52 protein-coding genes (2 of these 52 cut by a window edge) are annotated in these 57,671 nt (G+C 46.7%); 27 read left to right on the top strand and 25 right to left on the bottom strand.

Going from position 1 to position 57,671, the window contains the following annotated elements; genetic code table 11:
- The 3 genes from B7360_RS00505 to B7360_RS00495 all read right to left on the bottom strand — a co-directional run.
- On the bottom strand, nt 1–819 hold the 5' portion of the coding sequence (locus B7360_RS00505) for a Fe(3+) dicitrate ABC transporter substrate-binding protein FecB (RefSeq protein ID WP_085342478.1). The gene continues 105 nt to the left of window position 1, outside the view; 819 of the gene's 924 nt are visible here — the first part of the coding sequence; it begins with the start codon at nt 817–819; the stop codon falls past the left edge of the window.
- Nucleotides 820–901: 82 nt separating this feature from the next.
- Nucleotides 902–3,037, bottom strand: coding sequence for a TonB-dependent siderophore receptor (locus B7360_RS00500; RefSeq protein ID WP_085342477.1), 2,136 nt, complete (start codon nt 3,035–3,037; stop codon nt 902–904).
- A 120-nt stretch (nt 3,038–3,157) separates the two neighbouring features.
- The gene (locus tag B7360_RS00495; protein WP_085342476.1) at nt 3,158–5,194 is read right to left on the bottom strand and encodes a TonB-dependent siderophore receptor; all 2,037 of its coding nucleotides are present in this window, start codon (nt 5,192–5,194) and stop codon (nt 3,158–3,160) included.
- Between the two features lie 250 nt (nt 5,195–5,444).
- Here B7360_RS00495 and B7360_RS00490 point away from each other — a divergent pair, with 250 nt between their 5' ends.
- The 5 genes from B7360_RS00490 to B7360_RS00470 are packed head-to-tail and all read left to right on the top strand — an operon-like array spanning nt 5,445 to nt 12,693.
- A complete protein-coding gene (locus tag B7360_RS00490; protein WP_085342475.1) occupies nt 5,445–6,656 on the top strand; it encodes an acetyl-CoA carboxylase biotin carboxylase subunit family protein in 1,212 nt (403 codons plus the stop codon).
- Complete coding sequence (locus B7360_RS00485; protein WP_085342474.1) at nt 6,653–8,485, top strand: IucA/IucC family protein; 1,833 nt, start codon at nt 6,653–6,655, stop codon at nt 8,483–8,485. The genes B7360_RS00490 and B7360_RS00485 overlap by 4 nt, the downstream gene beginning before the upstream one ends.
- Nucleotides 8,486–8,491: 6 nt before the next feature.
- Complete coding sequence (locus tag B7360_RS00480; RefSeq protein WP_085342473.1) at nt 8,492–9,697, top strand: MFS transporter; 1,206 nt, start codon at nt 8,492–8,494, stop codon at nt 9,695–9,697.
- Nucleotides 9,669–11,498, top strand: a complete 1,830-nt coding sequence (locus tag B7360_RS00475; RefSeq protein ID WP_085342472.1) for an IucA/IucC family siderophore biosynthesis protein — start codon at nt 9,669–9,671, stop codon at nt 11,496–11,498. The genes B7360_RS00480 and B7360_RS00475 overlap by 29 nt, the downstream gene beginning before the upstream one ends.
- A complete protein-coding gene (locus B7360_RS00470; RefSeq protein ID WP_085342471.1) occupies nt 11,491–12,693 on the top strand; it encodes a type III PLP-dependent enzyme in 1,203 nt (400 codons plus the stop codon). Before B7360_RS00475 ends, B7360_RS00470 begins: the two co-directional genes overlap by 8 nt.
- Nucleotides 12,694–12,766: 73 nt before the next feature.
- Here the strand turns inward: B7360_RS00470 and B7360_RS00465 are convergent, their stop codons facing one another.
- Genes B7360_RS00465 through B7360_RS00455 form a run of 3 tightly spaced genes read right to left on the bottom strand, consistent with a single transcriptional unit; the run spans nt 12,767 to nt 16,141 of the window.
- A complete protein-coding gene (locus tag B7360_RS00465; protein ID WP_085342470.1) occupies nt 12,767–14,011 on the bottom strand; it encodes an ABC transporter substrate-binding protein in 1,245 nt (414 codons plus the stop codon).
- 2 nt (nt 14,012–14,013) lie between these two features.
- On the bottom strand, nt 14,014–15,444 hold the full coding sequence (locus B7360_RS00460; RefSeq protein WP_045587191.1) for an ATP-binding protein: 1,431 nt from the start codon (nt 15,442–15,444) through the stop codon (nt 14,014–14,016).
- Nucleotides 15,434–16,141: a response regulator gene (locus B7360_RS00455; protein ID WP_025524572.1), complete on the bottom strand. Its 708-nt coding sequence runs from the start codon at nt 16,139–16,141 to the stop codon at nt 15,434–15,436. The genes B7360_RS00460 and B7360_RS00455 overlap by 11 nt, the downstream gene beginning before the upstream one ends.
- A 252-nt stretch (nt 16,142–16,393) precedes the next feature.
- Between B7360_RS00455 and ptsG the strand changes: the two genes are divergently transcribed.
- On the top strand, nt 16,394–17,836 hold the full coding sequence (gene ptsG, locus B7360_RS00450) for a glucose-specific PTS transporter subunit IIBC (RefSeq protein WP_078532154.1): 1,443 nt from the start codon (nt 16,394–16,396) through the stop codon (nt 17,834–17,836).
- 95 nt (nt 17,837–17,931) lie between these two features.
- Here ptsG and B7360_RS00445 read toward each other — a convergent pair whose 3' ends face one another.
- The gene (locus B7360_RS00445) at nt 17,932–18,378 is read right to left on the bottom strand and encodes a DUF302 domain-containing protein (RefSeq protein WP_005383492.1); all 447 of its coding nucleotides are present in this window, start codon (nt 18,376–18,378) and stop codon (nt 17,932–17,934) included.
- A 227-nt stretch (nt 18,379–18,605) separates the two neighbouring features.
- Here B7360_RS00445 and B7360_RS00440 point away from each other — a divergent pair, with 227 nt between their 5' ends.
- The 3 genes from B7360_RS00440 (at nt 18,606) to B7360_RS00430 (ending at nt 22,268) form a co-directional block, all read left to right on the top strand.
- Nucleotides 18,606–20,597 (top strand): U32 family peptidase, encoded by a 1,992-nt coding sequence (locus B7360_RS00440; protein WP_085342469.1) that lies wholly within the window; start codon nt 18,606–18,608, stop codon nt 20,595–20,597.
- A gap of 152 nt (nt 20,598–20,749) precedes the next feature.
- Nucleotides 20,750–21,394: a bifunctional 2-polyprenyl-6-hydroxyphenol methylase/3-demethylubiquinol 3-O-methyltransferase UbiG gene (locus B7360_RS00435; RefSeq protein WP_065646128.1), complete on the top strand. Its 645-nt coding sequence runs from the start codon at nt 20,750–20,752 to the stop codon at nt 21,392–21,394.
- Nucleotides 21,384–22,268, top strand: coding sequence for a hypothetical protein (locus tag B7360_RS00430; RefSeq protein ID WP_085342468.1), 885 nt, complete (start codon nt 21,384–21,386; stop codon nt 22,266–22,268). The genes B7360_RS00435 and B7360_RS00430 overlap by 11 nt, the downstream gene beginning before the upstream one ends.
- 20 nt (nt 22,269–22,288) lie before the next feature.
- Here the strand turns inward: B7360_RS00430 and B7360_RS00425 are convergent, their stop codons facing one another.
- On the bottom strand, nt 22,289–23,290 hold the full coding sequence (locus B7360_RS00425; protein WP_085342467.1) for a glycosyltransferase family 2 protein: 1,002 nt from the start codon (nt 23,288–23,290) through the stop codon (nt 22,289–22,291).
- A gap of 39 nt (nt 23,291–23,329) precedes the next feature.
- Nucleotides 23,330–25,051: a glycosyltransferase family 39 protein gene (locus B7360_RS00420; RefSeq protein ID WP_085342466.1), complete on the bottom strand. Its 1,722-nt coding sequence runs from the start codon at nt 25,049–25,051 to the stop codon at nt 23,330–23,332.
- Nucleotides 25,052–25,355: 304 nt separating this feature from the next.
- Between B7360_RS00420 and B7360_RS00410 the strand changes: the two genes are divergently transcribed.
- From B7360_RS00410 to B7360_RS00390, 5 genes are all read left to right on the top strand, one after another.
- Nucleotides 25,356–25,601 (top strand): DUF3297 family protein, encoded by a 246-nt coding sequence (locus B7360_RS00410; protein ID WP_085342465.1) that lies wholly within the window; start codon nt 25,356–25,358, stop codon nt 25,599–25,601.
- A 226-nt stretch (nt 25,602–25,827) separates the two neighbouring features.
- A complete protein-coding gene (locus tag B7360_RS00405) occupies nt 25,828–26,562 on the top strand; it encodes an ABC transporter ATP-binding protein (RefSeq protein WP_085342464.1) in 735 nt (244 codons plus the stop codon).
- Nucleotides 26,549–29,059: an ABC transporter permease gene (locus tag B7360_RS00400; protein WP_085342463.1), complete on the top strand. Its 2,511-nt coding sequence runs from the start codon at nt 26,549–26,551 to the stop codon at nt 29,057–29,059. Before B7360_RS00405 ends, B7360_RS00400 begins: the two co-directional genes overlap by 14 nt.
- On the top strand, nt 29,059–30,183 hold the full coding sequence (locus tag B7360_RS00395; protein WP_085342462.1) for a lipocalin-like domain-containing protein: 1,125 nt from the start codon (nt 29,059–29,061) through the stop codon (nt 30,181–30,183). Before B7360_RS00400 ends, B7360_RS00395 begins: the two co-directional genes overlap by 1 nt.
- Nucleotides 30,184–30,361: 178 nt before the next feature.
- On the top strand, nt 30,362–31,261 hold the full coding sequence (locus B7360_RS00390) for a GyrI-like domain-containing protein (RefSeq protein ID WP_085342461.1): 900 nt from the start codon (nt 30,362–30,364) through the stop codon (nt 31,259–31,261).
- A 59-nt stretch (nt 31,262–31,320) separates the two neighbouring features.
- On the opposite strand, the gene B7360_RS00385 is transcribed toward B7360_RS00390, so the two are convergent.
- Nucleotides 31,321–31,743: an organic hydroperoxide resistance protein gene (locus B7360_RS00385; RefSeq protein ID WP_046875669.1), complete on the bottom strand. Its 423-nt coding sequence runs from the start codon at nt 31,741–31,743 to the stop codon at nt 31,321–31,323.
- 137 nt (nt 31,744–31,880) lie between these two features.
- On the opposite strand from B7360_RS00385, the gene B7360_RS00380 reads away from it, so the two are divergent.
- From B7360_RS00380 to B7360_RS00365, 4 genes are all read left to right on the top strand, one after another.
- On the top strand, nt 31,881–32,339 hold the full coding sequence (locus B7360_RS00380) for a MarR family winged helix-turn-helix transcriptional regulator (RefSeq protein WP_005395543.1): 459 nt from the start codon (nt 31,881–31,883) through the stop codon (nt 32,337–32,339).
- A gap of 303 nt (nt 32,340–32,642) precedes the next feature.
- Entirely contained in the window at nt 32,643–33,200 is a 558-nt protein-coding gene (ahpC, locus tag B7360_RS00375; RefSeq protein ID WP_005395542.1) for an alkyl hydroperoxide reductase subunit C, read from the top strand.
- Between the two features lie 157 nt (nt 33,201–33,357).
- Nucleotides 33,358–34,926 (top strand): alkyl hydroperoxide reductase subunit F, encoded by a 1,569-nt coding sequence (gene ahpF, locus B7360_RS00370; protein ID WP_085342460.1) that lies wholly within the window; start codon nt 33,358–33,360, stop codon nt 34,924–34,926.
- 922 nt (nt 34,927–35,848) lie between these two features.
- Nucleotides 35,849–36,268, top strand: a complete 420-nt coding sequence (locus B7360_RS00365) for a VOC family protein (RefSeq protein ID WP_025793617.1) — start codon at nt 35,849–35,851, stop codon at nt 36,266–36,268.
- 77 nt (nt 36,269–36,345) lie between these two features.
- Here the strand turns inward: B7360_RS00365 and B7360_RS00360 are convergent, their stop codons facing one another.
- Nucleotides 36,346–36,885, bottom strand: a complete 540-nt coding sequence (locus B7360_RS00360) for a CAP domain-containing protein (RefSeq protein WP_025817913.1) — start codon at nt 36,883–36,885, stop codon at nt 36,346–36,348.
- Between the two features lie 127 nt (nt 36,886–37,012).
- Complete coding sequence (locus B7360_RS00355) at nt 37,013–37,969, bottom strand: LysR family transcriptional regulator (RefSeq protein WP_085342459.1); 957 nt, start codon at nt 37,967–37,969, stop codon at nt 37,013–37,015.
- A gap of 126 nt (nt 37,970–38,095) precedes the next feature.
- On the opposite strand from B7360_RS00355, the gene B7360_RS00350 reads away from it, so the two are divergent.
- The 3 genes from B7360_RS00350 to B7360_RS00340 all read left to right on the top strand — a co-directional run bounded on the left by B7360_RS00350 (nt 38,096) and on the right by B7360_RS00340 (nt 40,215).
- Complete coding sequence (locus B7360_RS00350) at nt 38,096–38,782, top strand: DJ-1/PfpI family protein (RefSeq protein ID WP_085342458.1); 687 nt, start codon at nt 38,096–38,098, stop codon at nt 38,780–38,782.
- Between the two features lie 83 nt (nt 38,783–38,865).
- Nucleotides 38,866–39,351 carry a sigma-70 family RNA polymerase sigma factor gene (locus tag B7360_RS00345; RefSeq protein ID WP_012842407.1) on the top strand — a complete coding sequence of 162 codons (486 nt, stop codon included), beginning with the start codon at nt 38,866–38,868 and terminating at the stop codon, nt 39,349–39,351.
- A 168-nt stretch (nt 39,352–39,519) separates the two neighbouring features.
- The gene (locus B7360_RS00340; protein ID WP_046875662.1) at nt 39,520–40,215 is read left to right on the top strand and encodes a VC0807 family protein; all 696 of its coding nucleotides are present in this window, start codon (nt 39,520–39,522) and stop codon (nt 40,213–40,215) included.
- Nucleotides 40,216–40,288: 73 nt separating this feature from the next.
- Here the strand turns inward: B7360_RS00340 and B7360_RS00335 are convergent, their stop codons facing one another.
- Together B7360_RS00335 and B7360_RS00330 are read right to left on the bottom strand one after the other, a co-directional pair.
- On the bottom strand, nt 40,289–41,281 hold the full coding sequence (locus tag B7360_RS00335; protein ID WP_085342457.1) for a zinc-dependent alcohol dehydrogenase family protein: 993 nt from the start codon (nt 41,279–41,281) through the stop codon (nt 40,289–40,291).
- An 88-nt stretch (nt 41,282–41,369) separates the two neighbouring features.
- On the bottom strand, nt 41,370–42,185 hold the full coding sequence (locus tag B7360_RS00330) for a helix-turn-helix transcriptional regulator (protein ID WP_085342603.1): 816 nt from the start codon (nt 42,183–42,185) through the stop codon (nt 41,370–41,372).
- A 111-nt stretch (nt 42,186–42,296) separates the two neighbouring features.
- On the opposite strand from B7360_RS00330, the gene B7360_RS00325 reads away from it, so the two are divergent.
- Nucleotides 42,297–42,989, top strand: coding sequence for an MOSC domain-containing protein (locus B7360_RS00325; protein ID WP_085342456.1), 693 nt, complete (start codon nt 42,297–42,299; stop codon nt 42,987–42,989).
- Between the two features lie 51 nt (nt 42,990–43,040).
- Here B7360_RS00325 and B7360_RS00320 read toward each other — a convergent pair whose 3' ends face one another.
- From B7360_RS00320 to B7360_RS00305, 4 genes are all read right to left on the bottom strand, one after another.
- A complete protein-coding gene (locus B7360_RS00320; protein WP_085342455.1) occupies nt 43,041–43,538 on the bottom strand; it encodes a cupin domain-containing protein in 498 nt (165 codons plus the stop codon).
- A gap of 42 nt (nt 43,539–43,580) precedes the next feature.
- The gene (locus B7360_RS00315) at nt 43,581–44,246 is read right to left on the bottom strand and encodes a carboxymuconolactone decarboxylase family protein (RefSeq protein WP_248380418.1); all 666 of its coding nucleotides are present in this window, start codon (nt 44,244–44,246) and stop codon (nt 43,581–43,583) included.
- A 157-nt stretch (nt 44,247–44,403) separates the two neighbouring features.
- Nucleotides 44,404–44,757 carry a cyclophilin-like fold protein gene (locus B7360_RS00310; RefSeq protein WP_254048107.1) on the bottom strand — a complete coding sequence of 118 codons (354 nt, stop codon included), beginning with the start codon at nt 44,755–44,757 and terminating at the stop codon, nt 44,404–44,406.
- Between the two features lie 150 nt (nt 44,758–44,907).
- On the bottom strand, nt 44,908–45,357 hold the full coding sequence (locus B7360_RS00305; RefSeq protein WP_101911755.1) for a cupin domain-containing protein: 450 nt from the start codon (nt 45,355–45,357) through the stop codon (nt 44,908–44,910).
- 436 nt (nt 45,358–45,793) lie between these two features.
- Between B7360_RS00305 and B7360_RS00300 the strand changes: the two genes are divergently transcribed.
- Nucleotides 45,794–46,717 (top strand): AraC family transcriptional regulator, encoded by a 924-nt coding sequence (locus tag B7360_RS00300; protein WP_005392187.1) that lies wholly within the window; start codon nt 45,794–45,796, stop codon nt 46,715–46,717.
- Between the two features lie 130 nt (nt 46,718–46,847).
- Here the strand turns inward: B7360_RS00300 and B7360_RS00295 are convergent, their stop codons facing one another.
- Nucleotides 46,848–47,849, bottom strand: coding sequence for an arginine deiminase-related protein (locus B7360_RS00295; RefSeq protein ID WP_085342453.1), 1,002 nt, complete (start codon nt 47,847–47,849; stop codon nt 46,848–46,850).
- 403 nt (nt 47,850–48,252) lie between these two features.
- On the opposite strand from B7360_RS00295, the gene B7360_RS00290 reads away from it, so the two are divergent.
- Together B7360_RS00290 and B7360_RS00285 are read left to right on the top strand one after the other, a co-directional pair.
- Nucleotides 48,253–50,103: an ABC transporter ATP-binding protein gene (locus B7360_RS00290; RefSeq protein WP_085342452.1), complete on the top strand. Its 1,851-nt coding sequence runs from the start codon at nt 48,253–48,255 to the stop codon at nt 50,101–50,103.
- A gap of 591 nt (nt 50,104–50,694) precedes the next feature.
- Nucleotides 50,695–51,402: a DUF445 domain-containing protein gene (locus B7360_RS00285; RefSeq protein WP_005392172.1), complete on the top strand. Its 708-nt coding sequence runs from the start codon at nt 50,695–50,697 to the stop codon at nt 51,400–51,402.
- A gap of 102 nt (nt 51,403–51,504) precedes the next feature.
- On the opposite strand, the gene B7360_RS00280 is transcribed toward B7360_RS00285, so the two are convergent.
- Nucleotides 51,505–51,981 carry an Lrp/AsnC family transcriptional regulator gene (locus tag B7360_RS00280; RefSeq protein WP_006740877.1) on the bottom strand — a complete coding sequence of 159 codons (477 nt, stop codon included), beginning with the start codon at nt 51,979–51,981 and terminating at the stop codon, nt 51,505–51,507.
- A 290-nt stretch (nt 51,982–52,271) separates the two neighbouring features.
- On the bottom strand, nt 52,272–52,520 hold the full coding sequence (locus B7360_RS00275; protein WP_012842405.1) for a hypothetical protein: 249 nt from the start codon (nt 52,518–52,520) through the stop codon (nt 52,272–52,274).
- Nucleotides 52,521–52,904: 384 nt separating this feature from the next.
- On the opposite strand from B7360_RS00275, the gene B7360_RS00270 reads away from it, so the two are divergent.
- Nucleotides 52,905–53,459, top strand: coding sequence for a GNAT family N-acetyltransferase (locus B7360_RS00270; protein ID WP_085342451.1), 555 nt, complete (start codon nt 52,905–52,907; stop codon nt 53,457–53,459).
- A gap of 58 nt (nt 53,460–53,517) precedes the next feature.
- Here B7360_RS00270 and B7360_RS00265 read toward each other — a convergent pair whose 3' ends face one another.
- Nucleotides 53,518–53,757 (bottom strand): RNA-binding protein, encoded by a 240-nt coding sequence (locus tag B7360_RS00265; RefSeq protein WP_005392166.1) that lies wholly within the window; start codon nt 53,755–53,757, stop codon nt 53,518–53,520.
- Nucleotides 53,758–53,939: 182 nt separating this feature from the next.
- Here B7360_RS00265 and B7360_RS00260 point away from each other — a divergent pair, with 182 nt between their 5' ends.
- Entirely contained in the window at nt 53,940–54,473 is a 534-nt protein-coding gene (locus tag B7360_RS00260) for a GNAT family N-acetyltransferase (protein ID WP_085342450.1), read from the top strand.
- 124 nt (nt 54,474–54,597) lie between these two features.
- Here B7360_RS00260 and putP read toward each other — a convergent pair whose 3' ends face one another.
- From putP to putA, 3 genes are all read right to left on the bottom strand, one after another.
- Nucleotides 54,598–56,091: a sodium/proline symporter PutP gene (putP, locus tag B7360_RS00255; RefSeq protein ID WP_005392162.1), complete on the bottom strand. Its 1,494-nt coding sequence runs from the start codon at nt 56,089–56,091 to the stop codon at nt 54,598–54,600.
- 136 nt (nt 56,092–56,227) lie between these two features.
- Nucleotides 56,228–56,935, bottom strand: a complete 708-nt coding sequence (locus B7360_RS00250) for a 1-pyrroline-5-carboxylate dehydrogenase (RefSeq protein ID WP_006740880.1) — start codon at nt 56,933–56,935, stop codon at nt 56,228–56,230.
- An 11-nt stretch (nt 56,936–56,946) separates the two neighbouring features.
- Nucleotides 56,947–57,671, bottom strand: the end of a protein-coding gene (gene putA, locus B7360_RS00245) for a bifunctional proline dehydrogenase/L-glutamate gamma-semialdehyde dehydrogenase PutA (protein WP_085342449.1). It continues 2,407 nt past the right edge of the window; only the last 725 of its 3,132 coding nucleotides appear in the window; its start codon lies off the right edge, out of view; its stop codon occupies nt 56,947–56,949.

Raw genomic sequence — 57,671 nt, 5'->3', positions numbered from 1 at the left:
CTTTTTCGCCGCAGTTAACAGCTTAAATAATGGATTTTTGCGCCATTCATCCACGATATTTGGTTGAGAGTAAAGTCCAACTAGTAACCAATCAGGGTTGGTTTTTAGTAAAAGTTCGAAGCTGGTTGGGATATACGCATTGCGCTCAGATGGAGCCAGCGGGCTTTGGATGCCTAGAGTGCTCAAAACGCCGCCAGCGTAAGAAACCCGGCTATGCAGCCACATCCCTTTGTCGGAAACCACACCAAACTGAATGGTTTCTTGTGTCGAAAAATGCTGTTTGAACTCTGCCATGGTCTGTTTGTGCTGCTCAATGCGTTGCGTCATTTGCTCTTGCTTGCCAATCGCAACCCCGATTTTCTGTGCAGATTCGAGGTTTTCTTGATATGTCTCTCCACGGCTTTTTAACAGCAAGGTTGGCGCAATTCGCTGCAAATCCTGATAAATAGCACGATGGCGTTCGGCATCGGCAATGATCAAATCAGGCTTGAGCACCGCAATCGCCTCTAAACTCGGTTGTGAGCGCATGCCGACCGATTGCCAAGGTTCGATCTTGTCACGAACAGCAGGGATGACTCGTGTGGCATCGTTGTCATCGGCAACGCCTACCGGTGAGACATCGACGGCCGCCAGAGCGTCCACAAACGAAAACTCCAAAACCACAATACGTTGAGGTATCGCTTCTAGCTCAAAAATGCCTTGCTCATCTTTCACGCTGCGCGTCTGAGACAATGCGCTAAATGACATCAAAGCTGAGCTCAGTAGCATCAGCAAAACGGTTGAAAAGTGTTTGATCGTAAATTGTTTTTTATTTTTCATCTTGCTTTTTCCAGTGCTAAGATCGGCAAAGTCGCCAAGGTAAATTGGCGACTTTTCTTTTCAGACTCGGTGAACGAAACGCTTAAAACTGATAGTTCAGATCCAGCGTGTAAGAGCGTCCCGGAGCTGGGTATCGACCAACTGGGCTGGTATCAATCCCACGGAAGTAATACTCCTCGTCAAACAAGTTGTTTACTGCAACATTCATGCGCAACTTGCCTTTGTCGTCTTTGTATAAATCCGTGTCTAAATTGAAGTTCCACACCATGTAAGACGGCACTTTGCCCGTTTCACCTATTGCGTCTTCGGCACTGGTGTTGGCGTTATCGGTATACGAATCACTGAAGTAGAAGCCCGATAGCGTGGTGTCCATGCCGTAAAATGCGTAGGTTGCATCCCAACCAAACTGATGCTTAGAGGTGTAAGGCAGTTGATTACCTTTATTCTCACCTTCTTCTTCAAGCGTAGCGTCTAGATAGTTATAGCTTGCGCCTAAACTCAGTGCAGGTAGTGCTTCAGGCACGTAACGAGCAGAAAGCTCTAAACCTTGGTGAAGGGTTCTACCTATATTTTCAGACGTATTTGTCGCACTCCGCCACTGCAACTGATCCTTAAAGTCAATGCGATACAAAGCTGCATTGAAGCTTGTTGAATCTTGAACATACCGAACGCCAAGTTCGTAGTTCCAAGCCAACTCACTGCTTTCCTTACCGACCCCTCGAACATTAACAAGCTGAGGAACGCGAAGAGATTTCTGCGCATTGGCATAGCTCAGCCATTGTTCATTCCAGTTATATGCGATCGTCACACCAGGCAATAATTCAGTCACCTTGTTTCCAGATTCTTGCCCGCTGCCCAAATCTTTATAGGACATATCAACAAATTCATAACGAAGTCCGGGCGTGACTTTTAACGCACCATTAAACAACCCGACTTCGTTGCTCACATATCCTGCGTACGCATCGGTATCAAGGTGCCAGTTTCGCGGTACATTTGTGGCTCCGCCTGACACTGGTGTTTGTGTCACTTTATATTGAATGTCTTCATTAATGTAACGAGTCCCTATAATCCAGTTTTGCGTAATGGCACCTCCATCAACAAAAACAGCAAGCTTAGGTTCGATACCATAAACACGGAACTCTCGTGGTGAAGTACTTACTTTTGTAGAAGGCAGAGCCGGATCCGCCCAATGGCCACCCGCGCTGTTAAAGCCCCACTTGAAAAGACGCTCTGACTTATGGCCAAACGTTAGCACTTCTAGCTCGGCACTGTTGGCAAATGGCAAATCGTGGATGTACTTAACACTCCAGCGCGTCGACTTACCTTCATAATCATCGTAAGGACGTTTCGATTGGTGACGATCTTGCTCGTAATCTTGTGGCGAAAGTGCGCCCGGCATTTGCGTTTCAGCATCGTAACGTTGCAGGAATGCTTGAATCTCTTGAGTGTCACTCAATAGCCACTGTGCTTTAGCTTGAAAGTTCTTCACGTCCGTATCGGAATGTTCACGGAAGCTTTCACCTTTTAGGAAGTTACCTTCCAACTGCAGTGCAAACGTGTCGCTTAACCAGCCGCCCGTGCGCAGGTAAAAATCATTCAGTGGCGCATCACCGCCATCAAACACGGTAAGACGGTTACTGATTTCAGTTTGCCACGTGTGTGGAATCGGTTTGGTCACTAAGTTGATCACACCACCGACGTTGTTTGGGCCGTACTGTACTGCGGCACCACCGCGTACAATGTCAATACGATCAAGCATCGACAGTGTTGCTGGGAAGATAGACTGACCAGTGTGACCATATGGCGCAAGTGTTAGCGGTACACCATCCATCAAGAACTGAGCATGACCACTACGGCTTGCTTTCAAACCACGTACAGAAATGTTAGGCAATACGCCCGTTCCGCTTTCATCCTGAACTTTAATACCCGGCACGCGCTGTAGCGCGTTATCAATCGAGCCTGCGGCGGTTTTCTCGATTTGATCGCGGGTAATGACGGTACGAGCACCTGGGTACTCTTTGACATCTTCAATTTCAGAGTTACCAATCACGCTACCAGTGACAACGACGGTTTCCATCGCGGTAGTTTGTTCTTTTTTAGCAGGAGCGGCAACCGCGCTCATGGAGGTGGCAGAAGCGATTGCAATCGCAAGCACACTGTAAGTGGTAGACAAACCAGCACGTACACGCACTTTACCATCCAAATTCTGGTAAGACATTAAGATCTCCTTTGCGAGAAATTGAGCCTCGGGCAGAATACATCCCGTAGGCTCTCGGGGCTAAACATCCTCAATATGAGGTAAAAATTGGCTAACAGGCGCTAACTACGCACAAAAAGCCTAGAACTGATATCCGTAGCTGAGCATGAACTCGGCAGGTGCGCCGTAGCCAATCTGGTTTAAGCCAGACGTGCCGTTTGTTGCGCCAAGAATGTATTTCTCATCCAAAATGTTGTAAGCGTTCGCTTGGATCTTGTGACGACCAGTGGTGTACGCCGCCATCAAATCCACCGTGGTGTAATCGCCAAGTGCGACGGCTTCGTCGTTACCTGCATAACGGTCGCCCACGTATTTCACACCACCGCCTAAACGCCAGTTGTCATCCAATTGGTAAGTGCTCCAAAGGGAGAACAAGTGATCTGACACATCGTTCGGCTTTTTGCCTGTGGCTTTGTCTTCTGCGTCCAAGTAGCTGTAACCAACAGAGATATCCCACTGTTTGGTGATTTGTCCGCGAGCTTCTAGCTCAATGCCTTGGTGACGTACTTCAATTTTGTCGATGACATCGCCGTCTACGTTGGTTTGTGGCTGCTCTTGGTCGATCTGGAACAGTGCCGCATTCAACATTAATGCGTTATCCAAAAGGTACGCTTTCGCACCCACCTCTTTTAAGTCGGTGTGGAAGAATTCCGCCAATTTTGGATTGATGTAGATACCAGCGTACGGTAACTGCCAAGAGCGCGCTAAACTGGCGTATACGGATGTGTCGGAATTGATGCGGTATACCAAACCAGCACGGTAGCTGACTTTGTCATCATCCAATTTTTCCTTATCTGAGCCCGCTTTTTGTTGTTCTAGCTCCATCGAGTCGTAACGCACGTTACCGATCAAAGAAAGGTCACCCCACGTATAGACGTCTTGCACATACAAACCTGTCGTGGTGGTGGTATTGTCACGAAATGGCTTAAAGCCCGGATCAGGCGTTGGACCAACGACTGGGTCGTAGATATTTTGCGCAGGAAGCGTTTTGTCACTTGCCAACGTTAGGTCGATATCGATCTGGTTGAAATCTGCACCCACCATCAATTGATTGTCCCTGGTTTCCCAAACCAACTCAGATTGTAAAGTGGTCGTAGTACGTGGATCGTAACCAAAGTTGTTAACGGTTTGAGACACTTCATTACCCGTCACTTTGCCCTGACGCGTGCCTTTTTGCTCAAGTTCGATATGGTTGAACGCCGCTCGGTTGTTCCATACCCATTGATCATTCAGACGCCATTCGTAATCCACCGCAATACGGAGACTGTCTGACTCCTGATAGTCGTTTGTGCCGCCAAAGTAAGTGCTTACTGGCAAATCAACTGGCTTGCCATTCTTTGATGGCACACCACGATATGGCACTAGTTCTTGATGGGCGTATTCCACGTCAATATCAATGGTGTGACCATCCGCTGGTAACACACGAATGGTCGGTGCAATGAAGAAATCGTTTGAATCAACATGATCAACGTACGAGTCGGCTTGACGGTATTCCAAGTTAATACGCCCGTTGACCTTATCTGTAAACGCCATTGAGCTGTCGACCTGACCGACATACTGGTTGTTGCTACCTACACTGCCGTTTACGTGAGTAAAATTCTCACCGTTAGCGCGTTTCGTCACCAAGTTGATGATGCCCCCAGCCGAGCCACGGCCATACAAAGCGCCCGCAGGGCCTTTCACAATTTCAACGCGTTCAACATTCGCTAAGCTGCGGTAAGACTGCAACGTACCGTCATCTCGCAAGCCATCACGGTACATATCGTTGAGTGAATCAAAACCGCGAATCATGAACTGGTCACGGCTGCCTTCGCCCAAGGTGTTATTGACCCCGGCTACCCCATCTAGCGCATCCACTAAACGCACCGCGCCTCGGTCTTGCATTTCTGTTTTCGTTACTACGGATACCGCTTGTGGCACATCAAGCCATTCCACATCGGTTTTGGTGCCTGATTGAGGCATGTGTTCAGCATAACCTTCGTACTGATGCCCGAAGACTTGAATCGTTTCAGTTGCTGATGAGGTTGAGTTCGTCTCTTCTGAAGCCACTGCGCTTGGTGCTACTAGTGAAGAACCAATCGCGACCGCCAAGGGGGTCAGGGTCAATAATTTATTCATTCCATAATTCCGTTTAGTTGTTATAAAGCCAACGGATGGAAATAAGAACAAATATTATTTCTATTTGCAATATTAATTTTATGCTCTATATTTATTTACCCTAAAAACACAACTAACAACAAAAAAAACCAAACATAATAACAATAAACACTAAAACTTCTGCCCTCCGTCTCGGGAGAGGCACATTGGAAGACGACCGTGAGCGACTTTATCAACGTTAGAAGAAAATGTTAGAAAATTAGGAAAGCTCATGAAATCTACGATGATTATCGTAAGTCATGTCGTTAACGATGCAGTCACTCACGGCTTTGTGCCTGCAGCTAAAGCGATGGACCTTCACGTCGTTCTTATCACCGACCACAAGATCAGCCATTTAGAGCTGGCGAGTCGTGATAGTCACTTTAATCCGGATACCATTCTAGAATGTGATGTCTTCAACCCATTAGAACTCATCGAAACCATCACGGAGCATGAATTAAAGCCAGACGCTATTTTCAGCAATAGTGATCACTTACAAACTTCCACCGCCATCTGCGCGCAATTTTTTGGCCTCCCATCCAAAGATTGGTCTGTCACGTTAAAAGCCAAAAACAAACACTTAACTCGACAAGTGTTAAATGAAAAAGCCCTACCCAACACACAAAGCTGTTTGCTGCACCGCCATTCGAATGTGGCATTAGGCATGGCCTTTCCTGTCGTGGCAAAACCCAAAGAAGGCGTGGCAAGTTTAGATGTGCAGCGCTGCGACTCCCAAAGCGAGCTCGATGCTTACTGCGATGCGTTTTGGCAAAAACACCCAAACGCCGCCATTCTGGTGGAGCAGTTTCTTCAAGGGCCGTTGGTTACGCTAGAAACTTTAGGAGATGGTGAGCGCCTTATCGCCGTGGGCGGTTTTGATGTGTCGCTCTCTGAGCCGCCTTACTTTATCGAAACGGCCGCAGACTGGGACGGACCAAACGGCATTGCTCACCGAGAAGCTTGCCTGGCTCAACTGAAAGCGTTTGGCGTTGGTTTTGGTGTTTGCCACAGCGAATTTATTATCACTGAAAACGGCCCAGTTCTGGTGGAAATCAACTATCGCAGCATTGGGGATGGCCGCGAATTCTTGCTCAACAATCTTGCTCACTTCGGCTGGTTTAGCACGATTTTGGGTCTGCATCTGGGTCGAAGATTGGACGGCGATTACCAAATTCACGGGTCAGCGCACGTGCACTACGTAGTTGCGGAACACAGTGGTGTGATTGACGGAGGTTCGACGTCGTTCATCCAACACGATGGCGATATCATCACCCAGCAACAGGTACTAAAAACCGCTGGAGAACACTTCCAACAGAGTTATTCCAATAAGGATTATCTCGCCCGAATTTCGATTGTCTCGCCTTCGGGGCGAAACCTCGACCAAGCGCTGCAGAACACGCTTAGCAATTTCAATCTAGCTCCGACTCGCGAGGTGGCAGCATGAATCACAACGCTTTATATCTAACCCAACGATTGATCGATACTTGCTTGCGCGAAGACATGTTTGGCATTTTATCGAACGCCAAGTTCAGTAACGCCGCACCAAAAGGGGTAATTGTTCCTCAAGGCGAGCAAGTCTGGCTAACCTTTGATAATCCGGATTTCACGCTCTATTTACCTGTTGTGCCAACGTATTACATGCAGCATTGGTGTTACGGCCAAGCCAATGGCGAAGCGCCGCTAGGTTGGTGGGTGGAGAAAAATGGTCAAGTCGAGCATCAGCAGCATTATCAAGAGTGGATTGCGCTACTAACGACACTGGCGCATGAGAGCTCTCACGAATTGTTGGCGGGGTATCTTCAAGAACTGGAATGTGCAGAGAAACACAAAGCGCTGTGTGACCAAGCGTTTCATCATCACGCAGACCACATTTCTCAACCAATATCCGAGCTTGGTTCTTGGCATAAAAAGCTACTGCTTGCCGACCAGATTGCTTCTTACCTCGACCACCCGTACTATCCAACTGCGCGGGCGAAGTTTGGTCTGAGCGATGAAGACCTTGCTGAGTACGCGCCCGAGTTCGCACAAAGCTTTGCTCTGCATTGGATTGCGATTGAAAAATCACTGGTGACATTAACCAGCGAACAACCAGATTGCTGGCCGACAATGGAGCAAGTGGGGCTTCCTGCTGATTTTGCACTGAGCCACGTACTGTTCCCTGCGCATCCGCTCACCCTTCGCTCTTTAGAAGCCTTACCCGAAGGCATGATAGAAGCGCCGTTTACGTACCTAGACGTGACGCCAACGCTTTCCGTTCGTACTGTGGTAGTCAACGACGCGCCGCACATTCACATCAAAGTTCCGCTGATCATGCGATCGCTAGGCACGAAAAATATTCGCTTAATCAAGCCTTCAACACTGTATGACGGCCACTGGTTTGAACGTCTACTCAGCCACCTTGAACAAACGGACGCAGACTTAAACACTCGCTTGTTCCATTGCAACGAAAAGCACGGTGGGCACGTCGGCGAGGATAAAACCTTCGCGTACATCGTACGTGAGTACCCACTTACTCATTGCGAAGATAAAGCGTTAGTTCCGGTTGCCGCACTGGCTAGCCCAATGCCTGACGGTCGCTTGTTTTTAGAACATTTGGCGGAGCAGTACTATCAACAAGATACGCTGGCTTGGTTCCAAGATTACGTCGACCTATTATGCCAAGTGCACCTCACCTTGTGGCTTCGTTATGGCATCGCATTGGAGTCCAACCAACAAAACGCCATCGTTGCATTTGATCAACAGGGCAAAATGACGCTCGCGATGAAAGACAACGACGCAGCGCGAATTTGGCCAGAGCGCTTCCACTTTGCAACAGAGCATGCCGCCCAAAAACAGGGCGCAGGAACAATTCCAGTGGATTGCGATGAACTGCTCGACCAACGCATCAAAGTCGACAATGAATTGGCGCTCGGTCAGATGTTTACCACCATCACATTACAATTGGATATCGCAGCAATTGTAGAAGCCATGGCAGCGAAGGGCATTGCCTCTTCAGCATCGCTTTACGCCATCGTGGCCAAAAGCATTGCAGAGCAACTCAACCGATTGGAAGGCGAAGGGTTAGAAACAAAACTGGCACGCGAGTTACTGCAAGAGGCGCCTGATTTGTACGCCAAGTACTTGTTGAGCTCTGGCAGTTTGCTCTCGAAAGAGGCCTCCGGCGCGAGTGACATCAATAAGTTCTATGGTTTGTCAGCTCCGAACTTCTTGCTGCTTTCTAACGAAGAAGCGCAACGCGCCTACTTAGAAGCCATCAAAAAAAGCGTACGTTAAACGATTATGACCAAACTCATCTACAGTGTGTTGTTGTGCCACTTTATCGCTGCGTTTGCCGCGTTAGGTATGCCGCTATTTCTACCCGTCGTGTTGCCAACGTTAGGCGCAAGCATTGATGCGGACTGGGCAGGGGTATTGTTTATCCTACCCACGTTTTGTACTGCGTTGGCGGCGCGATTTTGGGGCAACTTTGCAGATCGCTACGGTCGCCGCCGCTCACTCTTGCGTGCGCAACTTGGCCTTGCAGCAGGGTTTGCGCTGTGCGGCTTGGCAGACAACCTCGCCATGTTTGTGTTTGGTCTTATTGTTCAAGGAACCTTTGGCGGCACCATGGCCGCCTCGAACAGCTACTTATCTAGTCAAATTAAAGAAGCCAAAACACTCGGCAAGTCACTCAATAAAACCCAACTATCTGCTCGCTTGGCGCTGATCGTTGCGCCCATAGGGCTCGGCTGGAGCTTGTCAGAGACCGACCCACTCAACGCGTACCTGTGGTTATGCGTTTTACCTTTGATTGCTATGGGCATCACGCTAACACTGCCAGCGGACAAACCCGCCGACCAAAACCTCGAAAAGCCAAATTCAGAATCCCAGCAAGAAAAACCGGTTGCACAGAAAAACGCAATGCATGCCATTCGTTGGATCTTCTTTGCTCAGTTCGGGTTTGCATTTTCTATGGTGGTGACCTTTCCTTATTTCTCGCCGTTTGTGCAGCAATATGGCATCACTAACCACGCATGGATCGGTTTTTTGTACGCACTGCCGCATGGCTTCTACCTGTTGCTGGCAGGCAAAATCCACGTGTTGTCAGATGGGTTGAATCGCCATCAACCGCTGCGCACGTTGTGGCTTGGGTTTGCATTGCTTGCCGTGAGCTCTGCCTTGCATTTGATTGCGTCCGAAACCGCACTCATTGCTGCGAGAATTATCTTCGGCATCGCGATGGTGTGTTGCTATCACGGATTGCATCAGCATCTTGCGAGCAATCTGGATCGCAAACTCAGTGGCAAAGTATTTTCTCGCTTTGATGCCATGTCCAAATGGGGTGGCGTGGCGGCGGGATTTTGCGCTTCTTTCATTTCTAGCTTGGGGCTACTTGAGGTTCCTTTCCTACTTTCTGCGATAGTCAGCGTAATCACCTTGATCGCGCTGGTTCTCCATTCAAAATTTGGAAATCAACATGTTACAAACTCAATCCTCTCAGACTAGCGAGTTGCGCGCGCATGATGTGCAGCTCAATCGCGAGAAAGCCCAACTCAACACGATAATGGGTGTTCTTAATTGTTACTTACGAGAATTTGCACTGCCGAATCAACAAGTAGAATGGCACTACCAATCAACATCGCTACCCCAAACGTTAAAACGCAACTATTCCGCCAAGCTACGGGTAGCCGTTCATCTGTCTCAACAAAATGGCGTGCTGGTTTTGCCGATTCACTACGCGAGCAAACTGGGCAAAATCAAATTGGCAGAACTGCCGTGGGCGAAAATGCCGGGATCTGGTTGGGCGAAATTGGATGCCACGCAAACTCTTACGCTTTTGCTTAACTATCTCAAGCAGGTGTTGGCGATCCCGTTCAACCATGAGCTGATCGAACAACTGGAAAATAGCGTGCTGGTTACCGAGCAGTTTCTCAACGTCGCGCCCAAATCGCATCACAACGAATTTATCGCTTCGGAACAATCTCTGATTTGGGGGCATACTTTCCATCCGACCCCGAAAAGTCGTTCGGGCGTCACCATGGATGATCTCTTGGCGTTTTCTCCAGAAGTCGGCGCGCAAGTCCCGCTGTACTGGTTTGAAGTGGATACGTCCTTACTTGATGTGCTGAGTTCCGACGGAGACGCTAACCCTGCGCAACGCATGCTACAACAGCTCGCGCCACAACACGCCACCAGCAATGGGAAGACCCTCTACCCTTGTCATCCTTGGGAAAGCTACACCATTTTGAGCAACCCAAGCGTGAAGCGTGCCATTGAACAAGGCAAGATCACGCCACTGGGTTTAGGTGGTGAAAAGATGCAGCCGACCTCTTCAGTTCGTACCCTCTACCACCCAGACATGGATTGGTTTGCGAAATTCTCCATCAACGTACGATTAACCAATTGCGTGCGCAAAAACGCGTGGTACGAACTCGACAGCGCCGTGCAGCTCACGTCGATTCTCAAACCAATTCGAGAAAACGAACAGCTGCACAACCCCGTATTTAAAGTGATGACGGAGCCTTACGCCACTACGTTGAATCTTGAAAGTGTCGCTGAGCGTAATTGGGACGACAACACCAAAGCGCGCGAATCGTTTGGGATTTTGTATCGCGAAAATTTCTCGCTGAGCGAAGTCGACATCTTAAAACCAACCCTCACTGGCGCTCTGTTTGCTTACGACAAAAACGGCGACAGTTGCATTGCTCAACGCCTTAAAAACAAAGCGCGTACTACGCAAATTCGCTATTCCGATATCGCGACACTGTGGTTTGAACGCTATTTGCATTGCCTAATTCCGGGCGTGTTTAATTACTACTTCAAACACGGGGTGGCGTTTGAGCCGCATTTGCAAAACACCTTGATTGGCTTTGAGCAAGAGATGCCGTGTTGTGTTTGGATTCGTGATTTGGAAGGCACTAAATTACTGCCGGAGTTCTGGCCAGCAGAAACATTAACTGATTTGTCTGAACGCGCGCGACAATCGGTTTACTACAGTCGCGAACAAGGCTGGAATCGCATCGGATACTGCACCTTTATCAACAACATCAGCGAAGCGATTTTCTTCATCGCAGAAGGTGATGAGCCACTAGAGCAAACGCTGTGGAATGCGGTGCAAAGTGCCATTGTGCGTTGGCAATCAGTGAATGGAAAACAGCCGGAACTAGAAGCGTTGCTGAATGGCGGTCACTTCCCAAGCAAAAATAATTTCACCACGCGTTTGATGCAAAAAGCCGATAAGGAGTCGGGCTATACCCAAGTCGCCGCGCCTTGGCAGCAACACGAAAAAGGAGCGCAACATGTCTAATTCACTCTCCCTACCGACACGCGTTAGCCAGCAAGTTCACACGCTCGCACAGCAGCAAAATCAACCCTTGTGCGCGTACGTGTATGACCTAAACGCCTTAGAAGAACACATCAAACAACTGCGTCACGTTTTGCCGAAAAATGTCGAGCTATTTTACGCAGCCAAAGCCAATCCATCGGGCCCGATTCTCAAAACGCTCGCGCCGTATGTCGATGGTTTTGAAGCGGCATCTGGCGGGGAGTTGGCACACCTCCACCAGCAGCAACTCGATAAGCCATTGATCTTCGGTGGCCCAGGAAAAATGCCAAGTGAATTGCAACAAGCGATTGATCTTGATGTTGATGCAATTCATGTCGAAAGCCTCACCGAGCTGCAACGCATTGGTGCGCTAACCGAGCGCCTCAACCGCCCTGCTTCGATCTTTTTGCGTATGAACATTGATATTGGCGACATCACGCTCAGCAAGTTGGCGATGGGCGGCAAGCCGACTCCTTTTGGTTTGGACGAGTCCGAACTGAGTAATGCTTTAATGTTGCTGCGCGATTTCCCGCAAGTGTCACTGAAAGGTTTCCATTTTCACTTGATGTCGCATCAGCTTGATGTTGAACGTCACTTAGCGTTAATGCAGCGCTATTTCCAAGTCGTGAAGGCGTGGCAACAAGAGTTTGAACTCGGTGAGCTGATGATCAACTTGGGTGGAGGCATGGGGATTAACTACCAAAACCCTGAGCAACACTTTCCGTGGATGGAGTTTTGCGACAAGTTGGAATTCCTCATCGCCAAAGAGCAAGTGCAAGACTGGACACTGCGTTTTGAATGCGGACGTTTCATCACGGCAGCATGTGGTTATTACGTGATGGAAGTGCTGGATATTAAGCAAAATCTTGGCGAAAACTTTGTCATCGCATGCGGGGGGACTCACCATTTCCGCACGCCAGCAGCGCAGAGCCATGATCATCCATTCGTCATCCTGAAAAGCGAGCAACACCATGAGATTTCTCACCCAATTCAGCATGCACAAGCGACCTTTGTCGGCCAGCTTTGTACGCCCAAAGATGTGCTGGCACGCAATCAACACGTCGCCCACGTCGATATTGGTGATTACGTTGTGTTTACCTTAGCGGGCGCGTATGCGTGGAACATCTCCCATCAAAACTTCTTGATGCATGAACCGCCGATCTTCCACTATTTTTAAACGGCATACTTCGCTTCATTCAAGCCCCAATCATTGGGGCTTTTTTATTCCACTCGGCACAAATTCATTGCCATTAACCGCTTTGCGAAATAGCAATAACGCGTTTTATCAGCTCGTCGGGTTCCATCTTGGGATTGCGGTAAAAACGGAAGATTTCCGAGTTTATCGCTTGCTGGGCAACCGGATTGACCGCCATCGAATCAATCATACTCGGCACAGCGAGGTTGTGTTTAACGCCGTAGTGAAAGTCTTGATATGACTGGACCTGACACGGATTGAAATCGCTGATGTCAATATCGGTGCGTACCGGAATCGAGCCTTTTACCTTATTGAACTTAGCTTGAAACTCGACGTCTGCCAGCGCGCTTGCGGTTTGCTGAGCCGCCTCGGCAGAAAACGACTTGCTCGACATAAATACCAAGCTGTCCATGTTGTAGAGGAATACACCATCGCTGTCCGGCGTTGGGTAACAGCCGACCTCTTGAGGAACCGAGACTTGATTGGCGAGCAACTCACCCAAAATCCAATCACCGCCGATTTGAAACAGCGCCTGACCGTCGGCTAACGCTTGGGTCGCCGTATCCCACTTACTGTCGGGCAATTGGTTGTCTATCAACAAACTCAGGCGGCGAAATTGCGTCAGCGCTTGGCGCAGTGTATCGCTGTCGATGCTGTCTCGCTCAAGTTTAACCATTGCATTGGTGTAGAACTCAACGCCGCCAGTGGAGATCACTAAGTTCTCGAAAAGTTGGGCGACTTGCCACGGCTGCTCACCGACCGCGATCGGCACGATGCCATTTTGCTGAGCAAGCTCCATGGCAGCGAACATCTCTTGCCAGTTTTTCGGCGCGGACAGATTCAGTTGTTTAAGCAGCTTGTGGTTGACCCACAGCCAGTTCAAACGGTGCAGCGTAAGTGGCAGGGCGATATAGCCGTTTTGTGTTTTATTGATTTCGATAGACAGCGGGTAGAGCACCTCGTCCCAGCGCTGCTCATCCGCTACCGCGTTGACGTTGTGCAAAATACCGATGGCATCCCACGCTTTAATACTTGGCCCTTCGATTTGCGCGAAGCTCGGTGGATTGCCCGCCAGCGCGCGAGCTTGTAGTACCGTCATCGCGCTGTCACCACCACCGCCTAACACCGGGCTTTGCAGCAGCTCAATATCGTGCCGTTTTAGCTGAGCTTTAAGTGTTTGCAGCGCTTGCTGCTCGCCGTCAGAAGTCCACCAATGTAAAAACTCTACCCCTTGTGGCGACTCAGCGTGAGCGACGCAAGGGGCGAGCAACAGTGGGAACAAGAATGCCAGTTTGTTCATAGTCAGTCTCTCGGGAAAGTCAGTGTAGCGCAGAGGCCGCCAAACTGAGAATGGCTCAGCAACAAGTTGCCGCCATGAGCCTTTGCAATACTCTGTGAAATGGTTAACCCCAGCCCACTGCCTTCTTTATCGTTGCTAGCGCGGAAGTATGGCTGGCAGAGCTTTTCAAGTAATAAATCGTCAACGCCGTCACCGTGATCTTCAATTTCAATCTGGATGAACTCTGGGCTTTCACTCAGCGTAATGTCCGCTTGATGGCCGTATTTGAGCGCGTTATCGACCAGATTCTGAATGCAGCGCTTAATCGCTAACGGTTTGCCGGCAAAGTGGGTGCGGATTTCACCGTGGATGCGAATCGTGTCCGGCGCATCGGCGATATTGGCGGAAATGTGCTGAATCAGTTGGGTGAAATTGATCGGCTCGATTTCCTCGTGGATATCGGTCTCTTTAATGCATTGCAATGCGCCTTTGACCATCAAATCTAGGTCGTTACTCAGGCGGATAAAGCGTTCTCGGTCGGCGTCGTCATCCAGCATTTCCGCCCGCAGTTTTAGGCAGGCTATCGGCGTTTTCAGATCGTGGGAGATGGCGCTGAACAGCATCTCGCGGTCTTTAATGTGGCTGTCGATGCGTCGATTCATTTTATTAAACGCACGTACCGCCGCTTTCAGTTCGTTACTGCCGCGCTCAGAGACTTCGGGCACGTCTAATCGGCTCGACATCAGGGTTGCGGCTTTTGCCAGCTCTCGAATGGGTTGAATTTCTTTGCGAACGATAAACCAGGTACACAGCAACAGCATTAGTGCGGACAGCAATAGTGTCAACCATTGGCGCAGCTCAAAATAGTTAGTCTCTAGGTTGATGTAAGGCGCGGGTAAGACCGCCGCGAGATAAAACCATTCGTTCTGCGCGACTTCGACCTGCATCACCAGAATGGGTGGGTTGAGGTCACCAAACGAAAGCGAATAATGCGCCCACAATAGTGGCAGTTCATCGATAGGTAGCTCGTTGTTGAACACTTTGAGTTTGTCGCGCTGGGTGAACTCCACCTCGATATTAGGAATGCCGCTCAACTCGCTTTCTAATACCTCGCGAACTTGGTTGATGACCAACGTTTTGCGTTCGCTTTCTGGCAGCGGATCGACGTCAATCTGGTGGTTGTTGAGTGAGACGAAAAAGCGCGTGCCGCCCATATTGCGTAGTTGATTGAGCACCAAGTGGCGATATTCAGAAGGGAGGGTTTGAAAGAAAGCGATGGTGGAAGAAGCGCTCAGTGCTAAGCTTTTGACCGTGGTGGTCAGGCCTTCTTTATCGCGTTCGCTGGCGTGTTGATACCAGATAATTCCGGATAATACCTGCGCCAAAATGATCACCAGCAACAGGAACACACTGGTACGAACGACCAGTGATCCCGTCCAGCGTTTAATTCTCATAATGTACATCCGTGGTCAGCATGTAGCCTTTGTTGCGCACCGTTAAGATCAGCGAACGGTCTTTATCTTCAAGGTGATGACGCAAGCGGCTGATCTGCACGTCAATGCCGCGTTCAAACGGGTCGGCATCGCGTCCCCAGATCTCGCGCGCAATGTCATCGCGAGACAATATTGATTGCGCGTGGTTGACGAACAAACCGAGCAGCGACAAATCCGCGCCACTAAGTTGCTTAACCTCGCGGCTAGCAACGTGGGTCAGTTGCCGGGTTACGGTATCTAACAACCAATCGTCAAAACGCACTTTACGCGTCAGTTTGCTATTGGCGGTCGATTGGCTGCGTCTCAGAATGGTTTTGATGCGCGCGAGCAGTTCACGCGGACTGAATGATTTGGTGATGTAGTCGTCAGCGCCCATTTCTAGCCCTGCGACTCGGTCAGCTTCTTCAGTGACGGCGGTCAGCATGATGATAGGAACATCGGAGTTTTTGCGCAGTTTCTGGCACAGGGTAAAGCCGTCTTCACCGGGCATCATAATATCGAGGATGATCAAATCGGGATGGTGATCGTTGAGCAGTTGCCACATCACGCCGCCGTTTTCCGCGCAAAGCACTTCAAACCCAGCGCGGCCAAGGTAATCTGACAACGCTTCGCGAAGGTCTAGGTTGTCATCGACGACCAGTATCTGCTTGTTTTCCATCCTACTTTCCCTGTGTCCGTCCTGAGTTTAGCGCTGGCCAATATGATGCATTCTTAAACGCACATTCACAATCGAGCCGATTGCAATTTTCACTTCTCGGTGTAAGAGATTTGTAAGCGGCCACTTACAAACTGATTGCCTTTTGTAACCTTAGGCGCCGCCTTGCTCGCTATGATCATCCTGACCTAACGTGAAACAACATGACCTGAAGGAATCAGGTCCTACAACACTGGCATTCGTCAGGAGGAAACCATGTTTGCAAGTATATTTGGACAACTACAAAAAATAGGGCGGTCGTTGATGCTGCCTGTGGCGGTGTTACCGGTGGCCGGCTTGATGCTGGGTATTGGTAACGCGGGCTTTGCGTTTATTCCAGACGCGGTCAACAAAGTGATGCTCGCCGCCGGTGAAGGCGTGTTCGGCAACATGCAGTTGATGTTTGCGGTCGGTGTAGCGCTCGGATTATCAAAAGGCAATGACGGTGCCGCTGCGCTCGCTGGCTTAGTTGGCCTAATTATTATGAACGCATCGCTCGGTATCGTGACTGGTCTGCGCGGCCTAGAAACTGACGCCACCATCATGGGCGTTGAGACGCTGCAAACCGGGGTGTTTGGCGGCATCTTTATTGGTGCGGTCGCGGCAATCATGTACAACCGCTTCTACAATATCAAACTGCCGGAATATTTGGGCTTCTTCGCGGGTAAGCGATTTGTGCCCATTGTCACCGGTTTATCGGCGATCGTCGTGGGTGCGATTCTCGCGTTTGCATGGCCACCTGTCGGACAACTTCTTGATGCATTCTCTCATTGGGCAGCGTACCAAAACCCGGTACTCGCGTGGGCGGTTTACGGCGCGGGCGAACGTTCTTTACTCCCAGTTGGTTTGCACCACATCTGGAATGCGCCGTTCTTCTTTGAAGTCGGCAGCTACATCGACCCAGAAACCGGTAAAGAGTTTACCGGTGAGCTAACACGCTTCTTCGCTGGTGATAAAACCGCAGGTTATCTGTCTGGTGGCTTTATGTACTCCATGTGGGCGCTCCCAGCAGCGGCACTGGCGATTTACCACTGCGCGTCTCCTGAGCGTAAGAAAATCGTCGGCGGTTTGATGATGTCTGCGGCGTTGACCTCTTGGTTAACTGGTATCACAGAGCCAATCGAATTTACCTTCCTATTCGTCGCGCCAGTGCTGTACGTAATCCATATTTTCCTAACTGGTATTGCGTTTGCGATCACTGCATTTTTGGAAATTAAACACAGTACGGACTTTGCGCACGGTGCGATTCAGTTCTTCCTTTACTACCCAATGTCGACCAACGCGTGGATGTTCATCATCATCGGTCCAATCTGGGCGACGCTGTACTACGGCTTGTTCCGCTTCCTAATTGTGAAGTTGGATCTAAAAACGCCGGGTCGCGAAACCGACATTGCAGAAGTGAAGATTGCCGGACAACCTGATGAAATTGCGGTGGATGTAGTAGCGGCATTGGGCGGCAAAGCCAACATCAAGTCAGTCGATGCGTGTATCACTCGTCTACGTGTCTCGGTGAAAGACATCGCTAACGTTGATGTTGCTAAGCTAAAAGCACTTGGCGCGCGAGATGTGTTAGTGATTGGCGACAGTTTACAAGCGATTTTCGGCACGCAGTCTGACTCAATTAAGTCAGAAGTGCACAGCGTACTCGCCACCTCCTGATCTTACCTCCCCCAATCTAGGTAAGATTTGCCAACCTCCTTGTGAGGTTGGCTTTTTCGTTTTCGGAGTAAAAAAAGCGAAGCCAATAACCAGCCCTACTTCGCCGCCGCGTTGGTTAAATTGCCCAGCACGCCGCTGATTTTGTTCAATACCTCGTCGCAGCCTTCAATATGATGGCGCTGTTTTAAATACATCGGATCGTTGTAAGCTAACCACGTTTTGCCTTCAGCATCTTCATACACCAACACTTTTTGGGGTAAATCGAGCGCCACTTCCTGCGCACAGATCATCAGTGGCGTGCCCACTTTAGGGTTTCCAAACACGATAACTTCGGTTGGTCGCAACGTCATATCGACTTTCGTGGCATTCTCTTGATGGTTAATGCGCGCAAAGACGTTCAACCCTTTTTCTTGCGCGATAGCGACAAATTTATCCGCCGTATCTTTTGCTGAATGCGTGCTCGCAACGGTTACCACACCCTCACCAGCCAACGCACTCAATGACGTCAACGCCACGACCAACCCGATGATTACTTTTTTCATTTGTCGTCCCTTCCTCTCTCTGAGTCGAAAACTAGATATAGAAAAACCAAGTGTAGGAAAACTATAGAAGTCAGATCCCACTATCGCGAATTGCACTCTACCCACTCAAGAGTCGACCGTGTAACACGGATTAATTGATTCAGATTAATAAAGCATTAACTAGCCGAGCATCAAAAGCGTGAAATACGTAACATTTGCAGCCTATTTTAGTAAGAAAGAGAAAAGTAGTGACACGCGATCAATTTGAGTTATTAGCACCCGGTGGTGATTTAGATTCCATCAAAGCCGCCATTGCCGCTGGCGCCGATGCAATTTACTGTGGGCTCGACCGCTTCAATGCTCGTAACCGAGCGACCAACCTCACCTTAGATAACTTAAATGGCGTGTTAACGTTAGCCCATCAGCACAGCTGTAAGATTTTCCTAACGTTGAATGTGCTGATTTTAGAAAGTGAAATTCCAGCGATTGTTCGCTTACTCAGCCAACTGAACACCACCAAAATCGATGGCGTGATCGTGCAAGATCTCGGTCTGGCCTACATTCTCAAACATCACTTTCCCGATTTGGATGTGCACGCTTCAACGCAACTAAACACGCATAACGAAGGCCAGATCCTCTTTCTCAACCAGCTCACCGCAAGCCGAGTAAACTTATCTCGCGAACTTAACATCGATGAAATAAAACATCTGGCGCAATTTGGTCGCGAGCACAACGTAATGATGGAAGTGTTTGTCCACGGCTCATACTGCATCGGATTCTCCGGAATTTGCTATATCAGTTCCGCTCGCAATGGTGCATCAGGTAACCGTGGACGCTGCAGCCAACCTTGTCGCGAACAGTACGAAACGACCAAAACGGGCAACAACTACCCACTCAATATGAAAGACAACTCCGCCTTTGGGGACTTGAAAGCGCTTGCCGATGCTGGCGTGTATTCATTAAAAGTGGAAGGACGAATCAAGAAATCACACTACGTCTATACCGTGGTCGATAATTGGCGTCAGCAAATCGATCGCTTGTGCGAGGGTTTGGAACTCGCTGAAGACACCACCGAGTTATACACGGTATTCAACCGCGATTTCTCCAACGCATTTTTGCAAGGTGATTTCGGCAAGGCGATGTACATCGACAACCCGCGCGACCACGCTGTAAAGCATTTTTCGAAGGTTTATCAATGCCAGTCTGCTGATGATGTGCAAGCGGTGAAAAAGAAACTCTACGACGACAAAACCGCGATCATTGAGAAAGTGGCAGAGCAAACTAAGTCGTTCGATGTCACTTCAACACAAGTATCCGGCAGCAGCTTGAAAGGGTCGATTGATGTGCCAACTCTGCCAGCGTTACCTCAACCAGACCCTCGCCAAGGTGCGCCAAAATTATCGGTTCTGATCTCGTCAGCACAAGAAGCCATGCTGTGCGAATACCGCGACATTGATGTTTACTATCAGTTGCCAATGGGATTGTCTGGTGAACTGAGCGCGATGATTGAATTGTTCCAAGCCAACCCAATGCTCAAACCTTGGTTCCCTGCCATTTTGATTGGCGAAGACTACCACGCCGCGCGCGTATTTTTGGAAACCATCCAACCTGAATTGTTGATCACCAACAACTCAGGCATCGGCATGATCGCAAAAGAGCTCGGCTTAGGCTGGGTGGCAGGCCCACAAATGAACACGGTGAACTCATACGCGTTTAAATGCCTTCAAGACGAGTTCGCGGCAAGCGGCGCGTTTATTTCTAACGAGCTGAACATGAAGCAGATGCGCCACATTAAGCGTCCGCAAAACATGCGCAGCTTCTACAGCATTTACCATCCAAATACTCTGCTCACGAGCCGTCAATGTTTGTTCCAGCAAACCGAAGGGTGTCGCAAGGTGAAGGTCAACAAAGGTTGTTTGAAACGCTGCGACAAACGCACGTCTATCATCAACTTAAAAGACAACCCTTACGTGGTACAAAAACAAAAAGGCAGCCACAACTCGATTTATAGCGAGCACAACGTCTTAAACCTACAAGTGCTGCAAGATCTGCCGCAATTGTTTACCGATGTGTTGATCGATCTACGTGATATCCAGACCGAAACGAAAGTCTCAGCAAGCAAACCTGAGTTGATTGACGTGTTCTTAGCTCTACTTGAAGAACACTGCGAACAAACCGTCCAAACGCTGAATGCCATGATTCAACCAACAGCCAACGCGCAGTATTTGAAGGGGTTGTAGAATTTTTCTAACGAGGCAAACAAAACAATAAATTATCCTACACTCTACTAGAGGGAAGCGTAACGCTTTGTAAGTCAGATGGTTGGCTGAAGAACATAGTTCATCAATAGAAGAACTTCCTGGCCATTTGAGATAATTTATTTGAGTACGCCATGAAAATATCTAAAGGTATCGAAGAGCAGGGGATCCCTGTCGGAAACTATTACGACAAATACAATACTCAGAACCCCATCGCCAGAAAAATGATGAGCAATTTCGATCATCATTTATCGCAACTGGTTGATATGGTCACACCAAAGTCGATACACGAGATCGGCTGCGGAGAAGGAGTCTGGGCACTTAAATGGCATCAACAAGGGATCCGTGTGAAAGGGAGTGACTTCTCCCAACAAGTGATTCAACTAGCAAGAGACAATGCCCAAGCACACAACTTGGAAGACATTTTGTTTGAACAAAAAAGTGTGTATGACGTTGCTAGAAAGACTGATTCTGCTGACCTTGTTGTTTGTTGTGAGGTCTTGGAACACCTGGAGCATCCCGAGCAAGCACTAGCAACATTGCAAGAGCTCGATACTGACTATTACATTTTTAGTGTGCCAAGAGAGCCGTTGTGGTGTGCGTTAAACATGGCAAGAGGTAAATATTTAAACAGTTGGGGCAATACTCCCGGACATATCCAACACTGGTCCAAGAATGCCTTTCTGACTTTGCTCAATCAACACTTTGAGATTCTCGAAGTACGCTCTCCCATTCCTTGGACCATGGTTTTATGCCAGCGTGTGAATCATGAAACATAATAAGAGTAAATTCATATTACGCTGGGTTGGGCGAATCATTACTATTTTTTCCATCGCCTTTGTATTAATCAAGCTCTCTACATACTCGCAGCAACTAAATATTCAGGATATTCCCTCTTACTCCTATCTGGTATTTATTTTTTGTATAGGTCTCTACGCTTTTGGCAATTATATTCTTTCTATGGCGTGGCGACTTTTAGTCGCGAACAGTGAATATACTCTGTCTGCATCAACTGCCATTTGGATGTTTGGCGCGTCTCAAATTGCTAAGTATCTACCTGGAAACATTTTCCAATTCGCTAGCCGACAAGTAATTGGTGTACAACACGGAATTAAAAATAATGTATTACTGAAATCGACCTTATGGGAAATAGGGTTGATGGGTATTGCGGCTGGTTCGTTTGGCGTCTTTCTGCTGAATGAGTACTTCCCTAATTTAATGGGGTACGAGATGACTTTATTCGCTGGACTTATCGTGATCACCGGATCAATATTAAGCTTGATAGCCAGTCGCAATTACCTAAAAGCTTGTGGGCTTTATCTCTGCTTTTTTTTGGTGTCGGGCGGCATTTTCTCACTCATATTTTTTACGCTAAACGACAATCTAACTCCAACTTTAGAGACATTTTTACAAACATCTTGTTACTTCATCATCGCATGGTTAATAGGGTTTGCCACCCCAGGCTCTCCTGCGGGGTTGGGTGTCCGAGAGGCTGTTTTAATCACACTCCTAGATTCGCCGAGTATTGAAGATACACTCTTAGTTGCCGTCCTTATTTCCAGAATCGTCACGGTTCTAGGAGATATGTTGTTCTTCGCTATCTCGAGTCTATTTAGGCCTAAGCAAGCCGTATCAAATAACTCACTTCTTTAAAGTATCGAGGTAACTCGCTATTACTCTCCAGATCGTTTTCGCTTGGTTTCAAACTGATAAGTGGGCGACTTTTTCTGATGTTCCAGCTTTTCTTCCAGCACCTCAATTCGATGCAATACTTTTTCGGTCAGTTTTCGATTGAACCCTATTAGATCGGCCACCAACCCCATCAATAAAGTGATGAAACCCAAGATAAGTAGCGTTGACCCCAAGACCAATGACTGAATATGGCCATCTCCCGCTCCATTTAAAAAGAAATACAGGAATCGCATAATGGGAATCACACCGCAAATCATCGCCACAGAGCCAATAAACAAAAACACTTGCAGAGGTCGGTACATGGTATAAACCCTGACCAAAGTAGAGAGCGACATTTTTAGAAACTGCGGAATGCTCTTAAACAGACGGGACTCTCGCGTTTTTTCATTAGTTCGGATTGGCACCGAAACCACACCAATCCTTTTGGCACTTGCTTGAATCAACATTTCTATTGTGTAGCTAAAATCCGATACGATATTAAGTTGTTGTGCCGCACTTCTCGATATTGCGCGAAAACCACTCACTGCATCTTTAACATCCAATCCCGTCGCTTTGGCAATAATAAAGCTCCCCGACACTTGTAAACATCGTTTAAATACAGAGAAATGTGTATTGCTATACCCTCCTCGGTCACCAACAACAATTTCTGCTTTGTGCTCGATAATAGGCTTAACCAAGTGCGGAATATCGGCCCCATTATATTGATTATCGCCATCGGTGTTCACAATGATATCGGCATGAAGACGAAGGCACTCTTCAATCCCTCTTCGAAATGAGTAAGCAAGCCCCTTATTGCCCTGGTTGGTAATAATGTGCTCAACACCACACTTGCGTGCGACTTCTGAAGTACCATCCGTAGAACCATCATCGATGATTAGAATCTCTATCTTAGCGATACCATCAACGCGCTTTGGTATTGAGCGAATAACATCAGCAATATTGTCCGCTTCGTTAAAGCACGGAATTTGAACAATTAACTTCATGCTTGCTCCTCATGTTCTGAATCAACATTACTGTGCGTATTAGAAGCCGGTAAATAACCTCTGCTTCTCTTCAAGATTGCGAGGTCGGTACAGGTTATCTCCCCAACGCAGAACGACTTTACCTGGCTCTTTCGACGCTAATTCATAGACACCCCGCACCAAGTATTGAGCTTGACCAGCCAACCAAACCTTGCCATTAATCATAAGACTATTGCTAGCTTCAAGCGTATATACGCCCTCGATGTTCACCATAACTTCCCGACTAAGAGAGTTGGGCGTCAGTTCAAACGTCTTTCCCGCAACATACAGGTGCGACCAATGATGAATGTAGTTCTGCCTTAACGCTTGAATATCTTGCCTTAATAGCCCTTTATCGGTTTTGTCAGGGCCAAACACATCTAAATAGTGCGAATTAACCAGTACAAAAGCCGGATTGTCTTGCTCTATAGCATTGCGAATAACGGGGATGTTTCTCGCAATATAATCTTCGTAACCCCACGTACTCATGAAAAAACCTTGTTTTGAAAAAGTCGGAACCATGGAGCATCGATCAATATAAGCAACAGGCTGAGGAAAGATTTTATGTACTTCATCAAGAAACTGACGCTGGTAGGCCAAGTTGCTTTTTATCGGTAAAACAAAACCATTCACCACAATGGATACCGCAAACAAGCAAGGAACAATAAAATTAAAAAATTGTGCAACTCTTGCGTTAGTGAAATTCTGGATACCAACCCAAGCCACAGCAAACAAAGCACTCACTGGAGCAAGCATAAAAGCGTAATAGTATGGGAAAGCGTTGCGATAAAAGAACAAAGTGAAGAGTAATAAACTTAGGCACAAAAACTTAATCGATGACTCACGGCTTAATAGCTTTTGCGAAAAACACGCATAAACAGCAGTACCAATACCAATGAAAAGAGCTAACCAATACCATGAGTTCTTCGAAACTGAATGAACAAAGTAAAACAATCGAGGAAAAAGCTCGCGCTGGTTTAGTGTCTTATCCGCAGCACCGAACATCGTTCCTGCATCACCAACCGAACTCGCTCCATGTATAGAGAAGTAATGCCAACTGTATAGCATCGCAAAGGCAACCAGTATTGCGACTCCATACATGAGAACTTGCCTAAAATAACGCTTACGATTTCGCGACCAATAAAGCGAGGTTAAAACTATGCCTATAAAAGTCGGGATATACAGAGCGGTCTTTAAAGTGACGAGCAAGGCGACAGCCGTAAGGACACCAGCAAGAATGGATACACGCCAAGAAAATGTTGTACTAAACACATAATACAGCGCCGCCATAATCATACATGTCGCGATAGGATCAGTACGAAAACTGGCCCCCATACGAACATTATAAACAAAAGAAAAATAGGCAAGCACCGCAAAAAGTGCCGCCGATTTGCTGCAGTACAATCGACATAACTTGTATAGATAAAATCCCGTGAGTAATTGAAAGAACACCATAACGACTCTCGCCACAATGATCTGGTCAACATCGTTATCGGATACACCACTCAGCCAAGTAAAGAAGTGAATGTGAAAGGTTTGGAAACTATTAATCACCTCGCCGTTAATAAACCGATGCACAAAAGATAGGTAATAAAACTCGTCCCAATTTACTTCGTAATTAAACGCAACAAAAAACCGAGCGATTACAGCCACTACGATTAGAATACAAAGAAAAATAGACGTGCTAGAGGTAGTATCTCTATCCGATAAATGACGTTTATTAACCTGTTCAACAGTCTCCATTCACCCTTCCTTGTTAATCGTTTCTCGACTAGTGGCATGCTCTGAGACATTAAGTTGTATGAATAAGGTTAGAACTGCCAGTAATGAGTATAGTCATGATTCAAAACCAAATAAGGGGTGGCAGGAGAAGTTTCGAGAGCAAAACACCTTTGAGCAACGAGACCGTGTTTTTATTCCACACTTTGAAAGCGGGAAACTTTGCATTATTTCAAAAGGCTTTAGTATTAAGTCTCTCAACATATCTTGAACACACACAGTGCACTGACTACAATGGCGCACTTTTTACGGAATTTAGGTCACAAACATGACAGATACAACTAAACCAGCTCTACCAGATCGCCTAGCGGGTAACCCACGTAGCCCATTCTTCATCAAAGAATGCTTCGAGCACCAAATCGGTATTCGCATCAACGGCCAAGAGCGTACTGACGTAGAAGAATACTGCATCAGTGAAGGTTGGGTAAAAATTGCTTCTCCTAAAGCAAAAGACCGTTTCGGTAACCCAATGCTAATCAAACTTAAAGGCGAAGTTGAAGCGTACTACGTGTAAGCTGACCACGCTGAATGTATTTGAAAGCTCGAGTCTGACTCGGGCTTTTTTAATGCCTGTCATATACCCTCCTCGTTTAATCTATCCCCTCTTCTTTTCAGTACAAGTTATTAAGAAATCGATGTAAATCGCTGTTTTTATCTGATTGTTGTCTAAAGTTTCTAAAGGACTAACTGCAATAGCTATTGCCAAAAGAAACGACACCTTTTGAATACAGGGAGAGGAAATGGAAAGCCCACTTGTCACACTCAAACACGCCAGAAAAAGCTTTGTCGATGGCAAAGAGAGCCATCGTGTGCTGGAAGGCGTCGACTTCACCCTGAATTCAGGAGCGAGTGTCGCACTGACGGGCGCAAGTGGCAGCGGCAAAAGTACCTTACTCAATGTCATCGCTGGCTTTGAGCCACTTTCCGAAGGTGAGTTGTGGTTAGATGGCGATAACACAGCGGCTTGGAAAGACCCACAATGGAGCCAATTTCGACACCAAAAACTCGGTGTTATCTTCCAGCAATTCAACCTCTTAACGCCTCTTAACGTAAAGAAAAACATCGCCTTTCCTCTCAATTTGAATCAACAGAAATGGAATGACTGGTGCGATTATCTGGTCGAAACGTTAGGCATCAGCCAGCTTCTCGACAGGCATATTTCTGCTCTTTCAGGCGGTCAACAACAACGCGTCGCGATTGCACGAGCACTTGCCCACAAACCCAAACTTCTGCTTGCCGATGAACCCACAGGCAACCTTGACCAAAAAGCGGGCTTAGAAGTGATGAAACTGTTGAATGAAATCACCACCCAAGGCAATACCGCTGTGCTCTTGGTGACCCACAGCCCTGAGTGTGCCGAGTTCATGCAAACCCAATTACGTTTAAAAGATGGGCGCTTGGAGGATGGTCGTTTGCAAAGCGGACTGACGCAAAATCAGAGCGATGTAAATGAGCAACATCATGAAGCAAGCTAAGCAACCAAACACCAGATTCACTCATACTCGACTCGCCCTGAATCTGTTTGCGGCGCACTATCGGCAGGCACCACTGCAAGCCGCCGCGATTCTGATCGGTATTGTGCTGGCTGTGACCTTGTTTGTTGCGGTGCAAGCCATCAACCTCAATGCCAAGCGCAGTTATGCTGAGTCTACCGAGCAGCTTAGCGCACAAGCTCAGAACTTAATTATTCCACCAGCAGGGCAAAACTATCTGCCCGAATCGCTCTACTTCACCCTCAGACAAAACGGACTCAGTGCAACACTACCTGTAATCGAAGGGCGAGTGAGAGACGAACAAGGGCGTCGCTGGTCAGTGCAAGGTAGCGAGTTGATTGCCGCAATTTCCTCACGTTCGCGCTATTCTTCAGAAAACCAACAGAACGTCTCTTTGTTCGACAGTGCTTTACCTTTGCCTGAGCTTTTAGCCGGCAAGCCAATCGTGATGATGAGCCAATCTCAACATCAAAACTTAGGAGAGGTAGAAACCCTAACTCTGGACGACATCCCAACCCAAGTAGTGGTGCTACCAGACGAATGGCAGTTAGGTAGCCGAATGTTGATGGACATTGGCTTTGCCCAGCAACTGCTCAATAAACAAGGGCAGCTCAGTTACATTGCGGTTTTCCATTCGGGTGATAAAGGGAATAAAGGCACACAAGCAAATTGGCAAAGCATCATTGGTGAGCAAGGACAATGGATTTCCAATAACCAAAGTACAGACCTTGGCTCGCTGACCGACAGCTTTCACCTCAATCTCACGGCAATGAGCTTACTTGCCTTTTTAGTCGGGCTGTTCATTGCCTACAACGGCGTAAAGTACAGCTTGCTTAAACGCAATCGACTGTTAGTGCAGATTCAACAGGCAGGCGTTGCGCCGAGCATTGTGTTCTCTGCGCTGTTAGTTGAACTCACTATTCTCGTTACCATCGGCGCTTCCCTCGGTTTTGTATTGGGCATGCAGCTCAGCCATTGGTTGCATCCGACTGTAGCACTGACTTTAGAACAACTTTACGGCGCGACACTGCTGCCCGGAACTTGGCAGTGGCAGTGGTGGGCACAAGCACTGCTGCTCACGTTAGCCGCCACTCTACTGGCATGTTGGCAGCACTTTAAACAGCGAGTGCGCCAGCCGCTTTCCTCTCATGGCGGCTTTTATCAAGCACCTGAAACCTCTAACGAAAACCAATTGTTCGTGATAGGTGCTGCGCTGACAACTCTCGCACTCGCAGGGTTATGGCTGAGTGAGCATCACCGATTTACCATGGCGTGGCTTGGCGTGCTTGTGGTGTCGATTCCTTTGTATCTACCTAAAACACTCAGCGTGTTAGCCAATTGGTGTGAAAAGCGCACCAGTTCTGGTTTGATGCAGTATCTGTTTGCTGAGCTGCGCGAGCTGATTTCTCCGCTTTCTCTCGCCATGATGGCACTGCTACTCGCCGTTACAGCCAATATGGGCATGAACACGCTAGTTGGTAGCTTCGAGTCCACCCTAAAACAGTGGTTAGAACAAAGGCTACACGCCGATATTTACGTCAGCCCTGCCCAAGGAGAAATCGCTGATGTAGAGCGCGCGTTAGGGCAGTTCGACAAGGTTGAGACCATCTACAAGCAATACTATGTCGACGATAACCTGCAAGGCTTACCCATTTTACTCGGCACCAAAGACAAAGACACCTTAGAACAAACCATGGTGTTCAAATCGCATTTGGAGAACTTCTGGCAGCGTTTTTACCAAGGTGAGTTGGTCGCCATCAGTGAACCTACTGCGGTCAAACTAGGCTTAACCCTCGACAGCGAACTTAAGCTTGATGCCATTCCAAATAACAACCTGCTTGTGGGTGCGGTATTCCATGATTATGGCTCACCCAACGGTGAAGTCTTATTGGCACCAAAGTTATGGAGAGAGAGCGGCTTTACCGACTTGCCGACAAGCCTTGGTATTAAAGTCTCGGGGGACCCACAAATCGTCTACGAGCAACTGCGCGAGCAACTGAATCTACACCCAAGTCAGCTCTACGATCAGGCGCAAATCAAATCCATCGCGTTGGATATTTTCTCGCAGACCTTCGCCATTACGCGCGCACTCAACGGCGTGACTTTGATGGTCGCCGTGATTGGTTTGTTCAGTGCTTGCTTCATGTTGCTTGACGCGCGCAAAGCCGCCATTGCAAGACTGTATGCACTTGGCGTCAGCCGTCGTAAATTAATGACCATGGTGGTCGGACAGATCGTCGCTTTGGTCAGTTTTACTCTAGTTATTGCCCTGCCCCTCGGTGCGATGGTGGGTTATGTTCTGACAGACATCGTCACCTTGCGCGCTTTTGGTTGGAGCTTAAATTATCTGTGGAATTGGAGTGACGCCCTCAGCATTGCGGCGATCACCATCTTGGTGGCAGTGATTGCGACCTTGATTCCGCTGTGGCGATTAGTCAGCAAGCCTGTCGTGTCCAGTTTGCAAAGCGAGGTGTTGTGATGGTTCGAATAGCAAGCAAACTTACTCTACTCATAAGCAGTCTGTTCCTATTTGGATGTGAAGATCCCCAACAAAAAAATATGGGCACGCAAAATATGGGCGCGTTGCTGGGAAGCGGAGATACGCAAAGCGAGAGCAACCCATTCACACCCGTAGAAAAAGGGATTGAACTCACCTTCCCAGCAGACCATCAAGCGCACCCGGATTTTCGTCATGAATGGTGGTACTTAACCGCTAACTTAATTGATGAAGATGGCACTCCACTTGGCGTCCAGTGGACACAATTTCGCTTTGCTGCTGCGCCGCCAACGGGCGAAGATGACGTGAAGAAAACCGAGTGGCAAACTCAGCAAATCTACATGGCGCACAGCGCAGTCACGACAACCGACAAACACTACGCCGATGAAAAATGGTCACGCGCTCAAGCCTCTCTCGCTGGCGTCGACACCTCACCATTTCGCGTTTACCTCGATGATTGGCAGTGGACCTCTTCAACCACCGACCTCTTCCCTGCCACATTGAAGGCGAACTCCGAACAGTTTGGCTATTCGCTGACGCTTACCAGCCACGTGCCTTATCAAAAGCAAGGCGAGCAAGGGTACAGCACCAAAAGCGCCGATGGTCAGGTGGCTTCGTATTACTACAGCCAACCGTTTATTGAAGTCTCCGGTGAAGTCACGATCGACAGCAAAAACCATCAAGTATCCGGCAAAGGTTGGATAGACCGAGAGTGGAGCTCGCAATTCTTACTCGACTCACAACAAGGCTGGGACTGGTTTGCCCTAAGATTGAGTGACGAGACCAGCTTGGTGGTGTTCCAGTTGCGGGATTCCAAAACCGGAGCAGCCAGTTACTCCAACGCAAGACTGATGCAGCAAGATGGCTCTGGCATCGCCATTTCTCAAAAAGACATTCAGTTAAAGGCAACTAAGCAAACAGAAATCCAAGGGCGAAAGTATCCAACCGAGTGGCAAGTATCGATTCCTAACCAGCAAATCGAACTTACGGTTTCTGCCCTCAACCCGAACGCGAAAATGCCCCTTTCTGTGCCTTATTGGGAAGGCCCTGTGCGTATTGAGGGCTCTCATTCAGGGACAGGTTATATGGAGCTGACGGGATATTAAGCGCTCTGAACAGATTTCAATTACCGTTGAGAAGCCATCTTAAGAACCATCTCCTACCCGCAACAGAATGCATCACAATCAGAAATAAATGACTACGACGCATTTATTCGATACTAGCCTTGAATCCTTGCTTCATTGCGGTACGCTTTGAGCAAATCAAACAAGGGTGGCCCCTCTCATGCGTGTCGATTATCACCAACGACTCGTTCCTGTTATTCGCTATCTGGAACAGCACTTTAACGCTCCTCTCAATTTGCTCGAAGTGGCAGCGCTAGCCAACCTCTCTCCCTATCATTTTCACCGTACCTTCAAGGCGGTACAAGGCGAAACATTAGCCGACTTCATTCGACGTTTACGGCTAGAGGCGGCAGCAGACGACCTTTTCAAATCAAAGCAACCAGTGCTGAACATCGCGTTAGAGTACGGTTTTTCTAGTTCGCAAAGCCTAGCTAAAGCGTTTAAACAGCATTATGGCGTAACACCAACCGCCTTTCGCGACTGTAAAAACTACCAGCAATTTTCTGAACTCGCGCGAAACAGCAAGATTGGACACGCACTGCGCAAGAATGGAAACGAACGAACCCTAAGCGATTCATATACTGACTCTGAACTCACAACATGGAGCAACAATATGGAAACGCAAAACTTTGATAAAGCAAAACTGGCTTACATTCGCGTAAACGGCCCTTACGGCAAAGGCTATGAAGAGCCATCAGGTCGCTTGTATCAATGGGCAGGGATAAAAGGTTTGGCGGGTAATACCTGTATCTTCATTTATCACGATAACCCAGAAATCACGCCAGACGAGAAGTGTCGTACTGACATCTGTCTAATGGTGCCAGAAGATACCGAAGTACCAAAAGGCATTGAGCTGCAAGACTTCCCCGGCGGTCAATATGCGGTGATGCGCCAGCAAATTACCGAATTCAGCCAATACCCTAAAGCATGGGATGATTTGATGAGCAAAGTGGTTGAATCTGGTATTGAGAACGACTGTCGACCTTGCTTCGAACTTTATCATAGCTACGATCCACAAACGCACCATGCAGACGTCAGCTTCTGCACTGCCATCAAATAATCGAAAAAAGCCTGCACGTTCGCAGGCTTTCCTTCTATTAGAAATAATGTCTAAATCGATTAGATCGCTTCGCCGTTTACTGTAACAGCAACATCAATATTGCCACGAACGGCGTTTGAGTATGGGCAAACTTGATGTGCGATGCGCGTTAGTTCTAATGCTTGTTCTTGTGGCATATCTAGCTCTACCGCTAAGCTCACTGTTAATACAAAGCCGCCGTTATCGTTCGGACCAATGCCCACTTCCGCTGTTACGGGTGCACTTTTCAGGTTTACTTTACCTTCACGTGCTACGTGCAGAATAGCGTTAGAAAAACATGCTGAATAGCCCGCTGCGAAAAGCTGCTCAGGGTTAGTTGCCGCACCTGTGCCGCCCATTTCCTTCGGGTATGACAGCTCTAGATCGAGAAGACCGTCATCTGTTTTTACTTGACCATTACGACCAGCCAAAGCAGTAGCTTGAGTTTTGTATAGAGTAGTCATGCGAGTGTCCTTCTTAATTTAAGTTGTGCACAATTTAATTGCCTGCAATCTTATATCGAAGTAAAGATCGTTTGCAACTATATTGTGCACAATTTATTTTGTTACTCTCTTTCTCTGTGATCAGGTAGGCAACGCCAATGAGCCAGTGTTACACCGACAACACCATGACCAACGACGATAAACTCTTACTCGAAAACCAAGTTTGCTTCCCGCTCTATAGTGCAGCAAATGCGGTGATCCGAGCTTACCGCCCTTTGCTGGACGAACTTGATCTGACTTATTCGCAATACTTAGTGATGATGGTGTTGTGGGAGAAAGACGGTGCCAGTGTTAAAGAACTGGGCTCTCAACTGCATTTGGATTCAGGCACGCTCACGCCGCTGCTTAAACGATTAGAAACAAAAGGCTATGTAGAACGTGGTCGCAGTGACACCGATGAGCGCGTACGCGTACTCAACCTTACAGAGCAAGGTCGTGACCTCAAAGAGCAAGCCAAGTCAGTGCCAAACGCCATGATGTGTAAAATCACGTTAGAGCTGGATGAAATGATCATGCTGAAGAAGTTGTGCGGCAAGGTGCTCGACAATCTGAACTAAAAAATAAAAGCATCAGCTTCCCCACTTCCTATTAGAAAGAGCCTGCCGAAATGCAGGTTCTTTCGATCTTAGCCAGACGATATCTTAAAGGTCATCATCGGTATTCTCTATTACCACTCGGCCTTCATCTTCAATAAAACCTATCAAAGCAAACTCACTTACATCGGGCTTCCCTATTAATAAAGATAGGAAATGACTATCAATAGGATAGTTACAAGCGATTTTCCTTAAACACAATCCAATGCGAATATACTTTCCGAAAGCAAGAACTGCTCACCCTAAAACATTCTGAGGAAAGTAAAAATGATTAATACAAAGATCAAACCATTTGCAGCTACAGCATACAAAAACGGCGAATTCGTTGAAGTAACAGAACAAGACGTTCTAGGCAAATGGGCTGTATTCTTCTTCTACCCAGCAGACTTCACATTCGTATGTCCGACAGAACTAGGTGACCTAGCAGACCACTACGAAGAGCTACAAAAACGCGGCGTTGAAGTGTACTCAGTATCAACAGACACACACTTCACTCACAAAGCTTGGCACGATAGCTCAGAAACCATCGGCAAGATCCAGTACTACATGCTTGGCGACCAAACAGGCAACATCACAAACAACTTCGGTGTGATGCGTGAAGGTCAAGGTCTTGCAGACCGTGCAACGTTCCTAATCGACCCAGAAGGTACTATCCAAGCAATGGAAATCACTGCTGAAGGTATCGGTCGTGACGCAGAAGACCTACTACGCAAAGTGAAAGCAGCTCAGTACGTAGCAGCACACCCAGGCGAAGTTTGCCCAGCAAAATGGAAAGAAGGCGAAGAGACGCTAGCTCCTTCTCTAGACCTAGTAGGCAAAATCTAAGCCACTGAATTTAAGCTCAATTTGACATGCTAATTGACGCTTAACTTAGAGAGCATTCCAGGTTAGATACCTTGACGACCTTCTGCCTGGTTTGCTCTCTCCCTACTGATTTTATCCAGAGTAACCACTCTTTTGTTTATTTAAGGTAACAACAACTATGTTAGACCAAGCGATCCAACAACAACTCAAACAATATCTGGCTAATGTAAAAGAAGACGTTCGTCTAGTGGTTAGTCTAGATGAAAGCAAAGCATCGAATGACATTCTGTCTCTGGCGAACCAAATCGCAGAGATGAGCGACTTTATCACCGTTGAACGTGACGACAACGCAAGCGCACGTAAACCCATGATGGCGGTAACGAATCCAGAGAAAGGCACATCACTGCGCTTTGCAGGCTTGCCAATGGGTCACGAGTTTACCTCTCTAGTATTGGCGCTGCTTCACTCTAGCGGACACCCAATCAAACTAAAGCCAGAAGTGATTGAGCAAATCGCAGCACTAGACAAAGATCTAGACGTAGAAATCTTCATTTCACTGTCGTGCCAAAACTGTCCAGACGTTGTTCAAGCGTTCAACATGATGGCGGCGATCAACCCGAAAGTGAAAGCAACCATGATCGACGGTGCACTCTTCCAAGATGAAGTGAAACAACGTGACATCATGGCAGTACCAAGCGTATTCGTGAACGGTGAGCTATTCGGTCAAGGTCGTATGTCTCTGACTGAAATCCTAAACAAAGTGGATGACGGCGCGAGCGAGAAAGCAGCCAAAGCACTGAGCGAAAAAGACCCATACGACGTGCTAGTTGTCGGCGGTGGCCCTGGTGGTAGTGCAGCAGCATTATACGCAGCGCGTAAAGGCATTCGCACTGGCGTTGTCGCTAAACGCTTCGGTGGTCAGGTGATGGACACCATGGCAATCGAGAACTTTATCTCGGTAAAACGTACTGAAGGTCCAAAACTGGCAACTGACCTAGCAGAACACCTAAAAGAATACGACGTAGACGTCGTGACTGAGCAACAAGCGCAAAAACTGATGGGCGCAGCACACACAGAAGATGGCTTGATTCACATCCAACTTGAAAGCGGTGCAACGCTGAAAAGTAAGAGTGTCATCCTAAGCCCTGGTGCACGCTGGCGTGAAATGAACGTTCCGGGTGAGCAAGAGTACCGCAACAAAGGTGTCGCGTACTGCCCTCACTGTGACGGCCCACTGTTCAAAGGTAAGAAAACCGCGGTTATCGGTGGTGGTAACTCAGGCATCGAAGCAGCTATCGACCTTGCTGGTATCGTAGAACACGTAACGGTTCTTGAATTTGCAGACGTACTTCGCGCAGACCAAGTACTTATCGACAAAGCGAACTCACTACCAAACATCGACATCATCACGATGGCACAAACCACAGAAGTAGTGGGTGACGGTACTCGCGTAACAAGCTTGAAGTACAAAGACCGCAACACAGATGAAATCAAAGAGATTGAACTGTCAGGTATCTTTGTTCAAATCGGTCTAGTACCAAACACAGAATGGCTAAAAGATTCAGAAGTAGCGCTTTCTGAGCGCGGCGAAATTGAAGTTGGTAGCCGTGGTGAAACCAGCCTAGAAGGTGTCTTCGCAGCCGGTGACGCTACGACGGTTCCTTACAAACAGATCATCATTGCGATGGGTGAAGGTGCAAAAGCAAGCTTAGGCGCGTTTGACTACCTAATCCGTAAGCAAGGTTAATCTCCAAATTTCTTGAACACAAAGCGCACGGTGCGGTGTTTTCTTCCCCGGAAAACCAATCGGGGCACCGTGACAGCGATGAGTAACAAGAAATAAAAGCAAAAAACCTAGAAGCCCAAAGACTTTGCCAGCAGGTACTAACTGCTGGCTTTTTTGGGGAGGGGTGTAAGTACATCCTCCAGCACTCCGAGTTCAAACTGGAGAGAATGGCTCTACAATCACGGATAATTCGGTTCACACCACCAGCATCGAAACGCGCTGCAAATAGATTCTGAATACTCGCTTAGGCTCCTTCAGAATGACGCTGTTCGTTAAGCGCTCTCTTCGCGTCATTCCCGCGAACCTAGGTGAGACAGGGAATCTACTCACCGTAAGCTTGAACGAAAGAAATTCATACACATACACGTGACGCATCAACGGCTAGAGGGTTCTGAACATGATCCTCCTCTCAGCCTCAAACCACCAACCCCACCTAACCTTCGCTTGTATAAAACTCTAAAGATCTCAACACTCCGGGCTCAAAGAGGAGGGACTGGTTCTGCAATCGTGGACAGTTAACTTCACACCGCTTGCATCACAAAGCGCTGCAAATAGATTCTGAATACTCGCTTAGGCTCCTTCAGAATGACACCGTTCGTTTAGCGCTCTCTTCACGTCATTCCCGCGAACCTAGGTGAGACTGGGAATCTACTCATCACAAACTCGCTCGAAAATGATTAGCACGAACAAACAAAAGATGAAAGAGGGTTGCAAGTACCTAACCCAACTCGCAGATTCAAAGTACCACTCCACCGAATCTCTCCATGTACCAAGCTCCAAAGACATCTACCCTAAAAAATTTAAAAAAAACCCTTTACCTCGACTTAACTTGAGGTTTTAGCATGTTCATCGTTGGCTAGGAAATGACAAAAAGGAGCACATCATGATCCAACTAGAACATATTAATTTAGTCGTGAAAAACATCCCTGAAATGCTGAAGTTTTATCAAACTGCATTTCCACATTGGTACGTGCGTGATGAGGGGAAAGGCGAATGGAGTGGTAAGCCAAGAAACTGGCTACATTTTGGCGACGAGTATCAATACATTGCCATGAGTGACCACGGTGAAGGAGAGAACCGCGAGTTGGGCGGCCACCAAGTAGGGCTAGCGCATTTTGCTTATGTGACCAACAACGTCGATGCCATCATAAAAAGACTGACCGATGCAGGTTATCCGATTGCCCAACCTGGGGCTGATGAGCCATATCGCAAGAATGTGTATTTTGTTGACCCTGCAGGTTTTGAGATCGAATTCGTTGAATACCTGACGGATGATCCAAAACTTCGTAACCTGACAAGCTAAAAGAGACGTAAATAATAAAACGCCAGCAGATGGTTACTGCTGGCGTTTTAGTTTATCTATCAGGTTTCTTTATCGCATTAGCGCTGTTTGGCAAAAACCTGAGTCCAGTAATACCCGTAGCTTGCCGAGTGATTTTCGACAAGCGACGCGCCCATCTGATCAAAATCCGCACTCATGATATTGAGGCAGTGACCTTCGCTCGATAACCAAGCATTAACGACGGCGTTAATGGAACTTTGCCCTACGGCGACATTCTCACCAATAGCGCTCCAAGCATAGCCCGTTGCGTTGACTCGATCTGACATATTGCTGCCGTCAGAGCCTGTGTGACTCATGAAATCGCTGTTCGCCATGTCGCTTGAGTGTCGATAAGCGGCGCTTTCCAAATCGTAGCTCCAAGTCAGGGCCCCAACAGGTGGCATGGTGGTTGCCCCACACTGCTGTGTAGTAGAGCGAGCACTGTTGACAGCTGCGAGCATCTGCTCGGCAAATGTGCCTTGTGACGATGTGGAACCTGTGTTTTGAGAGCCGCTGTCTACAGGTGCTGACGACTCCCCATCGCCGCCACATGCGCTGAGAAGTAGGGCCAAAGCAGGCACTAAGATCTTAGTTGGCATTGTCTTTCCTTTATGAGTGACGAAGAGCAAACTGCGCTTGTCGATAATAACGCCCAATAACCTAACAAAAACCCATAAAAGCACCATATGGCTTGGAGTGTTTTAACCAAAGACTCACATGAAGTTTTCAATCTCCTTGGTTCGGTTGGTAAATCGGCAACGTTTCAGCCCACGTATGGAATGGCGTTTCATCCATATCCTGTATTGCTTGAGTGATAAAATCGATGAACCCCCTCACTCGAGCAGGCACATATTCCCGGTTAGCATAGAGAAGATACACGCCATTTCCTGCTTGACGCATGCTCGGAAATATCGGCACTAAACGCCCGGCTTTGAGCCAATCCCTCGCGATAAAGTGAGGAATCTGAGTTAATCCCAAGCCTTCTGCGCAAAGCTCTGCCATCGATTCGCCGTCGTTTACAATAAAATTTCTCTCGGGGTTATACTCACTTGCACCGTCTGGTTCTGGCATCCGAATCGGCAACAGTTTTCCCGTTTGTTTAAAACGAAAACGAACCCAAGAATGGTCATTGAATACATCCGGGCCACTCGGAACACCATGGCGCGCTAAGTAATCCTGACTGCCACAAATAATAAAATCGATAGGACTAAGCTGGCGCACAATCAACTGGCTGTCCTGAACGACACCAGATCTAATCGACACATCAATCCCTTGCTCAATAATATCAACGTAGGCGTCATCGTAATGAATATCGATCGTGATGCTGGGGTAGCGGCGACAAAACTCTTTTAATAAAGGGCGAATGTAAAGGCGACCGTAAGAGACCGGCACATTAATCTTAAGCAGTCCTGAAAGCGCATCATTGTGGCTTTTCAATGAATCCTCACACGCCGTCAGTTCGTCCAGTACAAACCTAGCGGTATTTGCGTATCGACGACCGGCTTCTGTCAGACGGATCTGTCGCGTAGAACGTTGAAAAAGCTGTATTCCCAAGTCGCTTTCAAGACGATGGATGGCCTTACTAACCGTAGAAGGGTCTGTGCCATACGCTTTGGCGGCCGCAGCAAAACTGCCACCTTCTAAAGTGGCAATAAAAAATCGTAGGGACCGTATCTTATCCATAAAACTCGTGCACTCCATTCGTGAACTTTATTCACTTTAATAAAGACAAAGTGGCTCTTCAATCACCAATCAGCCCAAATATAATGAATCTCAATAACTTGATGCTCTGTTAGCGAGGAAAAAACAATGGGTAAAAATGGATTAAAGAATGCACTACAACTATTAATAGCGACCTTAGTCCTATTATTTGGGATGCTTCAAACGGCACATGCGGCGGATAAACGCATTGGCATTCTGGTTTACGACGGCGTACTGACCTCTGATGTTACTGCGCCTTTAGAGGTCTTTGGCGTCGCAAGTCGGCTGACTTGGTTTAGCGATTATGAAGTAGTCACTATTTCCGTCTCTGATCAGAAAACCATCACCACTGAAGAGGGATTAAAAATTGGTGTGGATGCTTGGATTGGCGATCAACCGGAACTCGACGTGCTGGTTTTAACATCCAGCTACGACATGGATGCGCTAATCGAAAACAAGGATCTCATTCACTTTATTCAAATCACATCAAAGGCGGCAGATTGGATGGCAAGTAATTGCTCTGGTGCGTATCTATTGGCCGAGGCTGGCCTGTTAAACGGTAAGAAAGCGACGACGTGGGCAGGAGGTGAAAACGGATTACAAAAAGACTATCCAGCAGTTGATGTACAGGTCGACCAGAATTTTGTTGTTGATGAGGGTGTCATCACCTCAAACGGCAGCCTAGTTAGCTATCAAGCCGCCCTTAAATTGCTACATCTCATGACTTCAGAATCTAAAGCTCAAGAAGTCGCAGACGCCCTTCAATACTCACGTTTTTCTACCCAGCCCTTTTAAGCGGGCAAGAACGAAACCGCAGGTAACCTTTGAGCTTCAGAGGTTACCTTGCTACTCAGCTCTACACTTCTGATCTTAATCCTATGGAAAAACACAAACGATACGAAGCACTGACGAAGGAGCGATACCAAGATATCTATCGTCTCGCGTATTGGCTATGCAAAGATCATCACCTTGCTGAAGATTTGGCGCAAGACACCTTCCTGAAAGCGTGGCGATTCTTTGATAACTTAAATGACCCCAATGCCGCGAAGCCTTGGCTCATCACCATTTTGCGTCGTGAGAATGCTCGGCGCTTTGATAAAAAGCAGTACGATTTTGTCGATATTGATGAGTGTGTAATACAGGCAAAAACCTACCCTGGCAGTGACCACGACATGGCACAAGATTGGCTTCAAAAACAAATGATGATTCTCGAACCCAAATACCGAGAGCCATTGGTCTTAAAACTCGTAGTCGGGTTTAATCATAATGAAATTGCTCAAGTCTTAGAGCTTAATCACAACACCGTGGCGACTCGATTATTCAGAGCACGCAATCAGATCATTGCGCAGAGGGAGCGCGATTAAGACACAAAAAAAGTAGTCAATCATGTCAACTAACTGGCTATGCTCCGGTCTATTTCATAAGTCGTTACACAACTCGGCGCTTTAACGCTTTACATCAAGCGCGACTAGATGAACACTTCTCGTCAAAGTACAATAACAGCCGACATAGAGTAGAGTCAGTAAAACATTATGAGTAACACAACGGCGAAAAAGCCGAATCCCCTATTCGAGATTCTTTTTAACGTATTCATCCCTTCCTTTATCTTGATGAAGTTTAGCGGCGATGAACACCTAGGAACAGCAATGGCGCTGGTTGTCGCTTTGCTATTTCCTATCATTTACGGCGGTATGGACCTTGTCCGGAACAAGAAATTTAACTTTATTTCTGCACTTGGCTTTATCAGTGTTTTATTAACTGGCGGCATTGGCTTGTTAGAGCTTGATACACGTTGGCTAGCCTTGAAAGAAGCCCTGATCCCTGGCCTGATCGGTTTAGCGGTTTTGGGCTCAACGTTTACCCGTTACCCACTGATGCAGAAGTTAGTACTGAATGACACGGTATTAAATTTATCGCTGATTAACGAACGCTTGAAAGAGAACGGTCAATCAGAGGCATTTGAACGTTGTCTAATGTCATCAAACTATCTGTTTGCGAGTACTTTTGCGTTCTCATCCGCGATGAACTACTTCCTTGCGACTTGGATCGTGACCAGTCCTTCGGGCACGGCTGCCTTTAATGAAGAGTTGGGTAAGATGACGCTTTACAGCTACCCGATGATTGCAATTCCAAGCATGTTAATGATGTTCGGTATTTTTTATTACATTTGGCGTCAAGTACGTACGATGACATCGCTCGAAACAGAACAAATTTTCCATCTAAAATAGTCCCATCATTACAAATAACCCATCAAAAAAGGGAGGATTTTATCCTCCCTTTTCTCAACAGACTCACTGTAATTCATAGCGTCAAAATGATTTTTCCTGACACTGCCGATGAGCGTTGCTCAACCATTTCAATCGCAGTTTGAAAATCCTCTAGTGGCAGCTCAGACGCTACATTTAACTTTATATCGTTGGCGATAAAGTGGTCTAACATTTCAGCGAATACCGCTTTTCTCCCGCCTTTACCTACCGACTCTTCCCAATATCGCAAAAAGAAGGTGCTAAAGTCGATGTTGTTGGTCTTCATCGATTCAAAAAACGCCGGCGTATAAGGCGCCAACGACAACGTTCCGTAGTTGATGTATTGACCGTTTTCTTTCAAGGTACGAATGAGATACGTGCCAGCCTCACCACCTATCGCATCCAAAGCGGCCGTTGGTTGTGGCAGTTTGCGCGTTTGCAGTTGCACGTGTAAGTCTTGCTTCGCGTCCAACACTGGAATCGTATCGTACGGATACTCGTCTGGCTTTGAAGTGACAGCAATCAGTGTAAAACTCAGTGAATGGGCGAGCTGGGCAAATATCTTACCGATCGCCGAACCCGCCGCATTGATGATCACCACATCCTCTTTGTTCAACTTAGCTACTTTCGTGGTGATAACCCACGCGGTTAGCGCGTTGATATACAACTGGCAGGCATAGCCGTTATCCAAACTCTCAGGTAGTGGAAAAAGATTCTCGGGCGAAGCATCGATGTAGTATTGCCAAGTACCACTCATCGCCACCAACACTTTTTGCCCAACTTGAAGGCCAGTTTGACCGACTGCACTGACTTCCACCACACGCCCAACCGCTTCAAATCCCGGCACGCGAGGTGGTACGTGAACGCGGCGGTATTGCCCAACACCATAAATGGAAAGCAAGTCACTTGGGTTAATGTTTGTAGCTTCGAGCCTCACCCGAATCTTGCCCTGAACAAGCGGTTTGAGGGGCTCTTTTTCCAACGACAGCGACGTTTTGGGCTGACCAAAACAGAATTGATTCACTCGAGTATTTATCGTTGGTGCCATTGTTATTCATACCATGTAATTGAAATTCAAAAAGGAAGTTTCGCGACTTCTACTCAAAAGCATTAAGTGAAGTCGAAGCTCTGTATTTCTACCTGCGCGATGCGCCGTTCACTCTAAACTGTTGTGGCGTCATATCAAAATAGGCTTTAAATGCTTTGATGTAGGATGAGTCGTTTTGATAACCCACTAGGTCTGCAATGGCTTGGATTGGCAACGATTCATCTAACAAAGAAAGCGAGTAAATCAGCCGAATTTGTTGCCGCCAAAGCAGAAATGAAGTGTTGAATTCCTTGGCGAACAACCGTGATAAAGTGCGCTCAGACGCCCCAATTTTCTCCCCCCACTCTTTTAGCGAACAGCTCAACGCGGGCTCGTCAGTCAGTTGCTCGAAAATCAGTTTTAGTCGGCGATCTTGTGGCAGTAATAACTGAAATGTCTGCACGTTGCTTTTCAAAATTTGATCATGCAACACCGCCAGCAAATGCAGTACTTCTTCGTGGCTTGTCTCATTTTCACACTGTCTGCGGATCTCTTGTAAAAGCTCATTTAAAAACGGCGTTAGAGCAATGGTTCTCACTTGTGGCTCGTACATTGCGCCAAACGCAGGGTTAAGGTAAATGCCAACAAAGATCGTGTTACTCAGAGCAATCGACTCGTGTTGAACACCCGCAGGAACAAATAACGCAGAAGTGTGCGGAACCAAATGCTGATAATGCTCCGTTTGTGTTTGCAATAACCCTTTGATAGGAAAGATGATTTGATGCCAAGTGTGTTGGTGCAGCGCATCAATGTAACCTTTTGGCATGTCGATGGTTTTCACCAAAACAGGAGAATGGGGATTAGCGACCATCATCTCATTGGAGGTCATGACGCCTGACTTCGAATCAATTTGGCGAGTTAGCATCGTTGATTGTCTTTTCATCCCTATTCCGACACAAGTTCACTAGGCTATCATGCTCCGCATCGCGAATGAAGGTAAACACTTTATCTCTCATTCCAATAATAAGGAGGTTACATGAAGAAAATCGGCGTCGTAAAAGCTGTGCTAGCAGGGAAAACTGTCCCTTATGCTCATGGAGCGCAAAGCGCAATCAACAAACAAGTGTTGCCCGAGCGCCAGCACGCAACAGAGCTTGGTTTTACCAGTGATGAGCAAGGCGATCCACGCTTTCATGGTGGGATTCAAAAAGCGCTTCATATTTACCCAAGCGAGCACTACCCAATCTGGCAACAAGAATTAGGCGAAAGAACAATTTTCCAATCCGCTGGCGGCTTTGGCGAAAACATCAGCTCCGAGGGCGTCACCGAATCCACGATTTGCTTGAAAGATAAAATTCGCATCGGCTCAACACTACTGGAAGTATCGCAAGGTCGCATGCCTTGTTGGAAACTTAACGTACGCTTTGACCAACACGACATGGCGAGAAGACTGCAAGATACGCTTCGAACAGGCTGGTATTTCCGAGTGTTGGAGGAAGGTGATATCGGTGCAGGTGACAAGATTATTCTGTGTGAAAGACCTTATCCAGAATGGCCACTGGCTCGCATCATGGGGGCGGTTTTCACTGGCAGTTTAGATAGAAAAGAACTCACTCAGCTGTCTGAGCTGCCGTTAGTCGAGTCTTGGGGCCAGTTGGTCGAGCGCCGCCTAGAAACTGGCGAAGTCGAGGATTGGGAAATGCGCTTGGTTGGCCCAACAAGACAATAAAAAACGCAGAGTAAAAGCTCTGCGCTCACTATAAAAACGTGGCCTTAGTTATTACTGTCCTGCTGCATACTGACCATCGGTGACTTGCTCTTTCCAGATAACGTTTTCACCGTCTTTTGACGCCGTAACCACTAGGTGAGTCATTGGCGCATTTGGTGTTGCACCGTGCCAATGGTCGATACCAGGCGGACACCAAACACTATCACCAGAAGCAAATCGAATTACATGCCCATCACGCGTTCCTGTAAGTGCGGTACCGGAAGTGACGATCATGTGTTGTCCTGCAGGGTGAGTATGCCAAGCGGTTCGAGCTCCTGCATCAAAAGTGACATAGGCGGCGCTGTAGTTTGCAACTTCGTTTTCAGGAAACAACATCTCGACGTTAACTTTCCCGGTAAATAGGTTTTCAGGTCCTTGAAACGATTTCTGATCAGCAGAGCGATAAACTTGCTGCGAAGATGAGTTACCATCGGCTGCTTGAGCGATTGGAAGCATAAATCCCGTCGACAACAGCACAGACCAAATAAACAATGATGATTTATTTTTCATAAACGAATTCCTTTCTAATTGATATGATTGGCCAAATAATATTTATTTTTCCAAAACTGTTTTTAGGACCGATTGAGCATTGTTCGACACACTTTCACCACAGCACTCACTTAATACAACAATAAATTCCTCTAACTCTTGAATAGAAACATTGTTATTCATACTGATATTATAGTGAGCTGCTAATTGGCTATTAACACCGTTCATATTTGCTAATGCTGCAATCGTAGCAATTTCACGCTCTTTCCAAGTGAGCACATCGCGTTCAAAAATATCACCAAACAAATGTGCTTTTAGGTATTCATCAATTTGCGGAGAAAAATCGAATAGCGCGCCTTTTACTTCTGCACCAACAAGTTGTGTTTGGTTTTCAGCGCCAAATTCTAAGCTGGTTTTATCGTTAGGTAACGCGCTTGATTCTCGCCCTAAGATATCGGTAATACCTCGGCTTTTACGTTCCTCCAACACCGTCATAAATGTTGCTAGTCCATTCAAACTGCGCGGAAATCCAGCATACGCGTACAACTGAGCCAGCACTTCTTTTGTCTCGTTGACCGTTAGGCCTGCGTCTAACCCATCATTAAGGCTTTGTGTTAGTTTTTCTATTTCACCACTCGCAGTAAAAGCAGAAATAGGAATAATAGCTCGCTCTTTATCACTGAATATTTCTGATGCTGAAGCGATATTCGTTGTGCATAGCGTTGTCATAGTGAGCACCAATATTAATATTGATTTAACAGATTTGTTTAATGATTTCATATCAAAATTCCATTATGTAACGGTGTTCTAATCCATAGAAGTTCTAGAAATATATTTATTAGAGTTCTGATTTCTACATTAATAATTCACATTGTTAACTGGGTCATTAATTTACTTTTTCGATCGTGACACGGTTTGTTTCTTTCGAAATAAAGCAATGAATCCCATCATCGATTTGACCTAATTTAATTAACCCAGACGCGTAACCAAAGTCTTTATAAAAGATAACTAAATTTCCCCAAGGGGCGTAATAAGAGATGTCACCCGCTTTTGATTGAGTTCCAGAAGGTGCGCCTTCGCGAGTTAGCTTATTCGGTAAGTAAGCAATTTTCTCTGTATTTGCGTAGTCTTGTAGATCTAATGTAAGAGGCAATTGACGAACAAAATCGTCTGTACTCGCACTGCTCTTCAATGTGCCTAAAACACTGCAATCATCGAAAATAAAACGAATTTTCACCATATTTTCCTCCAATCCAGCGCTATTAACTTCTGCGTTTACAATGCAGGGGAACATACAGGCACTACTCACCAAAACGCATCTCACCCACTGATTGAAACGGTATGCCTGTCTCATCGAGATTCCCTTTTCTCACTGAAAACTTAGCTCGGGCTACTTTAGTTGCATGTACTCTTGATCAGAGACTGGTTCGCACCATTCATTACTTGCGCCTTCAGCCGGTATTTCTATTGCTACATGTGAGAACCAACTGTCTTTAGCTGCGCCATGCCAATGCTTAGTACCTGGCGCGATATGCACGACATCACCAACATTCAACTCTTGTGCTGGTTGGCCAAATTCCTGATACCAACCTCGCCCTCCTGTCGCTAACAGAATCTGCCCACCTTCATGATGAATATGCCAAAAATTGCGACACCCTGGTTCAAACGTTACGTTCGCCACGATAAGACCAGGCTGATGGAGCAACGCCAGATAACTCGTACCGGTAAAGTAATCCGCATACGCTTCATTCTTTTCACCAAACTCGAAAATGCCTCGACCTTGAAATACACCGGCTTGCAGTACGTCAGGGATTTGAGTATTGCTTTTGTTATTCATCATGACTCCAAATAGTGTTCTTGAGTGCTTACAACTCACCAAACCATGGGTTCACTGTATTGCGCTTTGATAGATGACCGTTAGCCTATTCATTGCTAATACTTGCCCAATATTCCAAACCAATACAAAAGACAACCATACTTGAGACCGGTTAGAAAAAACGGAATAAAAACTCATCTATACATAAGTAGTTGACTATTAAATAATAAAATTCATGACAGACAATTAACCCGCTCAAAAACCAACCAGAAAGATCACTCTCTGATCGCTTAACCTCGAAATAGACACTTGCCCAATATTCTTTACTTAAAGAAATGAACTGTTATAACTATGCTTAATCAAGTCGCTTAGTTGACTCCGAAAAAGCGTTAACTACAAAGGCAGAAATCGCATGCCGTTAACCCCGAACCTGAGGCCAACCAGAGGAGAGCACTGACTTATGCAAGAGGTACCGTCAAACACTTCGTCAACCCTGGCCAGTGCAATAGAAAAGCTTGCCAAGCACATTGAGAAATGGGCAAATGGCGCGAACCAATATGACACAGAAATTCCAGGATTAAGGTTCAGTCGCTGGGCAACCCCAACACCACCGACAAGCTACACCCATAACCCAAGTATTTGCTTAATTGCTCAAGGGAGAAAGCGCGTGTTGTTGGGTGAAGATAGCTTTGTTTACGATGCGAACCACTTTTTGATCTCCTCTGTCGACTTGCCGATTATCGCCAATATCATTGAAGCCAGTGAAGATAAACCTTATTTAGGGGTGATTATGGAGCTGGATCTGACTGAAATATCTCAACTTATTGTCGATAGTGAGCTGACGTTTAATCAAAGCAAAGAAGCACAAAAAGGCATAGCGGTTGGAGAGTTGTCGGAGCCATTACTTGACGCCTTTCTGCGTTTAATAGAGCTGCTGGATGAAGGACAAAGCATCAAAATTTTAGCGCCGATCATTAAACGAGAGATTTTTTATCGACTGTTAATCACCGAACAGGGCGCTCGTCTTAATCAAATCGTAACTGCAGGAAGTCACAGCCATCAAATCGCGAAGGCCATTGATTGGTTGAAGAATAATTTCGTAAAGCCGTTAAGTGTCAGCGAGTTAGCCGCCTACAGTGGCATGAGTAAATCGGCGTTTTATACCCACTTTCGTTCTATGACATCCATGACTCCACTGCAATTTCAAAAGAAATTAAGACTCAGCGAAGCTCGGCGTTTAATGCTGACAGAAAACCTCGATGCCATGGCGACTACGTTTAAAGTGGGTTACGAAAGCCCTTCTCAATTTAGCCGTGAATACAGCCGTTTATTTGGTGCGCCACCATCCAAAGACATCAAGTCTTTGCGCGAGAGTATGGGTTAAGCTCGGAATATCCTAGGAAGAAGCTAGAAAGTGAAACCGTCAGCCTCGTACTGCCTCGAGGCTAACGGTTTTATTATTTGGGAGAGAATGAACGTCACCTGCATTTGCAAGCAAAACTGCGCAATATTGTTTATAACACCGCTTGTCGACTAGGCAAAAATACCTCACCCAACATACAGCGAACCGAGCCACCACCAATAGATTCTATGGTAGAAACATCGAATGGCAGCAATTTACCGTGCGTCGCAAGTTGATTTCTTTGTGCAGGAGAGAAAGCATCGTATGCCGATTGCGACATCGCAATGACTTTGTCTCCATTGATGGTTTCCAACTGAAGAATGTTGCCGCAGAAGTGGTTCATTTGCTCAATCGAAATAGAGATCACTTGTTTATCTTTAGCGAGAGATTTCATCACAAAACGACGCTCAAATTCTGGGATCACTTCGTCACAAATCACGCAGAACTGCTCACCCACAGCCATCATCACGTTGGTATGGTAAATAGGCGCACCAGATGGCAAACGAGTTTGGAAAGAGATCACTCGTTCATAGCCAATACGATCGGCGTAATCTTCTAAAACCAGACGATCACAACGTTGTGAAAGTGCGGCATAGACCGTTTTATTTAAGTGGTCAAAGACCATCACACCCGTGCTTTCTAAATACGCTTGCTCATCAAGATATTCAGTTAGGCTGCTACGTCGATGAACTTCTCGCCCAGCTTGCGCTAGTGCCGCCACAAGCGCATCGGGACGCACTTCTTTTTGACGGTTTTCACAGGCCATTGGAAAGGTGTACAACGTGCCATCTGGCGTAGTGCTAAACCAGTTGTTTGGAAATACCGCGTCTGGCGTCGCAACATCTGAAGCCGGATAATCAAACTCAACAACTTGAACGCCCTCTTGACGCAGCGTTGCTACCATACTCGCGAACTCGGCCATCACTCTACGCGAGACTTCTTCTTGGCTGAGTGACACTTTATGTTGGAACTCATTATCTTGTGCGGTTTCTTCATTAAAACGAAACTCTTTCGGTGGCACCATCACTACGCAGTTTGCGGTTTGGCGCTGAGCACTTTGCGTGCTTTCTTCTTTCCCATTAGCAAATTGGGTCACTGATTCGTGTAATAGCATCCAATACATTCCTTATCACTAGAATGAGGAGATTGTAAATTTATTGTTAACTTCAGTTTTGCTGTTTTCACAATTAATTTAATTATCTAGAAGTAATTTTCACTGAACTTAGCTTATTTCTCCCGAAATTTTATTGTCACTCTGCAGGTTTAAGGTTTTATGGCATCGCGATGAACATGCGAAGAATTCATCATAAGAATCAGAACCATAGACAACCACACCCATAACCAACTAGTTACATTTAAAACACAATCGGTTAGACTATTTTTTCGCCCCTCTCGTCAATCCGTCTGCTTTCTCGAGGAGCAGCCAAAAACCCTTATACACGCGACTTCGTCCAAAGCTGCGTGAATCGATGGATTTAGCCACCCCAAATGGCACTGTTTTAACTTTAGGATGAGTTATGTTTAAACGATTTGAAGGCTTTACAGAGCCGTTCCCCAAATCTACACCAGATCAGCCTCCTTCAGGGATGCTCGCTTTTTTACGTTATTATACCCGCGGCTACAAAAAGCCTTTGATCATCATGTCTTTGATGGCCACGATTGTTGCTGTCGTTGAAGTTATGTTGTTTGGCGCGATGGGACAATTGGTTGATTGGTTGTCTACCAGCAATCCAGAAACGTTCTTGCAAGACAATAAAGCAGATTTAATTTTCTACGGAACCTTATTGTTGGTTGTCATGCCCATTTTGGTGATCGTGTATTCGTTGCTCGTTCACCAAACATTATTGGGCAACTATCCAATGTCTATCCGCTGGCTTGCACACCGGTATTTGCTCAATCAAAGCTTAAACTTCTATCAAGATGATTTTGCAGGCCGAGTTGCAACTAAAGTCATGCAAACGTCACTAGCTGTGCGCGAAACCGTCATGAAAGCTATGGATGTGTTTGTTTATGTTACGGTTTACTTCACAAGCATGATAATTATGTTAGCGACGGCAGACTGGCGTTTGATGATCCCAATGATCGTCTGGCTGCTCGCTTACATCGCTATCCAAATCTATTTTGTCCCTAAGCTCAAAGATGTCGCTTCAGCGCAAGCCGATGCACGTTCGACAATGACCGGACGCATCGTCGACAGCTATACCAATATTCAAACGGTCAAACTGTTTTCCCATAGCCAGCGCGAAACCCAATATGCTGAGCAAGGCATGAAGGGATTTTTGAATACGGTCTATCGTCAAATGCGCCTAGTGACCGGCTTCGACGTTGCTGTAGAGATCTCAAACTATATTTTGGTGTTTTCCGTTGCTGCTTTATCGATTTACCTGTGGTTGGATAGCGCAATCAGCGTTGGCGCGATTGCGATTGCTGTTAGCCTTGCATTACGCGTAAATGGTATGTCGATGTGGATCATGTGGGAAGTTGGCGCCCTCTTTGAAAATATGGGAACCGTAGTCGATGGAATGAAAACGCTCTCTAAGCCAATTGATATTAAAGATAAACCAGACGCAAAAGACTTAGTTGTCACTGAAGGTGGCATTCACTTTGATAACGTCAGCTTCCATTACGGTGAGAAAAAAGGCGTGATTAGCCACCTCGATCTCAACATCAAACCAGGAGAGAAAGTAGGCTTGGTTGGGCGCTCCGGCGCCGGAAAATCGACTTTGGTGAACTTGTTACTCCGTTTCCACGATGTCGAAGACGGCAGCATTAAGATCGATGGACAGAACATCTCAGAAGTCACACAAGACTCTTTGCGTTCAAAGATCGGTATGGTGACCCAAGATACTTCTCTGCTGCACCGCTCTATTCGCGACAATATTTTGTATGGCAACCCAGATGCGACAGAAGAAGATTTGCTGAAAGCCACTAAGCAAGCGCATGCCCATGAGTTTATTGAAACTCTGACCGACCCATTTGGTAATGTCGGATACGATGCGCAAGTTGGTGAACGTGGTGTGAAACTGTCTGGCGGCCAACGTCAGCGTATCGCAATATCTCGTGTGCTACTCAAAGATGCACCATTGTTGGTACTGGATGAAGCAACATCGGCTCTGGATTCAGAAGTCGAAGCAGCCATCCAGGAAAGCTTGAATGAGTTAATGCAAGGAAAAACCGTTATTGCGATTGCGCACCGATTGTCGACCATAGCACAAATGGATCGCCTCATCGTGCTAGATAAAGGCAGTATTGTTGAGCAAGGTTCTCACCAAGAGCTCATCGCGAACAACGGTATTTATGCCCAGCTTTGGGCGCATCAAACTGGCGGATTTATCGCTGAAGAGTTAGAAAATCAACACGTTTCTTAATTAGCGAGAAACCCAATAAAAACGGCGCATGAAGCGCCGTTTTTCATTTTTATTAATAAACCTATACTCATATAGCCATTATAGTTTCTCATATATGAAACACCCTCCATGATAAAGCTCACATTTTTTCTGCTAATATACCGCCTCGTTGCGTATCCATTGCAATGAACACAATACAGAGTTTTGAGCCGTCTTCATTTGTCATTTCACTTTTTGAGAAACAGCTATACTCAATAGATGGCTTAGTTATTAGATTAACAATAAGGTAATTAGCTTATGTGTAAATGTGGTTCAATGCAGATCGTACAACTCAAACCAAGTTAGGCTGACAAGCTATTCGGCTACTCAGAAAGATGGAAATGCCAACTTTGTTGTAAGATCTACCGCATCTAAAATTAAAAATAGAATCTTAGTTTTTCTAAGAAAAAGCAGTGGCCCGACAGTAATTGTCGGGTTTTGTTTTTCTGTACATCCATTTTTATCCCTTCGCAACACGGTCACTCATCACGGCAAAACCTAGCATCTCAATGTGACTTAGGTATAGAATCAGGCCCACTTATTTATTCCGATATTCACATATAACTGGTCACTATGAACAAAAGTTTGCTAACGAATGTCCTCGCTATCGCTTTGATGGCTGGAGGTCATCAATTACAAAACGACTACCTTTGGTATGCGGGGCTGTTTGCGTTCTCAGGCGCCATCACTAACTGGCTTGCCATCCACATGCTGTTTGAAAAAGTGCCTGGATTATACGGTTCTGGCGTGATCCCCGCGCGATTTGAAGAGTTTAAACTGGCTATCAAAAACTTGATGATGGAGCAGTTCTTTACCGAAGCGAACATCGATCGATTCTTGAACAAAGAAATGGCGGGCGGTGTAAACATCGATCTTCAACCTGTGATTGAGAAAGTGGATTTAAACCCAGCGTTTGACTCTTTGGTAGAAGTGATCGAAGGCTCTCAATTTGGCGGCATGCTAGCGATGTTTGGCGGCGCGGAGGCATTACAACCTATGCGGCAGCCTTTCGTCGAAAAGATGCAAGAATCCATTATTGAGTTGAGCAAGAGCGATAACATCAAAGAAGCACTGAAAGAGCAGTTCGAGTCTCCTGCTATGATGGATGAGATAAAGCAGAACATTGAAGGCATCATTGATCAGCGCTTGAGCGAATTAACACCCGCACTGGTCAAAGAAATGGTGCAAAAAATGATTAAAGAACACCTTGGCTGGCTAGTCGTTTGGGGCGGTGTTTTTGGCGGTTTAATTGGCGTTATCAGCACCTTTATCGGCGCATAGTCGCTCACCGATTTATCAAAAAGGAGCTTCGGCTCCTTTTTTGATCTTGAAAAAGTAATATGCCAAGCCACGCTAAATAACGGGGCTCAACGCATGCCTCGCCTAACCAAGGAGCTCAGGATTAACACCAAATCCTGTTTTATGTTCTTCAATTACCACTTCACTGCGAGTCTGGATCACGCCCGGAAGCGTGCCTAACTTACTCGACATAAACTCCTGATACGCTTTCATACTCTTAACACGAACCTTTATCATGGTATCGAAGTCCCCTGAGAGCGAATAACACTCTTCAATTTCCGGCATCAATTCGACGGCTTTCGCAAACTTTTCAAAAATGGAAAAACTGGTTTGGTCTAAGCGAATATGGATGAATACTTGCACATCCAACCCTAATTTTTCCGCATTCAGCTCCGCATGGTAGCCATTGATATACCCCTCTTTTTCTAGCCGCTTCACGCGGTCAGAACATGGCGAGGTCGTTAAGTTGATCTGCTTTGCGAGTTCAACAACTGGAATTCTGCCTCTTGAATGAAGCACTCTCAAAATGTGTAAATCAATCCGGTCCAATTGGTAACTCATTAACCACATCCTTGTAACCACTCAGGAAGCATCACATTAATCGTTGCTTAAACAATTGCAAACCATCAAATGCACAGCATGTGAAATTCAGCAGAGAATAATTAGAAAATAACTAAGGAAGGAAAGGGCTGCGATTACTGCCGCTCTCTCCATAACCGAGTATGAAGAACAAAAGTAATCTAGCGGCTCCCGTAGAGTCGCAAATTTGAAAGCGTGTGATACGCCTTTATAGATCTGACGTGCGGGACAAGCCGCCCTGTTTAGCTATTAATCATAGCTATCGCTCTGAATTAGAGAGCTGCCGACGTATGCCTGGTAGGATGAGGAATCACTTCTCCAATTGCACGATGATTACAGCATCGGCAGTAGTATTGTGGTTCCATCTCGTAGTAGTGTTCACCTGATACAAATTTCGCCATCAGCTGTGTAAAACTCACCACTTTACCTGTCAACGAATCAACGGGCTGTGGCTCGCAACGCTTCATGATCACTTTATGTTGCGTTGATTTTCTACAAGCTGCGCAATATATATCCGGCATTTCTCTTCTCCCTGTTTTTCAGTACTACTGACAATTGACATATTTTGTTCAAAATAATTCCACAATAAAAAAGCCCCTTTAATTTTTTGTGTCCTATCTTCAAAAAATTGGACGAAAGTATCAAAAAATTGAGACATTGGTCAGACCTCAACTTTTGTACCATTATTATGAACGAACGCGCTTATGTGTGTAATAATACGACACATCACACATAACCAATTGTTGCTACTCGCTATTTCAATCTGCAATGATCAATTTTATGGCGTTTTAAATATGGCTTTCACTCACATTTTCGATTCAGGCATTACTTGGTTGTTTAAACACGCCTGATTTACAGTGTGAATCTGCAATTTCCACAATACTGACTCATCTCAAGGACGCACGATGACGCTTCAACCAACGCTCACGACACAAAGGCTTATTCTTCGCCCATTTCATCCGACAGACAGCGAAAAAGTCGCACGACTCGCAGGAGACAAGAGCATTGCAGATATGACCGCAAACATTCCTCATCCCTATGAAGAGCCGATGGCACAAGTTTGGATTAAGAGCCATGTTGGCGTATATCACCAACGTAGTGGGGTCATATATGCCATTACTCAACGTCAAGACGAAGCGTTAATTGGTGCTGTTAGTCTGCTAAACATCTCGGAGGGAGTCGGCACATTAGGGTATTGGCTTGGCGTCGATTATTGGGGGAATGGGTTTGCTCAAGAAGCGTCAATGGCTTTAATTCAGTTTGCCAGACCACATTTTGAGTTATCGGGCCTAAAAGCGATTCACTTGGTCGAAAACAGACAATCCCAATCAGTCATTCAAAAGTTGGGCATGACGTATATCGACAATCACATCATCAAAATGCAGGGAAAAGAACGAGAAGTCTGCGTATACCAGCAAATATTTTCGCCTCAAGTAACCGTAGCAACCTCTCAAAATTAAGGCACTAAAAAACCAGCCTCTCAGCTGGTTTTATCTTTCACCTTGAAAGGCAAAAATACTAGTCTTGTGCGACTTTCACACGAATCTTGCTCTTGTGTACTGAAGACAGGTTTAGTGCCTCCAACGCCGCAACGGCTTCGGCTTCATCCGGCATGATCACAAAACCAAACCCTTTTGATAAACCCGTTTCTTGATCAAGCACGACGGTGCAAAGCTCAACTTTGCCGTAGTTTGAGAACAGAGTACGGATGTCTTGCTCTGTCGTCTCACGAGCTAAGTTTCTTACTAGAAGTTTCATATTAAACCATTTTATGTTTATAACGCCTCAATTCTCTCAGCTTCTCCCTTACAAACCAAGTGAATAATGTTCTTGCGAAGGCTAGATGTCTCTAAGTGTTTCTGTTTAAATGATTTTTAGTGATAACGCTCTGAATCCTGCATTACGAGACGATTGGAGTATAAAAGCCTAGGAGATTCGACATGGAAACCAAACGTTTAAAGCTCATCCCAGCTTGCTTGGAACGTGCAGAAGAAGCACATCAGGCCGTTGTTCGTAGCCAAAGAACGCTTGAAGTTTACCTGCCATGGGTACCTCACGTGCTCACTTTAGAAGCGATGATTGCAGGGACAGAGAAAGCCATCGCAAACTTTGAAAACTTCGAAGAAGAATTGCGCTACTACCTAATCGACAAGGAAAGCGATCGTTTACTCGGCGCCATTGGGTTAATGATCCATGATCAAGAGATACCGGCATTTGAGATTGGCTATTGGCTTGATGATCGCGCGGTAGGCTACGGTTATATCTCTGAGGCGGTAGCGGCGATTGAAAACTATGCATTCGAAGCGTTGGACGCGAAAAGAATCGCGATTTTAGCCGATGCGAATAACCGCAAAAGTCGTGCGGTTGCTGAGCGCTGTGGGTATGAGTTTGAAGGTGAGCTACGCAATGCTCGGCGTGCGCCTTCTGGCGAGCTGAGTAACACCGTCATTTACGCCAAAGTTCGTCGTGACTGACACACTCACAAAGAATAAAGCGACGTGACAGTCTGGCCTCAAGCAATTACCGTTAACGTTTATTAAGTTCAGATAAAACAAAGCCCGCTGTATAAGCGGGCTTTGTGTTCGTAAAAGGAAGTAATTAGTCTAGTTCAACTAGTTTCTTCTCGTACGATTGATGTTGGTCTAATACGTCTTGCGCTGCACCGCCTGTCGCTTTGCTGATAACAACGATAGCAAGCGTAGAGAAGATGATGCCCGGTACGATTTCGTACACATCAAACCAACCGCCAGTTAGCTGCTTCCAAACAACGATAGTGATACCACCAACAAGGATACCTGCTAGTGCGCCGTTACGGTTCATACCGCTCCAGTAAAGGCTAAGTACAACCGCAGGACCAAATGCAGCACCGAAGCCAGCCCAAGCGTAAGAAACAAGACCAAGTACAGAACTATCTGGTGTCATTGCTAGGAATAGCGCAACAAGCGAAATCACGATAACGCCGATACGGCCAATCATTACGATTTCTTCAGAAGAGGCTTCTGGCTTGAATACTTGCTTGTAGAAATCTTCTGCAAGCGCTGAAGATGAAACAAGAAGCTGTGAGTCTGCTGTACTCATTACCGCCGCTAGAATTGCTGCTAACAACATACCCGCAACGACAGGGTGGAATACTGCGTTAACCAATAGCATGAAGATCTTCTCGCCATCTTCTAGTTGAGTGCCCGGATGACCCGTAACCCAAACCAGACCGACAAGACCAACAAGCATTGCACCAACCATAGATAGTGCAGTCCAAATCACAGCGATACGACGTGCAGTCGTTAGATCTTTGTTTGAACGAGACGCTTTAAAACGCGCTAGGATGTGTGGCTGACCAAAGTAACCAAGACCCCATGCCGCTAAAGAGATGATAGCAATCGCAGACAGTGGTTCACCTTTGGCGTCATTCCATAGCGTTGCAAGTTCTGGGTTGATGTCATGCAGATCAGAAGTTAGCTGACCTAGACCACCGTCCATTACTGCAACAGGAACAATCATTAGCGCAGCGGCCATTAGCAGACCTTGCACTAAGTCAGTCCAAGATACCGCAAGGAAACCACCGAATAGTGTGTAAGAAACGACACACACCGTACCGATGATAACAGCGTAGGTGTAATCTAGACCGAATACCGTCTCAAACAGTTTGCCCCCTGCGACCAAACCTGAGCTGGTGTAGAAAAGGAAAAATAGAAGAATGAAAAACGCAGAGATTGTCTGGATCAGTTTCGACTTATCGTTGAAGCGACGTGACAGGAACTCTGGCAACGTTAACGCGTCAGTTTGGATACTGTAGGTACGTAGGCGTTTTGCACTGATGAGCCAGTTTGCCCATGTACCAAGAAGTAGACCGCCGGCTAACCAGAAGGCCTCGATACCCGCAGCGTACGCATAGCCAGGCAAGCCTAGCAGCAACCAGCCACTCATATCTGAAGCACCTGCAGATAATGCAGCAGGCCACGGACCTAGGCTACGGCCACCTAGGAAGTAATCAGATGAATTGGAAGTCCTCTTATACGCGTAAACGCCAATAGCAACCATAATCAGTAAATACGCCACAAAAGTGGACGTGATAGCAAAGCTATTTTCTATCATTAGATAGTCCTCGTTATAATTATTTCCTTCCTTGCCTGCCCTGATATTTTACCGTCTCAGCAATACATCAGAGTATAAGAAACCAATCTGGACCGGCTCTCAGTCCAGTTACTCCAGATTGGTATCACAAGTCAGGTTAGTGAGTTTCGTTCCCCAACTCGAGTAGAGTCGCGTTACCACCCACCGCGGTAATATTTATCGTTCGAGTGCGCTCGGTAATGAAGCGCAACGAGAGATGAGGATCATGAGCCAATTTCGGTGACTCTAAATCCGTTTCAGAAACTAAGCCGACGATTGCACCGTCACGCTTAGCTAGTTGAAGATTGAGCGCATGCTCAACCTGTGAACGCCCAACATAACCCACACTACGTACATCGCTCTCAAGCAACGGGGCAGACGCATCGTACGCAACAACCTGGACTAAGTTAGATGGGAAGTTTGCCAACGCTACAGCTTGCTTAACCAGTTGGTTTAGCTCTGCATTGTCACTGCAAACGACCACACTGTTGCCTGCAATTAAGGCACAGGTGATCATCGCAAAAGCACTGTATAACGCATTATCAGCAGGCTCGATGTTGTTTTCACAAATCACCAAAGCCACACCGCGTCCTGCGGCATACAGTTCGTTAGTTTCCCCTGTAGGGCCAACTAACTGGTGAGTTTCTGCAAGAAGAGTTGATGCTTGTTGCAAGTGGTAAGAAACCACTTTGGCAACGGTAGACTGCTGCCCTTCTAATGCAGATTTAAATGCCAGAACATGCTCGCATTTGTAATCAAAATCAGTCAGATTCCACTGCTCCCACGCAGAGAATGCATCTTTAAAATAGGTGATCTGATGAACCATAATGCGACTCCTTATGCGTTTTCTGCTTGAGCAAGAAGATGTAGAGTAAAGCGGAATAGGTAGTGTGGACCACCAGCTTTCGGGCCAGTACCCGACAAGCCTTGACCACCAAACGGCTGTACGCCAACCACAGCACCAACTTGGTCTCGGTTGATGTAGCAGTTACCCACTCGAGCGTGTTTCTCAATCCAACGGTACGTGGTTTCGTTACGGCTATGGATACCCATCGTCAAGCCAAAACCCGTTTTGTTGATCTGCGCAACCACGTTCGGTAATTCAGACGCTTTAAAGCGAACAATGTGCAAGATTGGACCAAATTGTTCTTCTTTCAGCACATCGATGCCCGAGATTTCAAACGCACTTGGTGAGACAAAGTCACCATGCTGGCACGATTCGTCAAGTTGCAGCTGAGCGACTTTAGTCTGTGTTTTGCTCATTTGCTCAAGGTGAGCAAGGAGTTTTTGTTTTGCGTTGCTGTCGATAACCGGACCAACATCTGTTTTGTGTAGGTAAGGTAAACCAACATGCAGTTCATTCATCGCACCTTGAATCAGGTTGATCATACGGTCTGCAACATCTTCTTGTACAAATAGAACACGAAGGGCAGAACAACGCTGACCGGCAGATGCAAACGCTGAACGAATCACATCACGCACCACCTGCTCTGGCAATGCAGTACTGTCCACGATCATTGCGTTTTGACCACCTGTTTCCGCAATAAACGGAACCGGTTTCG

Origin of the sequence: Vibrio sp. ArtGut-C1, from assembly GCF_002105475.1 — a bacterium.
Classification (GTDB): domain Bacteria; phylum Pseudomonadota; class Gammaproteobacteria; order Enterobacterales; family Vibrionaceae; genus Vibrio; species Vibrio diabolicus.
The sequence above is the reverse complement of the archived record's forward strand: the minus strand, read 5'-3'. Positions and strand labels throughout refer to the sequence as shown.

Excerpts from the sequence above, each read along its gene's own strand:
- B7360_RS00345 (WP_012842407.1), top strand. The coding sequence starts at position 38,866 with ATGGAAAAACACAAACGATACGAAGCACTGACGAAGGAGCGATACCAA.
- B7360_RS00470 (WP_085342471.1), top strand. The coding sequence starts at position 11,491 with ATGTCTAATTCACTCTCCCTACCGACACGCGTTAGCCAGCAAGTTCAC.
- B7360_RS00330 (WP_085342603.1), bottom strand. The coding sequence starts at position 42,185 with ATGCTAACTCGCCAAATTGATTCGAAGTCAGGCGTCATGACCTCCAAT.
- B7360_RS00465 (WP_085342470.1), bottom strand. The coding sequence starts at position 14,011 with ATGAACAAACTGGCATTCTTGTTCCCACTGTTGCTCGCCCCTTGCGTC.
- B7360_RS00325 (WP_085342456.1), top strand. The coding sequence starts at position 42,297 with ATGAAGAAAATCGGCGTCGTAAAAGCTGTGCTAGCAGGGAAAACTGTC.
- B7360_RS00355 (WP_085342459.1), bottom strand. The coding sequence starts at position 37,969 with ATGGATAAGATACGGTCCCTACGATTTTTTATTGCCACTTTAGAAGGT.
- B7360_RS00455 (WP_025524572.1), bottom strand. The coding sequence starts at position 16,141 with ATGGAAAACAAGCAGATACTGGTCGTCGATGACAACCTAGACCTTCGC.
- B7360_RS00480 (WP_085342473.1), top strand. The coding sequence starts at position 8,492 with ATGACCAAACTCATCTACAGTGTGTTGTTGTGCCACTTTATCGCTGCG.
- B7360_RS00270 (WP_085342451.1), top strand. The coding sequence starts at position 52,905 with ATGACGCTTCAACCAACGCTCACGACACAAAGGCTTATTCTTCGCCCA.
- B7360_RS00305 (WP_101911755.1), bottom strand. The coding sequence starts at position 45,357 with ATGATGAATAACAAAAGCAATACTCAAATCCCTGACGTACTGCAAGCC.
- B7360_RS00275 (WP_012842405.1), bottom strand. The coding sequence starts at position 52,520 with ATGCCGGATATATATTGCGCAGCTTGTAGAAAATCAACGCAACATAAA.
- ahpF (WP_085342460.1), top strand. The coding sequence starts at position 33,358 with ATGTTAGACCAAGCGATCCAACAACAACTCAAACAATATCTGGCTAAT.
- B7360_RS00430 (WP_085342468.1), top strand. The coding sequence starts at position 21,384 with ATGAAACATAATAAGAGTAAATTCATATTACGCTGGGTTGGGCGAATC.
- B7360_RS00490 (WP_085342475.1), top strand. The coding sequence starts at position 5,445 with ATGAAATCTACGATGATTATCGTAAGTCATGTCGTTAACGATGCAGTC.
- B7360_RS00400 (WP_085342463.1), top strand. The coding sequence starts at position 26,549 with ATGAAGCAAGCTAAGCAACCAAACACCAGATTCACTCATACTCGACTC.
- B7360_RS00420 (WP_085342466.1), bottom strand. The coding sequence starts at position 25,051 with ATGGAGACTGTTGAACAGGTTAATAAACGTCATTTATCGGATAGAGAT.
- B7360_RS00300 (WP_005392187.1), top strand. The coding sequence starts at position 45,794 with ATGCAAGAGGTACCGTCAAACACTTCGTCAACCCTGGCCAGTGCAATA.
- B7360_RS00290 (WP_085342452.1), top strand. The coding sequence starts at position 48,253 with ATGTTTAAACGATTTGAAGGCTTTACAGAGCCGTTCCCCAAATCTACA.
- B7360_RS00460 (WP_045587191.1), bottom strand. The coding sequence starts at position 15,444 with ATGAGAATTAAACGCTGGACGGGATCACTGGTCGTTCGTACCAGTGTG.
- B7360_RS00435 (WP_065646128.1), top strand. The coding sequence starts at position 20,750 with ATGAAAATATCTAAAGGTATCGAAGAGCAGGGGATCCCTGTCGGAAAC.
- ahpC (WP_005395542.1), top strand. The coding sequence starts at position 32,643 with ATGATTAATACAAAGATCAAACCATTTGCAGCTACAGCATACAAAAAC.
- B7360_RS00475 (WP_085342472.1), top strand. The coding sequence starts at position 9,669 with ATGTTACAAACTCAATCCTCTCAGACTAGCGAGTTGCGCGCGCATGAT.
- B7360_RS00335 (WP_085342457.1), bottom strand. The coding sequence starts at position 41,281 with ATGGCACCAACGATAAATACTCGAGTGAATCAATTCTGTTTTGGTCAG.
- B7360_RS00390 (WP_085342461.1), top strand. The coding sequence starts at position 30,362 with ATGCGTGTCGATTATCACCAACGACTCGTTCCTGTTATTCGCTATCTG.
- putP (WP_005392162.1), bottom strand. The coding sequence starts at position 56,091 with ATGATAGAAAATAGCTTTGCTATCACGTCCACTTTTGTGGCGTATTTA.
- B7360_RS00405 (WP_085342464.1), top strand. The coding sequence starts at position 25,828 with ATGGAAAGCCCACTTGTCACACTCAAACACGCCAGAAAAAGCTTTGTC.
- B7360_RS00260 (WP_085342450.1), top strand. The coding sequence starts at position 53,940 with ATGGAAACCAAACGTTTAAAGCTCATCCCAGCTTGCTTGGAACGTGCA.
- B7360_RS00310 (WP_254048107.1), bottom strand. The coding sequence starts at position 44,757 with ATGGTGAAAATTCGTTTTATTTTCGATGATTGCAGTGTTTTAGGCACA.
- B7360_RS00295 (WP_085342453.1), bottom strand. The coding sequence starts at position 47,849 with ATGCTATTACACGAATCAGTGACCCAATTTGCTAATGGGAAAGAAGAA.
- B7360_RS00320 (WP_085342455.1), bottom strand. The coding sequence starts at position 43,538 with ATGAAAAATAAATCATCATTGTTTATTTGGTCTGTGCTGTTGTCGACG.
- B7360_RS00500 (WP_085342477.1), bottom strand. The coding sequence starts at position 3,037 with ATGTCTTACCAGAATTTGGATGGTAAAGTGCGTGTACGTGCTGGTTTG.
- B7360_RS00425 (WP_085342467.1), bottom strand. The coding sequence starts at position 23,290 with ATGAAGTTAATTGTTCAAATTCCGTGCTTTAACGAAGCGGACAATATT.
- B7360_RS00395 (WP_085342462.1), top strand. The coding sequence starts at position 29,059 with ATGGTTCGAATAGCAAGCAAACTTACTCTACTCATAAGCAGTCTGTTC.
- B7360_RS00380 (WP_005395543.1), top strand. The coding sequence starts at position 31,881 with ATGAGCCAGTGTTACACCGACAACACCATGACCAACGACGATAAACTC.
- ptsG (WP_078532154.1), top strand. The coding sequence starts at position 16,394 with ATGTTTGCAAGTATATTTGGACAACTACAAAAAATAGGGCGGTCGTTG.
- B7360_RS00350 (WP_085342458.1), top strand. The coding sequence starts at position 38,096 with ATGGGTAAAAATGGATTAAAGAATGCACTACAACTATTAATAGCGACC.
- B7360_RS00365 (WP_025793617.1), top strand. The coding sequence starts at position 35,849 with ATGATCCAACTAGAACATATTAATTTAGTCGTGAAAAACATCCCTGAA.
- B7360_RS00410 (WP_085342465.1), top strand. The coding sequence starts at position 25,356 with ATGACAGATACAACTAAACCAGCTCTACCAGATCGCCTAGCGGGTAAC.
- B7360_RS00285 (WP_005392172.1), top strand. The coding sequence starts at position 50,695 with ATGAACAAAAGTTTGCTAACGAATGTCCTCGCTATCGCTTTGATGGCT.
- B7360_RS00265 (WP_005392166.1), bottom strand. The coding sequence starts at position 53,757 with ATGAAACTTCTAGTAAGAAACTTAGCTCGTGAGACGACAGAGCAAGAC.
- B7360_RS00340 (WP_046875662.1), top strand. The coding sequence starts at position 39,520 with ATGAGTAACACAACGGCGAAAAAGCCGAATCCCCTATTCGAGATTCTT.
- B7360_RS00445 (WP_005383492.1), bottom strand. The coding sequence starts at position 18,378 with ATGAAAAAAGTAATCATCGGGTTGGTCGTGGCGTTGACGTCATTGAGT.
- B7360_RS00360 (WP_025817913.1), bottom strand. The coding sequence starts at position 36,885 with ATGCCAACTAAGATCTTAGTGCCTGCTTTGGCCCTACTTCTCAGCGCA.
- B7360_RS00485 (WP_085342474.1), top strand. The coding sequence starts at position 6,653 with ATGAATCACAACGCTTTATATCTAACCCAACGATTGATCGATACTTGC.
- B7360_RS00250 (WP_006740880.1), bottom strand. The coding sequence starts at position 56,935 with ATGGTTCATCAGATCACCTATTTTAAAGATGCATTCTCTGCGTGGGAG.
- B7360_RS00280 (WP_006740877.1), bottom strand. The coding sequence starts at position 51,981 with ATGAGTTACCAATTGGACCGGATTGATTTACACATTTTGAGAGTGCTT.
- B7360_RS00385 (WP_046875669.1), bottom strand. The coding sequence starts at position 31,743 with ATGACTACTCTATACAAAACTCAAGCTACTGCTTTGGCTGGTCGTAAT.
- B7360_RS00495 (WP_085342476.1), bottom strand. The coding sequence starts at position 5,194 with ATGAATAAATTATTGACCCTGACCCCCTTGGCGGTCGCGATTGGTTCT.
- B7360_RS00315 (WP_248380418.1), bottom strand. The coding sequence starts at position 44,246 with ATGACAACGCTATGCACAACGAATATCGCTTCAGCATCAGAAATATTC.